Below are 57,227 nucleotides of genomic sequence, written 5' to 3' on the forward strand. Positions count from 1 at the left end.
CCGGGAGAAGGGGGCGGAGAGGCTCCGTGAGATCACCGCAGCCTTTAATGTGACCACTGAATGATGTGTTGAGCCGTTATTCCTGCAGTAGTAATAATGGTAATACGCAGGAAAATATTGTGTATGAACGCTGCTGGCAGCAAAAAAGCGGATATCTCCCCTTCTGATACCGGAGAATGTCAGGCTGATCAGGAGGTTTTATTTCCACCCGAGGGGGCATTCGCGATAACGATTGTTATGTGGTCTGTCTGGCACCTTATATCAGCCTGTCTTAACTAAATAAAAACAGCATAAAACGTGATTCAGTATTCCCTTTTTTTTGAATTATGCAGTGACAGATACCATTTTTTTCACAAAATCTGGTTATAATGACTGAAAAATGCACGATTTTTCCTATGTTCTGTTATTTTCCTATAAAAATGTTTTTTGATATAACGAAAAATGATAAATGATCTTTACTTTGCCTCTGTGATACTTATGCTGGGATGACCAATAAATGTCTAATAACGATTAAGGCCATTCATGTTAAAGAGTCATCTTTCTGCGGCCGCTTCTGCAGATACACAACCACCAATGACTAACACAGACCGCATTAAAGCGATTGTCGGTGCTTCTTCGGGAAACCTGGTCGAATGGTTCGACTTCTATGTCTATTCATTCTTTTCCTTATATTTTGCCCATATCTTCTTTCCTGAAGGGGATACCACTTCTCAGCTGTTAAAAACAGCGGGTATTTTTGCTGCCGGTTTTCTGATGCGTCCTATCGGTGGCTGGATCTTCGGATATATTGCGGATCGCTATGGTCGCAAAAACTCCATGCTCATTTCCGTCTGTATGATGTGTTTTGGTTCCCTCGTGATTGCCTGTCTGCCTTCCTATGACTCTATCGGGGTGATGGCTCCGGCATTATTACTGCTGGCCAGAATGCTGCAGGGGCTTTCTGTCGGCGGTGAGTACGGTACCAGTGCGACCTATATGAGTGAAGTCGCAGTTGAAGGCCGTAAGGGCTTTTATGCTTCGTTTCAGTACGTCACGCTGATTGGCGGACAACTGCTGGCAGTGCTGACGGTGGTTATCCTGCAGATTATCCTGTCCGATGCGGAATTGCGTGCCTGGGGATGGCGGATCCCGTTTTTCCTCGGGGCGGTGCTGGCGGTGATCGCTGTCTGGTTACGTCGCTCATTGCATGAAACTTCCGACAGCAAAACACGGAGTCATAAAGATGCAGGCAGCCTGAGTGGATTGCTGAAAAATCACTGGCGTCCTTTCCTGATGGTGATTGGTTTCACTGCCGGAGGTTCCCTTAGCTTTTATACCTTCACCACCTATATGCAGAAGTACCTGGTAAATACGGCGGGATTGAATGTAAAAACTGCAAGCCTCATCATGACCGGTGCTCTGTTGGTCTTTATGATCCTACAGCCACTGATCGGTGCGCTGTCGGATAAGATCGGTCGTCGTGCCTCTATGCTGATTTTCGGCGCAGGCGTGACTCTGTTCACCGTGCCCTTACTGACCTTACTGAAAGCGCCGGGCAGCAGCCCCGCATTCACCCTGGTACTTGTCGTGTTGGCACTGCTGATCACCAGCTTCTATACCGCAATCAGCGGCGTCCTGAAGGCTGAGATGTTCCCTGCCGAAATTCGGGCGTTGGGGGTCGGATTACCTTATGCGCTGGCAAATGCGATTTTTGGTGGCTCTGCGGAATATGTTGCATTGCTGCTGAAAGATAGTGGTATTGAAAGCAGCTTTTTCTGGTATGTGTCGGTCATGGGGGCGATCAGTTTCCTGATAGCGCTGGGACTGCACCGGAAAGGGAAGGAAATAAAGCTATAGTCTTAAAGACCAGCCCCGTAAGGGGCTGTTTTTTTATGTTCTGTAAACGACCACTGTGCGAGGCGATGCAGTAGCCGAAAGTTCTCTGTTCTTTCTTAACCTTCAGCTGATCGCCGTAAGTCGTTCTGCGGTTGGTTTGCGGAGTACAGAGTAGAAACAGCCCCGGGTGGCCGGGGCGGGAGATATTACAGAATACGGCTGATAAGGCGATCGATTCTGATCCTGCGCAGGCGGCGGATCAGTTTTTTAATCCTGGCCGGATATTCAGCAATACTTTCCAGCTCATTGTAGTGATTGAGCATCGTGGTGTGTTCACGGATCAATGCCAGTTCCTTCACTTTCTGATCCAGCAGTTGCTGCTGCGGATCGTGAACAAGAATGGCATTTTCGAGATCGAGTCGCCAGGCACGAGGGTTCAGATTATTACCAGTCAGCAGCATCCACTCGTCATCTACCCAAATTCCTTTCAGATGATAACTGTTTTCTCCGTCCTTCCAGAGACGCACGGTGAGTTGCTGATTATCGACATAATATTGTAACCGGCTGACGAAACGTCGCAGGTTAATTTCATACAGATAAGGCAGCGCACCGATAATTTTAAACGGCTCTTCCGGCGGAATATAAAAATCATTCGCGGTTTTATCACCGACGATAATCTCAACCTGCTTACCCTGACGTAATAGCCGGATAATATTTCTGACGAGGATCGCCGGCATATTAAAGTACGGAGTACAGATAGTTAATTTGTATTCTGCACAGGGCATCAGATGAAAAATAGTCTGGTTCAGAATGTTATTCTTACCCAGGCCGACCAGAGGCGTCACGGTCAGTTGCCCTTCGGCAGACTGGTCTTCAAATTCATAATTAAACGTGCGTAATTCCTGGCGGAATTGCTTTGTATCGCTTTTAATTTCCGGGCTGGAAGGGCGCTCAGACTGATCCAGACGGTGGACCGCTTCGGCCTGCTTCAGATTGATATCAATCCATTCAGACATCGTATCGGCTAAGGCTGAATTACGGATGACCTGATAGCGGTCATAGCGATAGCGGTCTTCCTGATGGAGATAAACATTATTCAGACTGGCACCACTGTAAATTACGCAGTCATCAATAATAAAGCCCTTCAGATGCAGTACGCCAAGTGCTTCGCGGGTGTTCACCGGTATACCGTAAACAGGGATCGCTATATCAGGGTGTGCCGAGGCCATTTCACAATACCAGTCGGCATTAGTCACGCCCCGGGCTGCACCGATACGACCGCGCTGTGCGCGGTGCCAGTCAACGCAAATGGTGATATCCAGGTCCGGGTTCGCGCGTTTGGCGGCATACAGGGCATCCATTACACTACGGCCACCTTCATCATTTTCCAGATAAAGTGCAACCAGGCAGATACGGGTCGTTGCCGCCGAAATTTTTTCGAGTAAGGTTTGGTGAAACTCTACCGCAGAGTACAGCATAGTGAAATCAGCAGCAGATTGGGCGAGTCCGGGCAGTTGCGCGAGGTACTGTTGGTGATTATTGAGTTTAAATTTTGACAATATCACAATGCGCTTCTTCTCTGTTCAATGTACGTTTTAACCGAAAAAGTCATGGTCTGAAGGGCAAGTGTAACATTAACCCTGTCATGTCGTGGCAATTTTACTTTTCTGTACGCTTTTCAAACCCTAACGCAAGGGAAGGCGGAGTGTGACTACCTCCTCATCGGCTTGCCTTTCCATACTAAATCCGAGCTTTCCAGCCAGTGTCATCATACCCTGATTACGGGGCAATGTGATGCCGTTCAGGCGATGCAGTCCATGCTGGCGGGTGTAAGTTATCATCTTCTCCAGCAGACGGCGGCCCAGCCCGATATTTTTAAGATCTGAACGTACCAATACGGAAAATTCTGCATCAATATTATCAGCATCTGAAATCGCGCGGGTCACTCCGATAATCTCTTCCTGATCAGCGGCAGACTGAATAGCGACTATAGCCATTTCCCTGTCATAATCAATCTGTGTCATATTGGCCAGGTCTTCATGAGTAAATTCACTGATCTCACTGAAATAGCGATAGTAGAGGTCTTCTTTCGTGACCTTCGAGATAAAGGTTTTCAGTCCCGGCTCATCTTCCGGAAGGATAGGACGGAAGAGTACCTGCTGACCGTTTTTAAGTGTTACCTGCTCTTCAAGGTGTTGCGGATATGGCCGGATGGTAAGGCGTGATTCACTTTCGCCACTGAACGGTGCCAGCAACACCGTGGCATCGAGCAGGGTCAGCTGGTCTCCTGCCGCCAGTAGCGGATGGATATCCAGCCATTCAATTTCAGGACAGTCGATAATCATCGTCGAAATCCGGACCAGGTATTCGCTTACCGCCGTAATATCCAGCGCCTGTAAGGCATTTCTTCCGCGGATGGCGCCCAGGGTAATTGCCCGCTCAACCAGATTTTTCGCCAGTGTCATATTCAGAGGCGGAAGAGCTACCGCCATGGACAGATCACTTTCCCATTCACCATTACCTTCGCCCAGAAGGATCACGGGTCCGAAAAGCGGGTCTGACCGGACGGAGACTCTCAACTCCTCAGCACCGGCACGCCGCGCCATACTCTGGACGATGAGTCCCCGGATATCAGCCTCAGGCCAGGCCGAACGAGCCCGGCTCAGAATAGCCTCTGCCGCCTGCCGGACATCGGTTGCGGTATGCAGATACAACATGACTCCCTGGATCTCAGACTTATGGGGGATATCCGGAGAACGTAATTTCAGTGCGACCGGGTATCCGATATTTTCGGCAACCCTGACCGCCTGCTGGCTATCAGCTGCCACCCAGGTGGGCAGGGTATTAAGTCCGTATTCGCGAAACAGTGCCTGTACTTCGTGAGTATCCAGATGTCTCTTACCACTGCACAGCATTTGCTGTAACAGTTGACGTATATTGAGATGTCGCTGTGGCATGCCCGCCGGGCGGGCCGGCGTTTCACGTAGTTGCTGCTGGTTACGACGGTATTCCACCATATGCATAAACGCGGTGACCGTTCCTTCCGGGGTTCGCCAGGTCGGTATCCCCGCGCGGGTAAAGGCTTCCCGCGCTTCCCGTGATGAGTATTCACCGCACCAGTTGGTCAGCAGAGTGACCCGCCTGCCACGGGGATGTTCCCGAACGCGGCGGATGATCTCTGTGGCCGTCTCACTGGCGGAGGAGACGGCACTGGGCGCATGAATGATCATCAGCGCATCGATATCCTGACTGTCCAGTAACGGGGTTATCACCGACAGGTAACGCTCCGTGGTTGCATCATCCAGCAGATTGAGCGGGTTACCTGTACGAAGAGCTGGCGGCAGAACCGATTGTAGTGCTTGCGTCAGCGCGTGGCTCATCGGTGCCAGCACGCCTTTTCGGGTGTGAAGCTCATCCAGCGCAAGAGCCGCGGGAGCCGCACCGTTACTGATGATAAACAACCGTTCACCACGCAGGGGGCGCATATGACTCAGGGTTTCTACCGCAGAAAAGAGTTCATGTGTATCTTTTACCCGCAGCATCCCGGCACGGCGGATGGCAGCATCCCATGCGGCATCCAGACTTTCTGTAGCCTCCAGCAGTTCTCTGGCCTGATGACTGCGGCCGCTTTTGATCACCAGAATGGGCTTATTGCGCGAAGCACTGCGGGATGCCGACACAAAGCGCCTGGCATCTGCCAGATTTTCCAGTGACAGAAGGATTGCGCTGGTCTTACTGTCTCTGGCGAGGAAGTCGAGGATATCATCGACGGCAATATCAACGCTGTCTCCGAGGCCGATAAACCACGAAAACCCCAGATGTCGCTGTTGTGCCCAGTCCAGCAGAGTATTGGAAACGGCGGCTGATTGTGAAATGAAGGCCAGCCTGCCGCGGCGTATTGGCAACGGAGAAAAACTGGCGTTGATCCCTTGCCAGGGGGCCAGCAGTCCCAGGCTGTTCGGGCCAAGAATACGCATTCCCAACTCACCTGCCAGCCGCTTTAATACGGGCAGTTGCTCCCGGGGGGCAGACAGAATAATACAGGCTTTACAGCCGAGGGTTGCGAGTTGTCGCAGGATATCTATGTTACGTGAAGCATGTGTGCAGAACACCGCCAGGTCCGGGATCCGCGGGAGCATTTCAATCGAGGGATAAGCCAGTACGCCACAGACCGACGCCCGGCCGGGATTTACCGGCAGTACCGGACCTTTAAAGCCCCCGGCAAGCAGGTTACGCATCATCAGGTGACCGGCGCGACCGGGCTTCTCTGAAGCACCGATCACTGCGACCGAGGCGGGTTTCAGTAATGCTTCAAGGCCACGCTGACTCATTATTTATCTCCTGAGATATCCTGCTGCAGTTTATTCCTGTTGTTGCTGCTTTTCTGTGAGGTATGCCTGGTGAGAGGGTTTTCCGGCCAGATAGCGCTCACGAAAACATTCAAAGTGATTCAGTAACCCGGCGGCTGCGGCTTCATCACCGGCCTGTTCCAGTAATGCGATAGCGATTTCCGCAGTGCAGTGTTGTCCGGCACCCGGTGATTCCCGCAGGCTGTAACGGGATGGACGGGTGACATTTAATGACATTACCGGAAAGCGGTCCATCCAGGGGCTTTTACGAAACATTTTTGCGGCTTCGGTCCAGGTACCATCCAGCATAATAAAAAGGGGTGGTTTCCCCTGGCGTGGCGGGGCAGTTATGACTTCCCGGCCAGGGGCCGCATAATGGCCGGGAAAGACAACCAGCGGTTGTAGCAGGTCATTATTTACCGTATCCAGCAATGCCTGCGGGGGAGCGGTACGGGACCATTCGTAGGCCGTGGTTTCAGGCAGAATATCGGCAATCAGGCGCCCGGTATTGCTCGGTTTCATCGGCTCTGTATCGAACATCACCAGACAAAACTGACTTCGTGCCGGCACAGGAGTGATGGTGTGGCATAAACACCGGGGAACGGGGAGCAGGCAACGCTGACACCGGACAACCCGGTTTCCCCGGGCAAGGAAGGGGCGGGTGGACCGCGCAAGGCGATGTGCCCTGAGTGTCAGTACGGCATTATCTGGCATAGGTATCTTGTTATCCGGGAAAACTGCAGTGTAAATCAAAAAGGTGACGACTGCGTAGTTTTCCCGGAGGCGGGTATTATCCGCGTGGCTCATCGAGCCATTGTTCAAAGCCGGATTTCGGTAAGGCACCGCCCAGAGTGTCGATGTGTTTACCCTGACTGAACAGCATCAGCGTCGGAATGCTACGGATCCGGAAACGGGCACTGAGCTCTGCTTCGTTCTCAGTATTGACCTTGATAAAGCGCATCTCTGTCGCCCGTTCTTCGGCGACATCCTCAAATACCGGCGCAAATCCGACACAAGGACCGCACCAGGGGGCCCAGAAATCAATCACGACCGGTAAGTCATCACGGAGCAATTTATCCAGTGTCGCGGCGGTCGCGTTGATGACTTCTCCGGTAAACAAAGGCTCAGCGCAGCGTCCGCATTTTGCGTTATCGTCTTTCTTTTCTTCAGGCAGGCGGTTGATGGCAAGGCATTGGCTACATACGGTATTCATGATGACCTCTGATAAAGGTAAAGCAAATTTATCCCTGATTATCTGCCATACTGCGTTTACGGGCCAGAAGGATCCATCAATAGCTATAATAGATGACAGTATTAATGGGCAAAGTTAATAGATTAGCTGCGTGACATCAGGTAATCTTCGCGCTCCAGAACAGGAGGAAAGAATGAGCGACGATTTAAAAGGCAAAAGCAATAAAGTTAAAGTGATGTATGTTCGCAACGAGGATGATACCCGTCAACGTACAGGGAATCCGCGGACAGGCAAAGGAGGTCGTTCTCCGTCACGTCAGCAGGAGCCAGGTCGCCGTCAGGAAGAGAAATCCCGTTCTCCGTGGCGTACGGTTTCACGGGCGCCGTCTGAAGAGGACGCGACTGCGAAAGCGACTGCCCCGAAAGCGGATTCTCCTGTCAGAAATATTATCGATCCTGAAGTTATTCGTAAGCAGCGTCAGGAAGAAACGCGTGTTTATGGTGAAAATGCCTGTCAGGCGCTGTTCCAGAGCCGTCCTGAAGCCATTGTCCGTGCATGGTTTGTTCAGAGTGTGACCCCGCGTTTTCGTGAAACCCTGCGCTGGCTGGCTGCTAACCGTAAAGCTTATCATGTGGTTGAAGATGCTGAGCTGGTAAAAGCGGCGGGCACTGAACACCATGGTGGCGTCTGTTTCATCATCAAGAAACATATGGGACAGGATGTCAGCGAATGGCTGGCACAGTCTGCTGAAAAAGAGTGCGTGCTGGCATTAGAAAATGTCGGTAACCCGCATAACCTGGGTGCGATTATGCGTAGCTGTGCGCATTTCGGTGCGAAAGGTATTCTGGTTGATGATGCTTCATTACTGGAATCCGGTGCGGCTGTTCGTACGGCGGAAGGCGGGGCTGAGCATGTGCAGGCCATTACTGCGAATAACTTCGGGCAGGGACTGGATGCATTCCGTCAGGCCGGTTACACCATTGTTACCACCTCCAGTCATGCCGGTCAGCCTTTGTCTGCGGCCACGCTGCCGGAGAAAATGGTACTGGTATTAGGTCAGGAAGGCGACGGGCTGACAGAGTCGACGCTGAAGCAGGGAGATGTCAGTCTGTCGATTGATGGTACAGGTAGTGTCGAGAGTCTGAATGTCTCTGTTGCCACAGGGATCCTACTGGCTGAATGGTGGCGTCAGAATCGCTAAGCCGCATAAGAAAAAAGCGCCGAAAGGCGCTTTTTTTTGGCGAAAATATATCTGTGGCTAATGGCCTCCGCCATCACTGGCTTTCCCGCTACTGCCAAACGGGGGTCTGGCAAACCAGATAGTCACCAGTAACAGAATAAAAATCCCTCCTGCTGCCCAGAAAATCTCATTGGCAGAAATGATTAATCCCTGATTCGTAATTTGTTGCGCCAGATAACCGGAGGCCTGCTGGTGGGTCATTCCCATATTTTCGAGTTTCTGGTACATCTGCTGCGCATTCGGATTATACGGATTGATGGACTCAGTCAGCTGACTATGGTGCAGTGACTCGCGGTCACTCCAGAGCGTCGTCGTAATAGAGGTACCTATCGAACCCGCGAGTGTCCTCAGAAAGTTTGACAGGCTGGACGCCGCCGCCATCCGTTCCGGAGGCAGCCCTGACAAGGTAATGGTTGTCAGTGGCATAAAGAAGCAAGCTACCGCAAATCCCTGGATAAACTGAGGCCACGCACTGGCTGCAAAATTCATCGCCGGTTCAAAAGTATAAGCACGCCAGTAAAAACAGACGGCATACATAATGAAGCTAAAGGTCACCAGCATCCGCATATCAAGCTTATGGGCGAATCGCCCGATGATTGGTGATAAAATGACCGGTAAAATGCCTACCGGCGCGGAGGCCAGCCCGGCCCAGGTGGCGGTATATCCGAAGACTTCCTGCAACAGCTGAGGCAGCAAAACGATAGTCCCGAAATACAGCATATAAGCCAGACTGATCGACACACAACCGATGGTGAAATTTCGTGAGCGGAACAGCGATAAATCTACGATAGGGTGGTCATCTGTCAGTTCCCAGATGAGCAATACCAGCAAGGCAACCACCGACAACACCGTCAGGGTAATAATTTCATTGGAACTGAACCAGTCCAGTTCTTTCCCCCTGTCCAGCATGACCTGTAAACAACCGATCCCGATCACCAGACTGACCAGCCCGACGATATCGATGGGCTGACGGGTGATTTTAGTTTCCCGGCCGCGGATCGTTTGCAGACTCAGTAAAATGACCACGATACCTATCGGGACATTGATGAAAAAGATCCATCCCCAGTGATAATTATCACTGATCCATCCCCCCAGAATTGGGCCGCAGATAGGGGCCACAATCACAGTCATCGCCCACAGTGACAAGGCGACGCTCCGTTTTGCTGGCGGGTAGTTGTTCAGCAGCAGGCTCTGGGACAGCGGGATCAGGGGGCCGGCGACCACCCCCTGAATGACACGGAAGAAAATCAGTGTAGACAGACTGCCTGACATACCACATGCCCAGGACGCAATAGCAAAACAGATAGTCGACAACATAAACAGTCTGACTTCGCCAAAGCGTTTTGCCAGCCATCCGGTCAGCGGGATTGAAATAGCGTTTGCGACCCCGAAGGAGGTGATAACCCAGGTCCCCTGGGAGTTTGACGATCCCAGGTTCCCTGCAATGGTAGGGATAGCAACGTTCGCAATGGTAGAGTCCAGTACCTGCATGAACGTTGCCAGTGATAAGGCAATGGTCATCAGGACCAGCGGGAGTCCTTCCAGTGGTTTCTGTGGCATGACTTTATCCCCGGCCATTAACCGGCATTCGCCCTGATAACGTCAGAGATGACCTGGTTGACCTGGCCCAGTTGTAACTCAAGCGCGTTACTTTGATAGGCCGGTGTTTTGCGCACTGTACTGGCCAATACCGCCCCGCTCTGGTCACTGGTATCCACGGTGACCAGCGTAGATAAGCCGATACGCAGCGGATGTTTTGCTAAGTCGGCCGGGTCGATATCCACACGGACAGGTAAACGTTGTACCACTTTAATCCAGTTACCGGTCGCATTCTGGGCCGGAAGCAGAGAGAAGGCGCTACCGGTCCCCATATCCAGACCGACGACTTTACCGTGATAGACCACATTGTCGCCGTAGAGGTCAGAAACAATGGTCGCCGGTTGTCCGATACGGACACCCGCAAGTTGCGTTTCCTTAAAGTTAGCATCCACCCACAGTTGTTTATCCGGCACGACAGCCATCAGTGAACTTGAGGGGGAAATCTGTGCGCCGACCTGAACTGCACGGCGTGAAATATACCCATCAATCGGGCTGCGGATGTCGGTACGTTGCAGTGCCAGCCAGGCATCGCGTACGGCTGTCGCGGCTTGCTGAACGGCCGGCTGATTTTCCAGCGACGTATCCAGCAATATCGCCTGATTAGCATTGTATTGTTGTGTAGCGACATCCAGAGCAGCCTGAGCACTGGTTACCGCATCACGTGCGTGTTGCAGGTCTTCACGGCCGATTAACTGTGCTTTCCCTAAAGGGATCCGCCGTTGTAAATCTTCCTGAGCCTGCGAGAGGGCTATTTTTTTGAGGGTAATGTTGGCCAGGTACTGTTTACTGTTGATCATCGCCTGGCGGGTCTGACGCACGCTGGTGGCGAGTGCAGTGAGCGATTTTTCATACGCCTGTTCGGCGTCAGTTTTGTCCAGAGTGACCAGAACGTCGCCCTGTTTAACGTAATCGGTATCATCAAACCAGACCTTAGTCACACTCCCTGAGACCTGCGGCATGACCTGAACCTGATTGCCTGCGACATAAGCATCATCTGTATCCTGATAATGGCTCAGGACCAGGAACCAGTAGGCGAAATATCCGATGGCGATGACAACACACAGAACGGCCAGAAGCGTTAATAATGTTTTACGCGTTTTCTTTTTCTTACTTTGGGGCTGCAGAGTTTCCTCACCTGCACTCATAGAATTCTCCACCTATGATAAAATTTAAAATTCCAGCCCCGCTTTTCTGAAAAAAGAACAGACGCCGCAGCCGGAAAAGGCACGGAAGCATAACCAAAACTGAATTACATGATTTAGCACTTCATGACATATTACGTCTTTTCAATCACATCTCAGGATTTACTGCCCATTTCATCCAGCCGGCCCAGTAATTTTCTTGATAACGTCTCCAGCTGTTGCTGTTCTTCTGCTGTCAGTACACTCCACAAATGCTTGAGGCTTTCATGCTGTGGCGGAAGCACTTCACACAGAAAATCATAGCCTTTTTGTGTCAGGTGCAGATGCAGGCAGCGCCTGTCGTTATCGCTTTCCTTACGTTCAATCCAGCCTCTCTTTTCCAGCTCATCGGCAATCCGTGTCGCGTTGGTGCGGGAGGACCCCAGTGCAGAACTCAGCTCAGAAGGCTGAATACTTTGATTTTCACGCGCGTCCAGTGTCATCAGCGCGGTAAACAGGGTGTCATTAATTCCGCGATCTTTTAGCATCTTATTACGATTATCGAGCAGTTTGCCCTGAATATGCATACATAGTCGTGTCAGCAGGACTTCATGAACCGGATAATTGGTATGACGTTCTGCCAGAACATCCAGCATTTTTTCAATCGGAGAAAATGAACTTTCCATGGAGTGACCTCACTGATAATAATTATTTTGGTTTCCATTCCCGTCAGTGACTGCTCCCTATCTCTGGCTCAGAAGAGAATCAGGTAATTTTGCAAGACTAATAATTACTTGTGGGAAAGTCACCCGACTAAAAGAATATGCCGCTAACGATAGCAAACCCATCCGACACTTAATAGTACGGAACGATATTTTTGTTGTTTTATACGTTTGTTGGTGGCGGAATCGCACCATATGTTTACTGCATTGATATCAGGGCAGGGGCGGGGAACGTCAGTAAGGGTATCAATCCGGCGGAGAGGTTTTTGGTGAACAAAATGAAGATAAAAAAAGGGACAGCACCAGGCTGTCCCTTTTCTGACACGTTAAATCAGGATTTCGCGGCGGCTAAAGCATCGCTTACCCATTGATTAAAGACGGCCTGATGAGCGTGGATCCATCCGTCTACCTGACGGTTGATATCTGCATCACTGCTTTCACCTGCGTACATACGGGCATTCTGAGCATTGATGTCAGCCAGCGGCAGGCGCATCTCAGAGAAAAGCTTCGCAGCAGCCGGGTTTTTCAGTGCCCATGCTTTGTTTGCCACAATATGCATGGTGTTTACCGGGAACCCATAGTTGGCGCCATTCGGTAATTGAGTGTTCACATTTTTCTGTGCACCCGGTAATGACGAGAACGGTACCTGTAACCAGACAACATCGCGTCCCGGTTTCAGGATATCGCTCACCCAATAAGGGGTCCAGGTGTAGTAAAAGATCGGTTTCCCTTGTTTGTAGCGGGAAATCGTATCGGCCATCATCGCGGAATAGTTACCCATGTTCGCCTGGACGGTATTCTGCAGCGAGTAAGCTTTGACCTGATGATTAATCACGGTTTCACAGCCCCAGCCCGGCGTACAACCCGTCAGGTCGGCTTTTCCGTCACCGTTGGTATCGAATAATTTCGCAATCTTAGGGTCTTTGAACTGAGCAATATTGGTAATGTGGTATTTATCGGCGGTTTTCTTATCGATCAGGTAACCCTGAGCCGCACCGGTCACATAAGTCCCTTCACGGTAAAAGACTTTATCGCCGCCTGCCGCCTGATACATATCATCATGCAGGGGCTGCCAGTTAACGGCAGTGAAGGTGGCATCCCCGGAGGCTATCGAGGTATATCCCACGTTATAGTCCACTTCATCCGGAGCATCGACGGTATAGCCCAGCTTTTCCAGCGCGCGGCTGACCAGTAATGTCTGGAACGTTTCGCCGCTGATGGTACTTTGAACCGGTTTTACGGTAATCCCTTTACCCGGCAGATCGGCCGCGTAGGTCTGACCCGCCATCAGCAAAGTCAGGGTTGTCGCTGTGAGTAATTTGCGCATAGTCTTTCCTCAGTTATCGGGATACCCGCAGGGGGCGGGTATCCGCTTGATTATTTGGTCGCTGAAGGTTTAACAAAGGGACGTAACAGTAATCCGACAGGACCCGTGAGATACCAATGACGCTGCAGACGATTACGTTTGCTGCTACCGACAGATTGCGTCAGGCGGTCGAGAATAATCGCCAGGATAACGATGCCGACACCGCCGACAGTGGCCAGACCCATATCCAGTCGACCAATACCCCGCAGAACCATCTGCCCCAGTCCGCCGACAGCGATCATGGACGCAATCACGACCATCGACAGGGATAACATCAGCGTCTGGTTCACGCCGGCCATGATGGTAGGCATGGCCAGAGGCAACTGAACTTTAAACAGCATCTGACGCGGGCTGGCACCGAAGGATTCGCTCGCTTCAATCAGGTCAGCCGGGACTTGTTTAATCCCCAGGATGGTCAGTCTGACAATCGGAGGAAGCGCGAAGATAATGGTAACCACGACCCCGGGCACATTACCGATACCAAACAACATCACGATCGGTACCAGGTAGACGAATGCCGGCGTTGTTTGCATAGCATCCAGGATCGGTCTGATGATTTTTGCTGCCCGGTCACTGCGTGCCAGCCAGATACCCAGAGGTAAACCGATGACAATACAGAACAGCAGGGAGGTCAGTACCAGAGAGAGCGTAACCATCGCATCCCCCCAGGCACCGATAGCCCCGATGACCACCAGTGATACCAGGGTAGCGATGCCCATCCCGCCGGTTGTCATCTGCCAGGCTATCAGGGTGAAGATCAGGATAGCGACAGGTGACGGCATTGACGTCAGTAAATGCTGGAACGCACTCAATATGTAATCAATCGGTACACGTATCCCCTGGAATAACGGACGGAAATTATTCACCACCCAGTCAATGCCGTGTGTCACCCAGCTATCCAAAGGAATTAACGTTTTATGGAACGGGTCCATAATATTAAAGTGTTCATGGGCGGGAGCTGCAGGGGCATTCAGCCAGCTGTCATTTGACGCTGCCGCGTGGCTGCTGCTGTCCCCGCCGCTGCTCCATGCATCACCCGCACTGCTGCTATTGGGAGTCCCGCTGGCAGGTGCTGAGCTTGCCGGTGCAGAAGAGGTTGTCGACCAGGGATCGCTTGCGCTGCTGTCAGCCGCCGGGGCCGCGGTATGTGCCGGTGCTGCACTGCCGGTCGCTGCAGAATCACCCCATGGATTAGTGTCTGGTTTACTCATTACTGATTACCCTCGCGATCCAGAGCCTTTAACAGACTGCTCTTTGAAATTATGCCGATATACTGGTTATCTTCGTCAGTGACAGGGACAGCACAAGGTGCTGCTGCAATGTGCGAAAATATTTCATTCAATGGTGTCGTTGCCGGAATCGGCTCAGGGTTTTCCAGGAATGCGCTTTCCAGAGGGGCACCGTCTTCCAGAGCTTTTTGTAACGAATCACCGGAAACAATCCCGGCAAACTTCTGTTTGTCCAGCACGTAACCGTATTCCCTGTCTTTGTCCCGCAGCAACTGCAATGCTGAGCGCGGGCCAAAGCCTGGGGTTTTTCGCAGCAGTCCGTCTGCACCACGGCGGGCGATGTCTTTCGCACTAAAGACCTGACTGATATCCACCCCCCGGAAGAAGGTTTTGACATAGTCATTGGCCGGGTTATTCAGGATTTCATCCGGCGTACCGACCTGAACAACTTCGCCGTTTTGCATAATGGCAATTCTGTCCCCGATACGCATCGCTTCGTCTAAATCATGGGAGATAAAGACAATGGTACGTTGCTGACGGGTCTGGAGTTTGACTAACTCATCCTGCATTTCAGTACGAATTAACGGGTCAAGTGCAGAGAAAGCCTCATCCATCAACAGGATATCTGGGTTGATAGCCAGTGCGCGGGCAAGACCAACACGCTGGCGCATTCCCCCGGAGAGTTCATCGGGGAATGAATGTGCATATTTATCAAGCCCTACCTGACGCAATGCATCCATAGCTTTGGTTTCACGCTCTTTTGGCGGAACGCCAGCCAGTTCCATCCCAAAGGCCGTATTATTAACGACGTTCATATGGGGCATCAGTGCAAAAGACTGGAAGACCATGCTGATTTTACTGCGGCGAATATCTCTCAGTTGAGATTCCGGTATTTTCGCGATATCCAGGCCATCAATGAGAACCTGACCGCGGGTGGGTTCGATCAGACGATTGAGAAGGCGAACCATGGTTGATTTTCCGGAACCGGATAATCCCATGATCACAAAAATCTCGCCTTCTTCAATGGCCAGACTGGCGTTATTAACACCCACAGAAAGCCCGGTTTTTTCCAGGATCTGCTCTTTGTTGAGCCCCTGGTCCAGATATTTAAAGGCTTTGCCCGGGTGATCGCCAAAAATTTTATATAAATTTTTTACTTCAAGTTTAATTGCCATTCGGTCGTATTATCCTGGTTATATTTATTTTTTCATGGGTTTATATTGTCCGGAGGGTGATGTACTTATATAACCGCACCATACTCAGAATATCTGACAACCCTTGACTTTGTTAATTCCCGCGGGGGGCGGGTGCCCTATTTCCCGCTAGCGCAGTGCTGGCAAGGGATACGCGGCATCCGGGAAACGGATATATTATTTACCGTCGAGGCCCTATTCTTTGGTAATAATAAACAGAGTGACTTGATCCAACTGGCTGAAATTCATCAGTAAAAAAAGTCGTTATTTTAACCGGAAGCCACTTTCACCTTCTGTACACTATTTATGACCCAGGCTACAGATAATTGAGTGAATGCCGTGATATTTATGGGGAATAATACCTTTGTGAAATAACGATTTATTTTTGCAGTGTTATCTCTGTAGTTAGTGGTTTATTGTCCTGACTTACACCTCATTCATTGGTGTTTAATTCTTGATATTGTTTTGTTTTTGGATTTTTGTGTTGGTTCGGTTTTCGGAAATACCCTTCTGTTTTTCGGACGGAAAGCATTAATTACCGATAGCTTTGAGGGGAGGTGACATTAGCGAAAAATGGCTTGAAATAATATCAATCAGCCACATTCCCGATGATGATTATTCAGCCCTCACCCGATGAAATATCAGTAACAGTATCGCCTCATATGTTATGGCGACAGTGGGCGGATATTGCCGGAATGTTATCTTTATTATTTTCTGTCTTTGAGGCGGGTAAGAGTAAATATAGGATGTCTGCAGCGTGTCAGAGGGGTACCGATATTTTTTACAGTCACCGGAAAATACCTGGCCGATCCGGGAGGGCATAGCAGACAGAATTCCGTTCAAAAAACAGGAGTATCCGGCCCCGTGCAGTCAGGGGAAATAGCCGGTTAACTGTAGAGAATACAGGGATAATATCAGAGGTCAGGGGGCATCAGCAGAGCAGAAATAACGGCAGCAGAGAGCGGGTGGAATTTCGAAACAATTTGGCAGGAAAACGACGTAAATATTTGGGTGAAAAGTTCCCGGTTAACGGGATAACTTACATTAACCGGGAGCTGATATCTCGGAATTAATATTAACGTTTCGCTAACAAAATCCCAAAGACAACACCGACAGCGGCACTGATACCGGCGGCAGGAAGCGGATTTTCACGGATCCAGTTACCTGCGCAACAGGTTTCACCGTCATCCCCCTTCAGGGTCGCACGGGCTTTTTTCAGTAACTGCTGTGCATTTTTTTGTGCTTCTTCCAGGCCGTCCTGAGCATCATCCGAATAAGACTTCAGTAATGCTTCAAGACTGTCCGCAAGTTCGCCCACTTCCAGTTCACTTTCTTCAGCTTCAGATTTTTTGTATTTCGTTGGCATGTGTTCTCTCCGTGTTATCTCAACCTGGTAATAAGCATAGCCCAATATTTAGGCTATGCTGTGAGTTAAGGAAAATTCCGAATGCTCTGAGCCACAATACAGGGTGGCTGCGTTACAGTGGGCGGGCATGATAAGAATTAAGGGGATTTGCTATGTACTTACGTCCGGATGAAGTGGCCCGTGTTCTGGAAAAAGCGGGTTTTGAAATGGACCTGGTCACACCCAAAGCTTACGGGTACCGCAGGGGTGAAAGCTATGTCTATGTCAACCGGGAAGCCCGGCTGGGGAGAACGGCGTTAGTCATTCATCCGACATTGAAGGAAAAAAGCCAGCATTTTGCTGAACCTGCATCCGAAATTAAAACCAGTGACCATTATAAAGAGTTCCCGGTCTATCTCGCGGCAGATGAGCAGGAGCATTACGGTATTCCTCATGGGTTCAGTTCCAGAATGGCTTTGGAACGCTATATCAGCGGAGTCTTTGGTTAAATCGTGACTCCGGTAGTGACAAACAGCACAGGGAGTGGCTGTTTGTCACTCTGCAACCTACTGAGCTGTCGGCTTAACCATCGGTGCCCGGTGAGGCTTGAACTTCTCCAGAAACTGATGCTGAAAAATACACATACGGATAGTGTTACGGTATTCCCCGTTAATGAAAAATTCGTGCTTCAACACTCCCTCGGTTTCAAATCCCAGCTTGCTATAAATATGAATCGCTTTCTCGTTTTCCTCATCAACGATGAGATAGAGCTTATAGAGATTAAGCACCGAGAAGCCGTATTCCATTGCCAGCCTGGCGGCCTGACTGGCCAGCCCTTTTCCCTGATGTGCCGGGTCGATAATTATCTGAAATTCAGCACGCCGGTGGACATGATTGATTTCGACCAGTTCCACCAGTCCTGCGTTCACACCCGCATGCTCTACCACAAACCGCCGCTCTGTCTGATCATGGATATGCTTATTATAAAGGTCGGTAAGCTCCACGAAGGCTTCATACGGTTCTTCAAACCAGTAGCGCATTACACTGGCATTGTTGTCCAGCTGGTGGACAAAGTGCAGGTCTTCCCGCTCCAGCGGGCGTAGTTTTATCGTCATTTGCGGTTCCTGAAATACTGAGTTGCTTTGCGTCAGAAAATTGTGCCACGCCTGCTGTCTTCCCTGAAAACCAGGAGGGGCGACCTGAAGCGACTATAGTTCAGGATATCGCGCTCTGGCACAAGGATTGCATTGAAATAACTGATTAATTTGCAGAGGAGGCCAGCTCCTCTGATTCAGGAGATCAGCATGATGAAAAACAACGATTGCCGGCAATATGGTCTGGCAGAACCTTATCCGCGCGACCTGAGAGGCTACGCCGGTACTCCGCCACAGGCAGCCTGGCCGGGCGGGGCCAGGATAGCGGTTCAGTTTGTCCTGAATTACGAAGAGGGTGCCGAGAACCATATCTGGCACGGCGATGCGGGATCAGAACAGTTCCTGTCCGATATTATTGGCGCGGCCAGTTATCCCTCTCAGCATATGTCGATGGATTCACTGTATGAATATGGCTCCCGGGCCGGGTTCTGGCGTATCCATGGGGAGTTTGTTAAGCGGGGCCTGCCACTGACGGTTTTCGGGGTGGCGATGGCGCTGGCCCGTCACCCTGAAATCGTCTCAGCCATAAAAGCGGCCGATTTTGACGTGGTCAGTCATGGCTGGCGGTGGATCCACTATCAGGATATGTCGCCGGACCAGGAACGTCAGCATATGCAGCAGGCCATAGAGGTATTGACTGAGTTATTCGGTCAGCGGCCGACAGGCTGGTATACCGGACGTGACAGCCCGAACACCCGACGACTGCTGGTGGAACAAGGCGGCTTTCATTATGACAGCGATAATTACGGGGATGATTTACCTTTCTGGACCCCGGTCACGTGCAGCAGCGGAGAAACGCGGCAGCATCTGGTGATCCCTTATACCCTGGAATGCAATGACATGCGATTCTGCACGCCGCAGGGGTTTAATACCGCAGAGCACTTCTTCACCTATTTGCGGGACAGTTTCGATGTGCTGTATGAGGAAGGCGCGACCGCGCCTAAAATGATGTCGGTGGGTATGCACTGCCGTATTCTTGGCCGGCCCGGGCGCTTCCGCGCCCTGCAGAAGTTTCTTGATTACATCGGAGACTACCCGGAGGTCTGGGTCTGTACCCGTCAGCAGATCGCTGAGCACTGGACGACTCATCACCCTGCACCTTAACCGGCGTGTCCCTGTCCCGGCCGGGACAGGGACACGGGATTATGACATCAGGCTGACCTGAGCCGCCACTATCCGCCAGCCTTCGGGGAATCGTACCCAGCTTTGTTGTTGCCGGCCGATTTTATCGGTCGTGCTGCGGGTGAACTCCGTACTGCAGACCGCAAAATCATTGCCATAGGTCGTGATCACCGTGTTCTGCAGGACCCGTTGCAGGTTGGCTGAAGGCCTGCCGGCACGGAATGCCTGGATCTGTTCGATGCCGTATAAATTCTCGCCGGCACCCAGGCGGACGGTATGGGGGCTGTGCCAGAATAATTCGTCCAGCACCTCAATATCATTGGTCGTCAGGGCGGTTTCGTAGCGACAGAACTGGGCTGTGACTTCTTCCAGCACATCGGGCTGGTTAATGACCGGAGTATTCATGCATGAGCATCCATTAATGAAAAGGGCGGCAGGGTAATATTCATCTGTTCCAGGGCCCGCGCTGCACGTAGCGCGACCGCTTCTTTAAACGGTGCGGCAATAATCTGTACCCCGACAGAGAGGCCGTTTGCCGCGGCCAGTGGCACGGTACAGACCGGTAAGCCGAGGAAGGAGATGGGCTGTGTCAGCATCCCCATACTGGCCCGGACCGGCAGATCCTGCTGGTTTATTCGCATCGTTTCCTGGTTAATCACGGTGGCACTGCAGGGAGTCGCCGGTGCCAGTAAAATATCCACATTATCGAATAAGGGCAGGATCTGGTCACGGAAGTGACGACGGAAGCGCTGGGCCTGAACGTACCAGCTGGCGGGAAGCATGGCACCGGCCAGCAGACGTTCACGTGAGTGAGGTTCAAACAGCTCCGGCGACTGTCGCAGTGCCGGCAGGTACTGGTTGCCCCCTTCACAGGCACTCAGGATAAAGGCGGCCTGCCTTGCCAGTTCGGCCCCGGGAAGTTCAGTCTCTTCTGTGGCATTCAGCGCCCGGGCCACGGTGGCGACGGCCCCCCGGGCCTCATCATCACACCACTGAGAGAAATATCCCCCCAGAACACCGACCCGTAACCCGGAAACGGACTGAGTCAGTGCCGGTGTTGCGGCCTCCGGGGGGCGTGAGGACTGAAAAGCATCCTGCGGATCATGGCCCTGCAACTGGTCATAAACCAGCGCCAGATCACCGACGGTCCGGGCAAACGGACCGATGTGATCGAGGCTGCCGACAAAAGGATGAGTACCGTGGCGGGATAACCGGCCAAAAGTCGGTTTTAGCCCGAAGACACCACACAAGGCCGCGGGCACCCGTATCGAACCATTGGTGTCGGAGCCGAGCGCGAAGGGGACGAGTCCGGCAGCAACGGCGGCGGCTGAGCCACCGGAGGAACCGCCGGCAATACGCTGTAAATCTCTCGGGTTATGACAGGGGCCATAGTGCGTGTTTTCGGTAGTAAAGCCGTACGCATAAGCATCCATATTCAGCATGCCGGAAAGCAGGGCACCTGACTGATGTAACAGAGCGACGGCCCGGGCATCGGCGGTCGCCGGCGGACGGTTGCAAAACAGTTTAGCCCCGGCCACGGTGGTGTACCCTTTGACATCGAACAGATTCTTTACCGCATAAGGGATCCCCGCCAGCGGGCTGCCCGTCTGACCGGCCTGAAACTGTTTATCCACGGCGGCGGCTTCCTGTAACATGCGCTCCCCGGTGACCTCGGTCCAGGCATTCAGCCGGGGATTGTAAGTGGCGATGGACTGTAATGTCTGCCGGGCAATATCGGTTGCACTTATCTCACCACGCAGCCGGGCCTGGCGGAGTTCACTGATACTTAATGCGTTAATTGTCATAACGTATAAACCCCGGCAACATCCAGACGATCATCCAGCGGGTAATCCATCAAGGGCTGTGCCATACCGGCAATACGTGTCAGCTGTACCAGCAGTTCGGCTCTGCGATCGTCGGTCAGCGTCAGGTCCAGAATTTGCTCCATCAGGGTCAGGTAGGCTGACCAGGTGTCGGATTGTGTCATAGTTTTCTCCTCAGAAGCCGGCAGCACTGCCGTTACTGCGTGGGTCAGATGCACCTTCAAGCATGCCATTCACATGGCGGACAATGGCACCGGCATGGCCGGTGGCTTCACTGAAATCGCTGAGTAATTCGACGTCATGGCCCATTTTTTTCAGTGCTTCCACGGTGTCGGTACTGAAACGGCTTTCCAGTTTCAGAGACTCAGACGAATCTCCCCAGGTCCGGCCAAGCAGCCAGCGCGGTGCAGTAATGGATTGTTGTAAAGGCTGGTTCTGCAGGACATAACGGGTAAACAGGGTCGCCTGAGTTTGTGGCTGACCATCGCCGCCCATCGATCCGTAGACCATGACGCGGCCGTCCTTAAGGCGGACAGCGGCGGGGTTCAGGGTATGAAAGGGTTGTTTACCGGGCGCCAGGGTCAGCAGGTGATCCTTTTGCAGCGTAAAGGCGGCACCACGGTTCTGCCACAGGATCCCGGTGTCAGGGATCACCACACCGCTGCCAAATTCGTGGTAAATGCTCTGGATAAAGGAAACGGCCATTCCGTCTTTATCGATAACTCCCATCCACACCGTATCCCCGGGATCGCGCTGCCCCGTATCTGAAGCGGCGTGCTGCAGGTCAATCGCCGAGGCTAAGCTGTCGAGTCTGTCGGCTGACAGCAGGTCTTGTGCTTCTGCCTGCATTTCCCGCGGGTCAGTCAGCCAGTTATCCCGTAGCGTAAATGCCTGCCGGGTGGCTTCAACGATACGATGAATGGTATCGACTTCACTGGCTTCCGGCAGGCCGAGCCTGTCAGTGATACCGTTAATCGCCAGGGATACCAGCCCCTGCGTCGGCGGGGCCAGATTATACAGGGTGCCTGTGCTGTGGTTTAAGCGGAGCGGTGCTTTCTGTTTTGCATGGTGGGCTTGCAGATCACTTAAGGTGACCGGCATCCCCAGAGACTCCATTCCGCGGGCGATCCTGCGGGCCAGCGAGCCCCGGTAAAAGCTATCCAGCCCTTCCGAGGCCAGCGTTCTCAGGGTGTCTGCCAGCGCAGGCTGAGTAAAGCGGCTGCCGGCGTCGGGTGCTTGTCCCCCGGGAAGATAAATATCTGCAAATCCGGGCTGCCCCTGCAATTCCTGCTGCTTCGCGGCACTGGCTGCCGACTGAGATCCCGAGACCGGCATACCTGAAGCGGCGTAATGAATGGCGTCGTCCAGTAATTCAGCCACACTCGCCGGGGCATAGCCCAGCGTTTCCGAAAGTGTCAGGGCTTTCTGCCAGCCACTGACGGTGCCGGCGACCGTCAGGGCCGCTTTCGGCCCGCGGTAAGGAATGCGGTCCATTCCCTGATAGAAATCGTGATTTGCCAGGCTGCCTGCAGCACCGCTTGCATCAATGGTGATCGGTTCACCTTCCGGGGGCACAATCAGCCAGAAACTGTCGCCACCCAGACCATTCATATGCGGATAAACCACCGCGATGGTGGCCGCGGCTGCGACCATCGCCTCAATGGCGTTGCCCCCTTTTCGAAGCACGGCCAGAGCACTTTCACTGGCCAGATGGTGCGGGGTCACCGCCATACCGTTTGGCGCAATATTGCTTTGTATCATCTCTTCCTCAGAACGGGTCTTACAGTCATACCGACTACCTAGCAATTTTTGTTCCGCTTCTGGTTTTTTTTGGCAGAACAGTAACAATGGATCGAATTATGCTAGCTTCTGCTGTAACAAATGTTGCAGGAGGGATGATGAAACCACTGGACCAACGGCTGGAATGCCATTACGACCAGCTTTCTCCTCAGGAGAAGCGGGTCGCTGATTTTGTGATCGATCATTTTGATGATGTGATCAGTTACAACAGTGCTGAACTGGCTCGTCTTAGCGGGGTCTCGAAAGCCACGGTCAGTCGCCTGTTTAAGCGTCTGGGATATGAAAAGTATAAAGATATGCACGATGAACTGCGTACTCTGCGCCAGACAGGTATGCCGTTAACCGATAACCGGGATGCGGTGCAGGGCAATACGCTGCTGGCCAGACATTATAAACAGGAAATGGCTAACCTGGCGCACTGGTCCGGCACACTGGATGCACAGCAGTTCACCCGCATCATTGACGCGCTAAGCCGTGCCCGTCGGGTCGCTATCTTTGGTCTGCGTAATGCCTATCCGGTGGCGATGCACCTGCGGTTGCAGCTAATGCAGGTTCGCCGGCAGGTACAACTGTTACCGACACCGGGGCAAACATTGTCTGAAGAACTGGTCGACCTGGAGCCGGACGATCTGGTCGTGGTGGTGGCGTTCCGTCGGCGTCCGGCGATTATCCGGCCATTACTGGAACAGTTGCAGCGTCAGTCAGTGCCGGTCGTGCTGATCAGTGAGCCGAATGTGGGAGCTCTGCAAGGGCTGGTGGACTGGCATCTGGCGTGTCCTCTGGAAAGTGTGTCGGCGTTTGACAGTTACAGTGCGGCCATGAGTCTGGTGAATTTGCTGGCGAATGCCCTGCTGCATGAATTACTGATGAGCGGGCGTCAGCGCATCCATCAGATAGCCGATCTTTATCAGCAACTTGAGGAGCTGGAACGTCGATGACGGGGCACCATGCTGGTGCTTTGCATTATTATAGTGCGCAATTATTGCGCATTGATCTCCGCAGTCACCGGTAAGCCTTTTTAAATCTGCTGTTTTCTGACATTTCCCCGGAGTATGTGGTTGGCACATTAGTTGCAACAACTGAGTCTGAAGAATCTTTTGTTTCATAACAGCTCAGGGGAAAATATGAAAAAGTTATTGATGGTTTTCGCGGGAGTGGCCTTACTGGCAGCACAGAGCACCGCCGTACTCGCAGATCAATTGCAGGATATCCAGAAACGCGGGGTTCTGCGGGTGGCTGTCCCTCAGGATTTTCCTCCGTTTGGATCGGTCGGCACCGATCTCCAGCCCGAAGGGTATGACATTGATATGGCCGGGTATCTGGCCAAAAAGATGAAACTAAAGTTACAGCTGGTCCCGGTCAGTAGTGCTAACCGGGTCGCATACCTGCAAACGAATAAAGTCGACCTGGTCATTTCGAGTCTGGGGAAAAACGCAGAGCGTGAAAAAGTCATCGATTTCAGCCGCGCTTATGCCCCGTTTTTCCTGGGTGTTTTTGGTCCGAAAGGACAGCCACTGAAAGACCCGGCGGCACTGAGTGGTAAGACTATCGGCGTCACCCGCGGGGCTGTTGAAGATATGGTACTGACGGCGATTGCCCCTAAAGATGCCACTATCCAGCGTTATGAAGACAACAATACCACGTTGTCTGCTTATCTCTCCGGTCAGGTTCAGTATGTGGCGACCGGCAACCTGGTCGTTGCGGCGATTAACCGTGAACATCCGTCAGCGGCACTGACCTCTCAGTTTACCCTGAAAGATTCTCCCTGCTTTATCGGTCTGAAAAAAGATGAACCGGCTCTGAAAAATGAGGTTAACACGCTCATTGGCGAAGGTATTAAAGACGGAACCCTGAATAAGATGTCTGAAACCTGGATGAAAGCCCCTCTGCCGGCAAGCCTGGGGAGCTAAGAGTCGTATATGACAGGACATCTTGATTTTCCGGCTCTCTGGCCCTACCGGCAGGAATTGCTCTCCGGGCTGTGGGTCACTATTCAGCTGAGTGTGCTGGCGACCCTGGGGGGCGTGGGCCTGGGGATCCTCGGGGCGGCTATCCGCAGCGGTAAAACAACCCTGCTTAGCCGTCTGTGGGGGGGATACGTGGCGGTGATCCGCAATACCCCGTTTATGGTCCAGTTATTCTTTATTGTTTTCGGCCTGCCAAATATCGGGTTCCGTCTGACGGCCGGAGAAGCCGCATTGCTGACCATGATCATTAACCTCGGGGCATACAGTACGGAAATTATTCGTGCAGGGATCCAGGTCACTCCGAAAGGACAATGGGAAGCCTGCCGGGTACTGGGCTTCACCCGGCTGCAGACCTTTTTACGGGTCATCCTGCCTCCCGCATTACAACGTATTTATCCGTCGCTGGTAGGGCAATGCATCATCGTGATGCTGGGGTCGTCGGTCGTTTCTCAGGTTTCTTATCAGGAGCTGACCTTCCAGAGCAGCCTTATTCAGTCGCGCACTTTCCTGAGTTTTGAGGTTTATCTGGTCACGACGGCCATTTATCTGTTGCTATCCATTGCCATGCGCCAGCTCCTGATGTTAATCGGCCGCCGCTGGCTGGGAGTCACCGCAAAATGATGACATTTACTGACTGGGATATTGTCCGTAATTTACTGCTCGCCGGGCGCTGGACAATCCTGTTATCGCTGGTCGCTTTTTTTGGCGGCACGCTGACAACACTCCCTCTGTTGCTGATGCGCCTGAGCCGTTTCCGTTGCCTGCACCTGTTGGTACGTGCCTATTGCGGACTGTTCCAGGGCACCCCGCTGCTGATGCAGCTTTTCCTGGCGTTTTTTGGTGTGGCGTTATTCGGGATCGATGTCTCGGCCTGGACGGCCGCGTCTGTGGCGCTGACCTTATACACCAGTGCGTATTTGCTGGATATCTGGTACGGGAGCATCCGCTCGCTGCCGAAAGGGCAGTGGGAAGCCTCCCGCTGTGTCGGACTCACTTTTACGCAAACGCTTATCCATGTTGTTGCCCCTCAGGCATTCCGCGTGGCCCTGGCACCGACCGTCGGGTTCGCCGTGCAGGCCATTAAAGGCACCGCGCTGGCTTCCATTATCGGCTTCGTCGAACTGACCAAAGCCGGCACCATGCTGACTAACGTGACTTTTGAGCCGTTCAAGGTCTTTGCTTTGGTAGCCCTGGGGTATTTTATTTTGTGTTATCCGCTGTCCCGTTACAGCCTCTATCTGGAGAAGAAATTCGATGCCTCTCATCACCATTAATCAGATGCAGAAATTCTACGGTGATAACCATGTTCTGAAAGGGATCGATCTTGATATCGATGCCGGTGAAGTGGTGTCTATCATCGGGCGTAGCGGTTCAGGAAAAAGTACCTTGTTGCGCTGTATTAACGGCCTTGAGAGCTATCAGGAAGGCAGTATTAAACTGGGCGGCATGACTATCACCTCCAGTGACAGTCAGGCCAAAACGATCAGCCAATCCATTGGCATGGTTTTCCAGAGCTTTAATCTGTTCCCCCATATGACAGCACTGGAAAATGTCATGCTGGCCCCGCGGCTGGTACTCAAAAAAAGTCGGGCAGAGAGCCGGGATCTGGCCGCCCGTATGCTGGAGAAAGTCGGGCTGGGAGAGCGACTGAACTATTCACCGGCCAGCCTTTCCGGCGGACAACAGCAGCGTGTTGCCATTGCCAGGGCACTGGCGATGCAACCGAAGGTATTGCTGTGTGACGAAATTACCTCTGCACTGGACCCCGAGCTTGTCGGGGAGGTGTTGCGGGTACTGGAACAACTGGCTGCTGATGGCATGACCCTGATTCTGGTGACGCATGAAATGAATTTTGCGCGAGAGGTCGGGGATCGGGTGGTGTTTATGCATCAGGGGAAAGTCCGTGAACAGGGGGACAGCAAAACCTTCTTTACTCACCCGCAGACCGCAGAACTCAAACAGTTCATCTCTACGGTTCGTTTGTAATCACTCTTTTTAAGGAACGCATTATGGATCTCAGCCAGATTTCCTCTATCAATCCGCCCCAACGATTACTGATGGGCCCCGGTCCGATCAATGCCGATCCGCGGGTACTGCGGGCGATGTCCAGTCAACTGATCGGACAATATGATCCCGCCATGACCGGCTACATGAATGAGGTGATGGCACTGTACCGCGGGGTCTTTTGTACCCAAAATCAGTGGACACTGCTGGTTAACGGGACCTCCCGTGCCGGAATTGAAGCGATTCTGTTATCCGCCATTAAACCGGGCGACAAAGTGCTGGTCCCCGTGTTCGGGCGCTTCGGACACCTGTTATGTGAAATCGCACATCGCTGCCGTGCAGAAGTGCACACCATTGACGTTCCATGGGGAGAGGTGTTCACGGCAGATCAGATTGAAGATGCCGTTCGCCGTATTAAACCGCGTCTGTTACTGACGGTACAGGGTGATACATCGACCACGATGTTACAGCCGCTGGCGGAACTCGGTGAAATCTGCCGTCGGTATGGCGTGTTGTTCTATACAGATGCGACCGCCTCGCTGGGCGGAAATGCGCTGGAGACGGATGCCTGGGGACTGGATGCCGTATCGGCCGGGATGCAGAAATGCCTGGGCGGGCCTTCGGGCACGTCACCGGTCACCCTCAGCGCACAAATGACAGAGGTGATCAGACGACGCAGACGTGTTGAACAGGGGATCCGCACGGACGCTCACCAGCAGGGTGAGGATGAAATGATCTATTCCAACTATTTTGATCTGGGCATGATCATGGATTACTGGGGTGCGGAACGGTTAAACCACCATACGGAAGCGACCAGTGCATTATTTGCCGCCCGCGAATGTGCGCGCATCCTTCTGCAGGAAGGGATCGACGAGGGGATTGCCCGACATAAGCTGCATGGTGATGCGATGCTGCAGGGGATCCGGGCCATGGGGCTTACGGTCTTTGGCGATGTCCGTCATAAAATGAATAATGTGCTGGGCGTGATGATCCCTGCACAGGTCAATGGCGATCAGGTGCGTAGCATGATGCTGAACGACTTCGGGATCGAGATCGGCACCTCATTCGGACCGTTACATGGCAAAGTCTGGCGTATCGGCACCATGGGCTATAACGCGCGTAAACAATGCGTCCTGCAAACCCTGACCGCTCTCGAAGCGGTACTGAATCGCCTCGGCTTTATCACCCGTCAGGGGGCTGCGATGCAGGCCGCGTGGGATCACTATCTGACGGAAGCACCTCATGCAGAATAAAATGAGCGTCCGGCAGGCGCAACAGGCCGGGGAGCGGGCGATGGCCCGCTGTGATTCTCTGGCTGAGATCAGTGAAACCGAAGGACAACTGACCCGGGTGTATCTCTCGGCGGAGCATCTCCGTGCTAATCATCTGACCGGTCAGTGGATGAAAGAAGCGGGGATGGCGGTCTGGCAGGATGAGGTCGGGAATATCTGCGGGCGTTATGAAGGGCAGACACCGGATGCCCCGGCAATCTTACTGGGATCCCATCTGGACAGCGTGCGTAATGCGGGAAAATACGACGGGCCGCTGGGGGTACTGACGGCGATAGAAACCGTCAGCTGGCTGAATGAGCAGCAAATCCGTCTGCCGGTCGCCATTGAAATTATCGGTTTTGCCGATGAGGAAGGGACGCGTTTCGGGATCACGCTGCTGGGTAGCAAAGGCATTACCGGACGCTGGCCTGATAGCTGGACGGCACAGCCGGACAGTGAAGGGATCACTGTCGCGCAGGCGATGCAGTCTGTCGGCCTGCAGGCGGAGACTATTGCACAGGCCACCCGACGCCGGGACGCCTTTATCGCCTATCTTGAGTTACATATCGAGCAGGGACCCTGTCTGGAAGAGGCCGGACTGGCACTGGGGGTGGTGACGGCGATCAACGGCGCACGTCGCCTGAACTGTTCCTTTACCGGGATGGCGGGCCATGCCGGCACCGTCCCGATGACTCACCGGAAGGATGCTCTGGCCGCGGCGGCGGAGTGGATGGTCTTTATTGAACGGGTGACGTGTGAGGCCGATCCGTTATTAGTCGCAACGGTCGGGACCCTGACCTGTGAACCTGGAGCGGTGAATGTGATCCCGGGCGACGTCAGGCTTTCTCTGGATATCCGCGGGCCGGAAGATGGCCCGCTGGCAGAACTGCTGGCCACGCTGTTGCAGGAAGGTGAGCAGATCGCGGCGCGGCGGGGACTGTCATTCCGCGCAGAAGAGTATTATGGCATTCAGGCAACGACCTGCGATCCGGCACTGCGTGATGCTTTCAGTGAAGCGGTCACTGAGATTCAGGGGCAGTCGCTCCTGCTGCCCAGCGGAGCCGGACACGACGCCATTGCTATTGCAGAGTGCTGGCCTGTGGCGATGTTGTTCGTCCGCTGTGCCGGGGGGATTAGTCATCATCCGGAGGAGTCGGTAACCACGGAGGATGTATCGCTGGCCATACAGGCGTATTTACAGGCTATTATTAAGGTGGCGGATTCGGCCATTAGCGGGAACTCACGTAATGCGGAGAACGTCTGATGAATATTGAGCAGTTTAATCAGTTGTCGCCCTCCGAGGCGAGGGCGGCCATTGAAAGCTGTGTGGCGATCCCCTCCTGGCAACAGCAACTGGTGGCTGCCCGTCCTTTCCTGTCGGTACAACAGGCGCTGGACTATGCCGACGGATTATCCCGGCAGTGGCAGCAGACCGAATTAGCTCAGGCGTTCAGCGCTCACCCACGGATTGGCGAAAGAGCCACAGGTCAGCAGGCACATCAGCAGGCCTCCCGCAGTGAGCAGGCAGCGGTACTGACGGCAGATAGCCAGGTCAGGCAGGCGATGGCCGAGGGAAACCAGGCGTATGAAGCACGTTTTGGCCGTATTTTTCTGATCCGTGCCAAAGGACGGACGCCGCAGGATATTCTGGAGCAACTCCGCCGGCGTCTGCATAATGATGACAGTGAAGAGCTGGGGGAAACCCTGGCGCAATTACGTGAAATTACGTTATTGCGATTACAGGAGGTATTGTCATGAGTACCATCACCACACATATTCTGGATACGGCGCTGGGTAAACCTGCCCGTGACGTCCGCATTACGCTTGAGCAGCAATCGACAGAAGGCTGGGCTGAACTGGCGCAGGGTAAGACGGACGATGACGGGCGTCTGAAAAACCTGACACCGGAACCGGTGACTCCGGGGCATTACCGGCTGACCGCCGAAATCGGGGATTATTTTGCGATAGCCGGGCGGCAGTCGCTGTATCTGACGGCACAGATTGATTTTGTGATCCCGGAAGCCGGCAGTCACTACCATCTGCCGTTTCTGATCACCCCCTGGTCATGGTCGACCTATCGGGGAAGTTAACCCCCTGGTTGTGATGGCGGGCAGTCACACCGCCCGCTATCACGGCGGTTATTCCAGGGTAAAGCTGTCCGCATCACGCCAGGCCGGGAAGCGCTGACGGTAAGCCTGAAGTTCTTCCAGAGAGAGAGTGGCTGAGATAACTTCCGCCGCATCCGCGGCAGCGGTCGCCAGCAACTCGCCGGTCGGGCTGATAATGCGGCTATCACCACTGTAGCTCAATGCGTTAGCGTCCTGGCCGACGCGGTTACATCCCGCGATATACGTCTGGTTTTCAATCGCCCTGGCCAGCAGGAGTGCCTGCCAGTGTGCGCTGCGTGCCGCCGGCCAGCTGGCGATATACAGAGCCAGGTCGTAATCATTCCGGTTCCGCGAAAACACCGGGAAGCGCAGGTCATAGCAGATCTGCGGAAGAATTCGCCATCCCCGCCACTCGATAATGACCCGTTCACGGCCCGCCTCGTAATGGTGATGTTCCTCACCCATTCTGAACAGATGGCGTTTATCGTAACGATGAACTTCTCCTGCAGGAGTGACCAGCAGAAAACGGTTAACCGCGCCCTGATCTGTTTGCAGTGCCACACTGCCACCGGCCAGCGCGTCATACTTTTTCGCCTGCGCCGACAGCCATTCAATGACGACGGATTCCGGTAGCGAAGACCGGGCAGCCTCCATGGCAAAACCGGTGGTAAACATCTCCGGTAACAGGATCAGATCACTGTCGGGGACGGTCTCCAGTACCTGCCCGAAATGACGTAAATTGGCCTCCCCGTCCATCCAGACCAGAGGCTGCTGAAGTAAGCTAATCTTTAAATCCGGCATAAGCGCTCCGCGGCAGCCTGCAGAGTCGGCTCCTGTTTGGCAAAACAGAGACGGATCAGCTTATGCGGAAATTCACCGTCACAAAACACGGACAGCGGGATCGCCGCCACACCGACTTCTTTGGTCAGCCACTGACAGAAGCTGACATCATCCAGATCTGAAATCGCGCTGTAATCCAGTAACAGGAAGTAGGTACCTTCACAAGGCAGGACCCGGAAGCGGCTCTCCTGTAAGGCATTGATCAGGAAGTCACGACGCTGGCGGTAGAATGCCGGCAGATCGAGATAATGCTCCGGTTCTTTACGCAGCATATCCGCCAGCGCCAGCTGTGCCGGGGTATTGACGGCAAAGGTCAGGTACTGGTGAACCTTACGGATTTCGGCGGAGATCGCCGCCGGTGCCACACAGTAACCCACTTTCCAGCCGGTCATATGATACGTTTTCCCGAAGGAGGAAACGGCAATCCCGCGTTCCCGCAATTGCGGATGCTGCAGAATACTGAAGTGTCCCCCTTCAGCAAAACAGATGTGTTCGTAGACTTCATCGCTCAGGACATAGGTTTCCTGCTGGCCGATAGCCTGCCAGAGTGCATCAAAATCGGCAGCCTGCCAGACGGTTGCCGTCGGATTATGTGGTGTATTGAGGATAACCAGGCGTGTTTTATCCGACAGTAATTCAGAAAAGGCCTGCCAGTCAGGGCGAAAGGCCGGGGGCTGCAGGGCAATACGTTTCAGTACACCGCCGGAAAGTGCCACGGCAGGCGCATAACTGTCATAACTCGGGTCAAAGCAGATCACTTCATCACCCGGCCTGACCAGCGCCGTAATGGCCGCAAACAGTGCTTCGGTGGCACCCGCAGTGACGGTAATATCGGTGTTCACATCCGGCGTATAACCATAGCAACGCTGTGTTTTTTCAGCGATGGCTTCGCGAAGTGGCTGAACACCGGTCATCGGTGCATACTGGTTGGCCCCCTGACTGACATGCCAGGCCAGTTGCTGTTGCAGGTATTCCGGGCCATCAAAGTCAGGGAAGCCCTGTGACAGGTTAATTGCCTGATATTCTTGTGCCAGCGCACTCATCTGACTGAAGATAGTGGTGCCCAGGGCCGGAAGTTTACTGTCGGGAGTGAAAGTATGCTGCGTCATTATTACTCTGCCTTATCGACGGCTATCTGTATTAAGAGATAAATCGTGTGTGTGACCAAAGCCTTTATTGATGCCACTATAAACAGGATGGTAATATTTGGCAATCAAGACACTTAGATGGCTAAACAGACAAACAGCCGGCAGATCCTGAAATAATCATGTTTTTACTGCAAATATCAGGCAGCTGTGCTGCGGAGGTAGAATGATTCGAGCAATTGTGACGGATATTGAAGGCACGACCAGTGATATCCGCTTTGTACACCAGGTGCTGTTTCCTTATGCACGTCAGCATCTGGAAAGCTATATCCGTAAAAATGCACAGGCACCGGAAGTGTCTCAGGCGCTGGAGAGTTTACGCCAGGAACTGGCTCAGCCGGAGGCCGGTACGGATCAGCTGATCGAAGCGTTATACCGGTTTATGGATGAAGACCGTAAGTCCACTGCCCTGAAAGCCCTGCAGGGCATGATCTGGCAGGACGGCTACGTTAACGGGAATTTTACCGGGCACCTCTATCCGGACGTTTTACCGGCCCTGAAACAATGGCAGGCTCAGGGGCTGACCCTATGTGTCTATTCCTCGGGTTCCGTGGCCGCACAGAAACTGCTGTTCGGTTACAGCGATGCCGGGGATATTACCGGGGTCTTCAGCGACTATTTTGATACCCATGTCGGGGCCAAGCGGGAAGAGCAATCCTACCGGAATATCGCCGGTAAGCTGGGGCTGCCGGGCGAAGACTTACTGTTTTTATCGGATATTCATCAGGAACTGGATGCCGCACGCGCGGCGGGCTGGAAAACCGTTCAGCTGATCCGCGGAGAGGCTGACCCGGAAAGCGTACATCCGGCGGTGAGCAGTTTTGAACAGATTACACCGGAGACCTTCTGAAATGAGTGCATTAACGATTTTTAGCGATAAAGACGCCAGCCAGCCGATCTGGCAGAGTGAAGATGCCGCGCAGATCCGTGAAAAACTGGCGCAACAGGATGTCCGTTTTGAGCGCTGGGCGGCCGACCGTGATTTAGGGGCCGACCCGACGCCGGAGACGGTACTTGAGGCCTATCAGCATGCGATTGATAAACTGGTGGCAGAAAAAGGTTATCAGAGCTGGGATGTGATCAGCATGCGTGCCAGCCATCCGGAGAAACAGGCATTACGCGAAAAATTTCTCTCTGAGCACACCCACGGTGAGGACGAGGTGCGCTTTTTTGTCGAAGGGGCAGGGTTGTTTTGCCTGCATCTGGACGGGCACGTGTATCAGATCCTGTGTGAGAAAAATGATCTGATCTCGGTCCCTGCAGGCACGCCTCACTGGTTCGATATGGGATCGGAACCCAACTTCACGGCTATCCGCATTTTTGATAATCCGGAAGGCTGGATCGCCCGCTTTACCGGCGATCCGATTGCCGAAAGTTACCCCCGGCTGGCCTGACCGGGATTGACCGGGTTCAGGCCGTCTGTGGCCGGAAAATGCCTTCGGCCACCTGCTCCGGCGTGATAAGCCCGGTATCCAGCACCCAGCCACTGATCAGCGCCGCAGGGGTGACATCAAAGGCCGGATTATGGACCCGGATATTCTCCGGTGCCCATTGTACGGCCCCGAAACTGCCGGCAACACCGGTCACTTCCGCGGCCGCTCTTTGTTCTATCGGAATATCTTTTCCTGACGGACAGTGACGATCCAGAGTGGTGTGCGGGGCAGCCACGTAAAACGGGATCCCATGATAGCGGGCCAGTACCGCCAGGCTGTAAGTGCCGATTTTATTGGCCACATCGCCGTTTGCCGCAATCCGGTCAGCACCGACCCAGATAGCATCGACCTGTCCGTCGGCCATCAGTGCCGCAGCCATGCTATCGGTGATCAGCTGGCAGGGAATACCGGATTCCGACAGTTCCCAGGCCGTCAGGCGTCCGCCCTGCAGCAGAGGACGGGTTTCACCTACCCAGACATGGGCCACTTTCCCCTGTTGCCAGCCACGGGTAATTACGCCCAGTGCGGTACCGACGCCGGCCGTAGCCAGGCCTCCGGTATTACAGTGCGTCAGAATACGGCTGCCCGCGGTGATCAGCGGCGTGCCGGCCTGCGCGATATTGTCACAAAGCTGCCTGTCTTCATCGACCAGACGCAATGCCTCACGGACCAGTGCGGTGACATAGTCTTCTGCCGCCAGCGCTTCCTGCATTCTGTCCAGATTATTCATCAGATTCACGGCCGTCGGACGGGCTGCCCGTAGCGTGAGTAATGAGTCCTGAAGGTCGGCACGTGACATTCCCTGCTCAGCCTGCAGGGCCAGCAGGAGTGAAGCCGAAAGGCCAATCAGTGGCGCTCCCCTGACACGTAAGGCATGGATATGGCTGACAAGCGCGTCGGTACTGCCGGCACTGAGCCAGTTTTTTTGTTGCGGAAGGGCCTGCTGGTCAAGGATCCAGAGCTGGTTATCAATAATTTTCAGGCTGGTCGTTTGCAGAGTTTGCATCAATATTATTTCCGGGTTGCTTCACTGAGGAATAGTATGCCAATATGCGGGGCAGAATAGAAGTGTAGACGTCTGAAAGGCTCAGGCGCAGAGAATAATAAGAGAGGAAAAGGCAATGTCACAATACCGAACCTTCACCGCCACAGATGCTGTGGAATACGCCAGGCAGTTTTCCGGGCTGGAAAATCCGGAACAACTGACAGAAGCGCTGGAAGTGGGGGACGGTAACCTGAATCTGGTGTTTAAAATTCTGGATCAGCAAGGTAAAAGTCGTGTCATTGTCAAACAGGCCCTTCCTTATGTGCGTTGTGTCGGTGAGTCCTGGCCGCTGACCCTTGACCGTGCCCGGCTGGAAGCAGAAACGCTGATTGAGCATTATAAATACAGTCCTGAGCATACGGTCCGTGTGACCCATCTTGATGCCAGCCTGGCGGTGATGGTGATGGAAGACCTCTCTGAATATCACATCTGGCGAGGGGAGCTGGTGGCGGGTAAATCCTATCCGCAGGCGGCCCGGCAACTGGGTCATTACCTGGCCAGTGTCCTGTTTTCTACCTCTGATTTCGCCCTGCATCCTCATGAAAAAAAGGCGCAGGTCGCACGCTTTATCAATACGGAAATGTGCGAAATTACCGAGGATTTGTTCTTTAACGATCCTTACATTGAGCATCCGCGTAATGATTATCCGCAGGCTCTCGAACCGTTAGTGGCCTCACTGCGGGAAGATGCTGAATTGCGCATTGCCGTTGCGGAACTGAAACACCGTTTTCTGACCCATGCTGAAGCCCTGCTGCACGGAGATATTCACACCGGCTCGGTTTTTGTGACCGACAGCGGACTGAAAGCCATCGATGCGGAATTCGGTTATTACGGTCCGATGGGCTTTGACCTCGGCACCGCGATGGGGAATTTACTGCTGAACTACTGCGGCGTCCCCGGCCTGCTGGCCCCGAGAGAAGCGGCGGAAGCCAGGGACCAGCGTCTGGCTGAGATCATTACGTTGTGGCAGACCTTCAGTGATGAATTCCTGACACGCAGCCAGCAGTCCACCCGCGATGTTGCGCTGGCGGTGCCGGGGTATGCACAGAAGTTTCTGCAGAAAGTCTGGTGTGATGCTATCGGGTTCTGCGGGACTGAATTGATCCGCCGTACGGTCGGCATGTCTCATGTTGCCGATATCAGTCACATTGAAGACGATATGATGCGCACCGACTGTCTGCGCCATGCCATCACGCTGGGACGTACTCTGATTCTGGCAGCAGGCCATATCAGTGATGCCGAATCACTCGTCGCCCGAATCCGTCAGGTAGCCTGATCAGCAGGTCATGCCACACTCGTGGCATGACCCCGTAACAGAACACTGGCACAGACGCAGATACGTCTGAAGCAACAGCCTTCGTTTACCTGCCCGTCATCCCATCGTGATAACGCCGCCACGTGGGCTTCCGCTATGGCTCACTGCCACGAACGCATACCGGACAGACTAAGACCCGACAAACCCTGAAACAGGGGGGAACGGGGAATATCTCATGGTTAAGACGGGATCCGTATAACACAGTGTGCAGGATCCTGTGACAGAGGCTTGCGCTGCCCGACGATTGGGCTACACTGGCGGCGTTAATTTTCCGATGTAAGGACATCCCCTATGTACCAGGATATTATTCGTTCAGAACTGAATGAAGCCGCAGAAACGCTTAATGCCTTCCTGAAAGATGAAAACAATATTCATGCCATTCAGCAGGCGGCGACGCTGCTGGCTGACAGTTTCAAAGCTGGCGGAAAGGTACTCTCTTGCGGCAATGGTGGTTCTCACTGTGATGCAATGCATTTCGCTGAAGAACTGACCGGACGCTACCGTGAGAACCGCCCGGGGTATCCGGCGATTGCGATTTCGGATGTCAGTCATATTTCCTGCGTCAGTAATGACTTCGGCTATGATTATGTTTTTTCCCGGTATACCGAAGCCGTCGGTCGCCAGGGGGATGTGCTGTTAGGTATTTCCACCTCCGGAAACTCCGCCAATATTATTAAAGCGATTGAGGCTGCCCGCAGCCGGGGGATGAAAGTGATCACCCTGACCGGAAAAGATGGCGGCAAAATGGCCGGCAGTGCCGATGTGGAAATTCGTGTCCCGCATTTTGGTTTTGCTGATCGGATCCAGGAAATACACATTAAAATTATTCATATTTTGATTTTGCTGATCGAAAAAGAGATGGAAAAATAATCAGCGCATACCTTTCCCGAAAAATACGCGGGCAGGCGGGCTATGGTGACTTGCCAGACCGCTGACTGCGTGTTATTTCTTTGGGTTATTACGGCTAAAAACGCCGGACCATGGGATTGTGAGAGGTGATAACTGATGTGTGAATTGCTCGGGATGAGCGCCAACATACCGACGGATATCTGTTTCAGTTTTTCCGGGCTCGTGCAGCGCGGGGGAGGCACCGGGCCGCACAAAGATGGCTGGGGTATTACTTTTTATGAAGGTAAAGGGTGCCGCACTTTTAAAGACCCGCTTCCCAGTATTCACTCGCCGATAGCCAGACTGGTGCAGGAATATCCTATCAAATCACATTCCGTAGTGGCGCATATTCGTCAGGCAAATCGCGGAAATGTCTCGCTGGAAAATACTCATCCTTTCACCCGTGAGCTCTGGGGGCGTCACTGGACTTATGCTCATAACGGGCAACTCAGTGACTATGAGGACCTGGATACGGGGTCCTTCCGGCCGGTCGGGGAAACCGACAGTGAAAAAGCTTTTTGCTGGATCCTGCATAAACTGGCCACGCGTTATCCGGAGCCTCCGGAAGACTGGCCGGCGATGTTCCGTTATATTGCGACACTGGCGGCGGAGCTGAAAGAGAAAGGGGTCTTTAATATGCTGCTGTCAGACGGCCGTTATCTGATGGCATATTGTTCCACTCATCTTCACTGGATCACCCGGCGTGCGCCCTTTGGTAAAGCCACCTTACTGGATCAGGATGTTGAAATTGATTTTCAGCAGCACACGACACCTCAGGACATCGTCAGTGTGGTGGCGACACAGCCATTAACCGGCAATGAAACCTGGCACAAAATTGTGCCAGGAGAGTGGGTATTATTTTGTCTTGGTGAGCGTCAGTAAGGTCTTTGAGTCAGTCTCACTGTTGCCGCTGAACGGATTTTTTCGAACCACATACCGGCCGTTTTCTACCGTCACTGAAGGCGGCTGTTGATGTTGCAGGAAGTAGTCGTAGCCCGGTTTCAGCTGTTGCCAGAAACTGTAATACGCTGAATCCTGATGCCGCTGCATATTTTGTGCTGTCATACGGAACGGAAAAATATCCACTTCAACTTCGGACTGCCCATTGCGCAGGGCGGCATTCACAAAGTCATAAATCTGCTCCATATAGGCGTTGGTCATGGCATAACAGCCAATCGACACACAGTTACCATGGATCATCAGATATTTACCGCTGTAACCATTGTCGCGATCATACTGGTTCGGAAAGCCGATGTTGATGGCCCGGTAAAAATGGCTGTCGGGATTCAGCTGATCCAGCTTTACTGAGTAAAACCCTTCCGGACTTTTAAAATCACCCTCCACGCGTTTCGGACCCAGGCCGCCGGAAAACTTACAGATTTTGAAACTGTTCAGTAAACGGTATTCGTTACCGACTTTACCGTATAAATCGAGTGTCCGTTCTTCCTTAAAGATCTGAATAAATACCGGCGTCCCCAAAAGCTGCTGAGTGAGCGGTTTACTCACGGGGGGCAACAGGCTGACGGAGTTCTGAGACGCGGCCAGACAATATGCCGGGAGTAAAAACATCGCAAGTAAGAGTGCGATTTTACGCATGCTGCAAATACCTTGAAAATGAGGGTGGAAAAGAACGTAACTTCGTTTATCGTGCAGATATCCACGGTGCGGCGAAGACTCAGCGCAACATTAGCACTGTCTGTCTTTTTAGCAAGAGAACGGTGAAGATATTTATCAGTTACGCTCTGTGATAGTGACCCTCCATACAAAAGGAGGGGGGCGTCCGTAACGGTACTTCACCGTGATTGATCTTTACACTGATTATTTATACAGTATTGATGTTTCTTTTCTGCGGAGCCGTCACCCATGCGTAAAATCATTCATGTCGATATGGACTGTTTTTATGCTGCGGTCGAAATGCGGGATAACCCGTCGTTACGCGACATCCCCCTGGCCATCGGTGGCAGTCGTGAGCGACGGGGAGTTATCAGTACGGCAAACTACCTTGCCCGGCAATATGGTGTGCGCAGTGCCATGCCGACCGCGACCGCACTGAAACTTTGTCCCTCCCTGACCTTAGTGCCCGGGCGTTTTGATGTCTATAAAGATGTGTCGGCCCATCTCCGGCAGATATTTTCGCGCTATACCTCACTGATTGAGCCGCTCTCTCTGGATGAAGCCTATCTGGATGTCACCCATTGCACGCACTTTCGCGGGTCAGCCACGCTGATTGCGGAGGATATTCGTCAGGCCATCCGTCAGGAATTGAAACTGACCGCTTCTGCCGGTATTGCTCCGGTGAAATTTCTGGCGAAAATCGCCTCTGATCTGAATAAGCCGGACGGTCAGTATGTGATCACGCCGGCCGGTATGGATAACTTCGTTTATAGCCTGGCTCTGGAGAAAATTCCTGGCGTTGGCCAGGTTTCTGCCAGAAAGCTTGCTGATATGGGGCTGAAGACCTGTGCGGATGTCCGGCAGACCGACCTGGCCCTGCTTCTGAAACGGTTCGGCAAGTTTGGCAGGGCGTTATGGGAACGAAGCCACGGTATTGATGAACGCGAAATCGTGGTTGACCGGCTACGTAAATCGGTCGGTGTTGAAACCACGCTGGCACAGGACATTGATCAGTGGGAGCAATGCCTGGAGGTGCTGGAGAGACTCTATCCCGAACTGGAAAGACGTCTGAGGAATGTCCGACCGGATCTGCGGATACTGCGTCAGGGTGTGAAGCTCCGGTTTTCCGACTTTCAGCAAACCACCCGTGAGCATGTCTGGTCTGTTCTGAATAAAGAAGACCTGCTGACGATCGCCTATGAAACCTGGCAGCAACGCCGGGCAGGCAGAGGGGTGAGGCTGGTGGGATTACATGTGACCTTACCGGAACCGGACACCGGGCGGCAATTACAGCTAACGTTGTGACTGACCCTGCTATAGGCCATCGCCGGAGCCCTTTCTGTATCAGGCGTCAACAGGGCAGGTTGTGCTTGCGGGCGGAGAATACCGTCAGGGGCAAGGATATGCCGGACGGCCACAGGGCGGCACGTCCGGTGACAGACCGGGAAGACTGAGGCGCTTCCCGGCGGGGATCAGGCTTGTCGTCCCCGGAAGTAGGTCAACGCCAGGGCCAGCGCAAGTACCAGCCCCTTAATGATATCCATGGCGTAGTAAGGCACGGACAGCATCACCAGACCATTCTGTAATACGCCCAGGATAATGGCGCCAATCAGAGTCCCCAGTGCATTCGGCTTACCGGAACCTGCCAGTGACAGGCCAATCCAGGCGGCCGCCACCGCATCCATCAGATAACCACTGCCGGCATTGACCTGTGACGATCCAATTCTTGAGGCCAGCAGGATCCCGCCTAACCCTGCCAGTAAAGAGGCCAGCAGATAGGCGATGACCCGATAGCGGGTCGTACGGATCCCGGATAAGCGGGCCGCTTCAGGATTTCCGCCGAGCGCATACATTCTGCGACCGTGTTTGGTCAGAGAGAGGCCAATCTGTGTCAGGATCGTCACCACCAGCATAATGATCACGATCCCCGGGATCTCGCCCAGCCAGTTAAAATTCGCCGGAATGATCCCTTCAGCCATATCACCGCTCGGCATCACCATATTCTGGGTAATCGACCCCCCAAAGCTGTAAGTCATTGCGACCCCCTGGACAACAAACAGGGTCGCCAGTGTGGCCAGCATATCCGGAATTCGCAGCACAACAATCAGGAAACTATTGAACAGTCCGACCAGCAGACAAAGCGCCAGGGTGATAATGATTGCCGTCGCCGTGCCATAGCCATGCCAGACAAACATCGAGATCACCAGCGTATTTGCCAGTGAAGCGGTGGATCCCACGGAAAGGTCAAAGCCACCGACGGTCAGCGAGATTGCTACCGCCATCGCGATCACCGTTACAATAGCGATAGAGCGCAGAATGTTCAGCAGATTATCGGGTTCCAGAAAGCCATCGGCGGTCAGCCCGAAGCCTGCCAGAAGCAGTACGACGGTCAGCAGCATGCCCCACTTATACAGGAAATCGAATAACCGGTGATGCCATGCCGGGGATGAAGTTAATGAGTTAGGGTTGCTGCTCACGCAGGGGTACCTCCGGTTGAATAAAGCAATAATAATTCTTCGCTGGCCTGTTTGCCGTCTATTTCGGCGACAATCCTGCCATCCCACAAAACACAAATACGGTCACACAGCCCGACCAGTTCGGCAAACTCACCGGACGCATAAATAATGCCTTTACCTTCCCTGGCAAGTTCATCCACCAGCAGGAAGAGATCCGACTTCGCTTTTACGTCGACACCTTTGGTCGGCTCATCGAAAATTAAAAGGTCAGATCCGCTGGCCAGCCATTTTCCGATGGCGACCTTCTGCTGATTACCGCCGGAAAGACGACGTAATACCTGCTCAGGACCGCGGCTGCGAACGGATAATTTACCAATGATCTCCTGTGCCCATTTCACCGACTGCCTCACGCTGAAGAAGCCATAGCGGGAAAAACGATCATCGGCAGCAGCGGAAAGATTCATGGCAATATTTTCATCAATAAAAATACCTTCTTTCCGGCGTTCTTCGGGCACCAGCGCGATCCCTGCCGTGACCGAATGATAAGGCGATTTGGGTTTCCAGGGTTTCCCGTGCAGACGACCGGTTTTCAGGCGGCTTTTAGTGGCCCCGAACAACGCCTTACACAGCTCAGTTTTACCGGCCCCGGCCAGCCCCGCGATACCCAGAATCTCCCCTTTATGTAATGTCAGGTCGATATCCTGCAGCAGCTTGTGGTCATGTAAGCCTTCAACCCTGAGTAATTCTTCTGCAGTATGAGGAGGGCGGCGCGGAGGGTACAGGTCGGTCAGGGTATGGCCTGTCATCTTCTCGACGATCTGCTCCCCGCTCAGGGCATTCATCGGGCAGGTCCCGATTAATTTCCCATCCCGCAGAACCGTCAGCTGGTCACAGATACTTTTCAGTTCGTGAATACGGTGAGAAATAAACACGATCCCGATCCCCTGTTGCTGCAGATGACGTACGACCCGGAATAACTGCTCGCTTTCATGCTGGTCCAGCGGTGCCGTCGGTTCATCCAGGATCAGGAAACGACAATCATGGGAAAGCGCCCTGGCCAGTAAAATCTGCTGTTTTTCTGCCAGTGAGCATCGCTCAACCGGCTGGCGCAGATCGAGGGTGACATTCAGTTGTTCCAGTAAGGCCGCAGCCTTGCGATAGACCTCTTTTCGTCGATAGAGATGACCGGCATCCGCCATACTGTCCAGCATGATGTTTTCAGCAACACTGAGCGCAGGCACTAATCCGTTATCCACTTCCTGCTGTACCAGATGGATCCCGGCACTTTTTGCCTGACGCGGACTGCGGATGTTCAGGGGCTGCCCGTCCATCAGGATTTCGCCCTGGTAATGGTGATGGGCTCCTGACAATACTGCCATCAGGGTCGACTTTCCGGCTCCGTTAGCGCCGGTCAGTGCATGCACTGAATGGCCTTCAATAGAAAAATCGACATTATCCAGTGCGGCGAACCCGGCAAAATTAATCGAGATATTGCGCATCTCGAGGCGATGAGCTTCAGCCATAGTTATGTCACTACCTGGTTAGTTATTGCTACGGAAATTTCCCTGGCGGGCTTCTGTTGCCCTTATCATCGGGCAGGCAGGGGGCATAAGCTACCATAAAAGACATTTAGCCATCCAGAAGTCTGTCTATATAAGTCGAAAACCCCGGTGATGGCTAACGTAGCAGTTTAAGACGTTGCACTGAACTCAAGATATAGCGATAAATTCTGACGTCCTGATCTGTCGTGATACTTAGTGCGTTACGGAAGGTCGGAAGCGGATGAAGGCCGGGATGAAAAAAACCAGAGCACAGGGCTCTGGTTTTCTGAGAGGAACGGGACCGTTATTTGACAGGAACTTCTTTCAATAGTCCGGTCAGTAACTTCCAGTAAAGATCAACACTGCCGATATGTACCTGTTCATCCGGGGAGTGTGGCCCGGTGATGGTCGGTCCGATAGACACCATATCTAAGTGCGGGTACGGTTTTTTAAATAACCCGCATTCCAGACCTGCGTGGATCACCTGGATATCGGGCATTTTACCGAACAGAGACTGATAAATTTCACGGGTTCTGGCCATAATCGGTGAATCTTTATCCGGTTCCCAGCCCGGGTAGCTGCCTGAAGCTTCAGTCGTGGCACCGGCAAGCTCACCCAGCGATGTCAGTGTATCGACAACGTACTCTTTTCCGCTATCAATCAGTGAACGGATCAGGCTCAGGATTTCAGCATGAGAATCATTCAGGCTGACGATACCGACGTTCAGGGAGGTTTCGACGACGCCGGGAACGACATCAGAAAAACGAACAACGCCGTTCGGTGTGGCATTCAGTAATCGCAGAAACGTATCGCGGCTGTTCCGGGTCAGGGCTTCGTGCTGGCTGTCGGCCGTTTCGGTCAGCAGAACAACATTTTCATCCTTCGGACCGGCTTCATTTTTCAGTAACTGACGGGCAGCATTCACGGCCTGTTCAAACTCTGCCTGTTGTGACGGGCTGAACGCGACAGTGGCGACGGCTTCACGCGGAATAGCATTACGCAGAGTACCGCCGTTAAAGCCGAGTAGCTGGTAATTAACGCTTTTTGACAGGGTGACCAGAACACGGGCTAATAATTTGTTTGCGTTACCCAGGCCCATATGAATATTGGCACCGGAATGTCCGCCACGTAGTCCTTTCAGAGTCAGCGAGACCTGAACGCTGCCTTCCGCCAGGGGTTCACGCTGTACCGGCAGTGTCGTGACGGCATCAATACCCCCGGCACAGCCCATATAGATCTCACCTTCTTCTTCAGAGTCGGTATTGATCAGAATATCGGCCTGTAACCAGTTTGCCTGCAGTCCGAAAGCACCTTCCATGCCGGCTTCTTCGGTCATGGTCAGCAGCACTTCCAGCGGACCATGCTCGACACTGTCGTCGGCCAGAACGGCCAGCGCCGAAGCCATACCAATACCATTATCGGCCCCCAGGGTGGTTCCCCGGGCTTTCAGCCACTCACCGTCGATATAAGGCTGGATAGGGTCGGTGGTGAAGTCGTGGACGGTATCATTATTTTTCTGTGGCACCATATCGAGGTGAGCCTGCAGTGCGACCGGGGTACGGTTTTCCATGCCCGGGGTTGCCGCTTTACGGATAAGAATATTGCCCACGGCATCACGTTCATTCCACAGACCGCGCTCATTTGCCCAGGCCAGAATATGTTGTGCCAGAGCTTCTTCATGATAAGAGGGATGCGGGATGGAACAGATGGTTGCAAAAATATCCCACAAAGGCTGCGGGCTGAGCTTAGACAGTTCTGACATGATTCAGTCTCCTGTGCTGGCGCCGGAAAAAGTAAAAACCGGCAGGAAAAGGGTTAAGAAAAGCGAAAACAGAGGCTTTCGGCATACATTCAGAATACCACTGTTTACAGGCCGGAGGACGTACCGGGCAGGAAAAAAAGCCTCCGGAGGCAGCGGATGCTGGTTTTTAGCTCATCATATCCTTATAATCCCGCGCAAACTTTTTCACCTTGCACTTAAATTAGGCTTTTTTAATGGCCGGGGTTCCTAAAAAATGAGCGAAAAATACGTTGTCACCTGGGATATGCTACAGATCCATGCCCGTACCCTCGCCAGGCGTTTACTGCCGGTAGACCAGTGGACAGGCATCATTGCTGTCAGCCGTGGTGGCCTGGTTCCTGCAGCACTGCTGGCTCGTGAATTGGGGATCCGTCATGTCGATACGGTCTGTATTTCCAGTTACGACCATGATCATCAGCGCGAGATGAAAGTCGTCAAACGTGCAGAAGGTGACGGGGAAGGTTTCATTGTCATCGATGACCTGGTGGATACCGGCGGTACCGCGAAAGCTATCCGCGAAATGTATTCCAAAGCGCATTTTGTGACCATTTTTGCCAAACCGGCGGGCCGTCCGTTAGTGGACGATTATGTGATCGATATCCCTCAGAATACCTGGATTGAACAGCCCTGGGACATGGGCGTGGCTTATATTCCGCCTATCGTAGAAGACTGAGTTAGCTTTAAGTAGCATCCGCCTGACCGGATGCTACTTTCTTTTCCCCTCGTTATCGTTCTTCAGGTACACTCACTCATCATCTTCCGGTTCCGGAGTTATGAGCATGCAGACGAAAAATCTGAGTGAAGAACTGTTTAAACCCCGCTTTGAACACCCTGAAACTTCCGCATTAGTCCGCCGCATTTCCGGCAGAGTCCCGGGTTCCGGCGCATTTCCTGATACCCGATCGCCACATTGCTGGTACCGGACATTAACGCCTTTACTCTGGAGCTGGCGCGGAGTTTCACCGATAGAAATTAATGAGGTGTTATCACGGATTGCTGCCAGTACACTTGCCAGAACTAACGAACAATTGCTGGATACCGTTCGGGGCTACCGGAACGGTAACTGGATTTATGAATGGTCTGTGCAGGCGGCCCGATGGCAGGAGAAGGCGAAGTTAAAGACGGGCGACCTGGCCGGGCAGTCCTGGCTGCATGCGGCGAATCTGTTCAGTATAGCGGCGTATCCGCACCTGAACGAAGATGAGCTTGCCGATCAGGCCCGGGTACTGGCGTACCGGGCGTATGAACAGGCAACAACCTGCCTGAAAGGGGAACTGCGCCCTTTAAAATTTCGCGTGGATGACGGTAAAACCGTTGATGCTTTCCTGCATCTTCCGGAACAGGGGAATGGCCCGTTTCCGACGGTGCTGGTCTGCGGAGGCCTGGATACATTACAGCTCGACTATTTCCGTCTGTTCCATGACTATCTGGCCCCGAGAGGCATGGCGATGTTAACCCTGGATATGCCTTCGGTAGGTTACAGCGTCCGCTGGCGGCTGACGCAGGATACCAGCATGTTACATCAGCAGGTCTTGAAACAGCTTGCAGAGGTCCCCTGGATAGATCATCGCAGGGTAGGTTTATGGGGACAACGCTTCGGTGCTAACGTTGCGGTTCGCCTGGCGTATCTTGAAAGCGGATTACTCCGTGCGGTAGCCTGCCATTCGCCCATCGTCCATTGCCTGCTGACACAGGAGCCACTGCAACGCAAAGTTCCTGATATGTTCCTGGATATTCTGGCCAGCAGGATGGGGAAAAATGTCCGGGATAATCAGACTCTGGCGACGGAAATCAGCGCCTATTCCTTAAAAAACCAGGGATTACTGGGGCGCCGGACCCCGGTGCCGATGTTATCAGCCTTCCGTAAAAATGATTTCTACAGCCCGGAGGAGGAATCTCAGTTAATCGTTAATTCTTCCGTGCAGGGGAAACTCTTGCGTATACCGGCGTTGCCGGCCATGAAGTCGCTGGCGGGCACTCTGGAGCAAATCAGTGACTGGCTCGAAAAGCAACTCAAAAGATAAGTTGCGATTATTGTCAGGTTTGTTAAAAATTAATTTATCTTATTAAGGAGGATCAGTTATGACATTACCTGGCGGACATTCCAGGGGGCGCATTTTAAAGCGATTGCATGAGTTAGGCCCTTACCTCCGGGAGGATAAGTGCGGTACTGACCGCTTCTTTTTTGATTGTCTGGCAGTCTGTGTCAATGTAAAACCGGCACCGGATAAAAGAGAATTCTGGGGATGGTGGCTGACGCTGGAGGCAAAAGAAACACATTTTGCTTATCACTATGCGTTTGGACTTTTTGATAAAGAAGGCCACTGGCAGGAAATGCCGGTTAAAAAGGACGAAGATAAAGCCAGTGTTGAAAAAACATTGCAGGCTTTCTTTCAGCGGCTCGAAGCCCTGCTGGCACAACAGGATATTACCCTGGTACCGGCAGAAGGGGTGGTCAAGCCGGTCTGACCGGGAATTAAATGAACAAAGGGACAGCGCTTTTGCCCGTCCCTTTGTTTTATCTTCGGGTTATCAGAACTGATATGTCAGGCCTAATGCCACAATGTTATCGGTATTCAGTGACAGGCGGTTATCGTTATTCAGACGGTTAATTTTATAGTCCACAAACGCTGACATATTTTTGTTGAAGTAGTAAGTGGCTCCGGCATCGATGTATTTTACTAAATCCACGTCCCCGATCCCGTTCTCTATATTCTTCCCTTTCGTCTGCACATATCCCAGTGAAGGACGCAGACCGTTTTCGAACTGATACTGTGCTACCAGCTCAATATTTTGTGCTGTGTTCGCCGCACCGGTGACTTTAGTCCCGGTCAGGCGGTTAGTCCCGCTGATCGGAGTCATATTGCTGGTCTGGGTATAGATAGCCGCCAGGTAAATCTGGTTCGCATCATATTTAATACCGGTCCCCCAGGAGGTGGCTTTATCGCCATGACCATAGCTGGCTGCTTCCTGACTTTGGGTACGGTCAGAGCTGGTGGCGGCCCCCATCAGGCTGATCCCGGTATCTGCAATCCGGTACCCGAGAGAGGCACCGAAACCGTCACCATTCTGGCGGGTAATATCGGTGCGTGAGTTCGCCGTGTTGTCATCATTTTTACCCTGATACTGGACGGCAAAACGTAATCCGTCCACCAGACCGAAGAAATCGGTGTTTCTCCAGGTCAGCAGGCTGGTGGAACGCTGGGTCATATAGTTATCCGAGCGTGCAGTACCGTCACCGCCGAACTCCGGGAACATATCGGTCCAGGCTTCCACATCATATAACACACCATAATTCCGGCCGTAGTCGATAGAACCCAGGGTCGGGTTCCGGAGACCGGCAAAACCGAGGCGGGTTTTGTTACCATTGCTGGCATCACTGCCTTCTGAATTCTTCAGGCTGTACTGATATTCCCACTGCCCATAGCCGGTCAGCTGATCATTAATCCGGGTCTGGCCCTTAAAACCCAGCCTGGCGTAAGACTGGTCTCCGTCGGAGCTATTGTTGTCGGTGATGTAATGTTCAGCTTTTACCTTGCCATAGAAATCCAGCTGATTACCGTCTTTGTTATACACTTCAGCAGCATGGCTGACTGACGTCAGGCTGCATAATAAGAGTGCTAACGTACTTTTTTTCATTGTCCGGTATCCCCGTTATCAAAGTATTTTATTCAAAATTGTGAAAGCGCAGCCTCGTTTTACTGGAGAACAGTGAACGATTTATGACAGAGCGCCATTTAATGAAAAAAATGAAAACAGTGATTTCATCGCCCTCCCGGCGTTATCTGCTGATAAGCGCAGATAAAGGGTTGGATTCCGCGGCGACACCTGATAAAAGGGAAGTTTGTTTAATATATAAATGGCAGGAAATATGAGTGGCAGTCAGACCCTTGTGGTCAAATTGGGAACCAGCGTGCTCACCGGGGGATCCCGCCGGTTAGATCGCGCACATATCCTGGAACTGGTCCGGCAGTGTTCGCAGGCGATTAACGCCGGCCACCGGATAGTTATTGTGACCTCAGGCGCGATTGCCGCCGGGCGAGAGCATCTGGGATACCCCGAACTGCCCCCCACCATCGCCTCTAAGCAGCTGCTGGCCGCCGTGGGTCAGAGTCAGTTGATCCGTGTCTGGGAACAACTGTTTGGTATTTACGGGCTCCATGTCGGACAGATGCTGCTGACCCGTGCCGATATGGAAGATCGTGAACGTTTCCTGAATGCGCACGATATGCTGCATGCATTGCTTGATAACCGCATTATCCCGGTCATTAATGAAAATGATGCCGTGGCAACCGCCGAGATTAAGGTGGGAGATAACGATAACCTTTCGGCGCTGGCCGCTATTCTTTCCGGTGCGGATAAACTGCTGCTGCTGACCGATCAGCGCGGGCTTTTCAGTGCCGATCCAAGAAGTAATCCTCAGGCAGAGCTTATCACCGATGTGCATGTGATTGATGACGAACTGCGGATGATCGCCGGTGGCAGTGTCTCCGGTCTCGGTACGGGCGGAATGGCCACCAAATTGCAGGCAGCAGATGTTGCATGCCGGGCCGGTATTGATGTCATTATTGCCAGCGGGAATGAGCCGGAGCTTATCAATGAAGTGCTGAACGGTAAACCGGCAGGTACGCTGTTTCATGCCCAGAAAAATAAACTGGAAAACCGTAAACACTGGATTTTTGGCGCACCTCCGGCCGGTGCGGTCACGATTGATGACGGGGCTCTGGCGGCATTACTGGAACGGGGCAGTTCGCTGTTACCTAAAGGGATCACTTGTGTCGAGGGGGATTTCTCCCGTGGCGAGGTGATCTCTATCCGTAGCCAGCAAGGGCGGGATCTCGCGCACGGTGTTTCACGATATAATAGCGATGCCCTTCGCATGATCGCCGGGCATCACAGCCAGCAGATCAGTGAAATACTGGGGTATGAATACGGTTCAGTCGCCGTTCATCGCGACGATATGATTGTCAGCTAAGGAGCAGTCATGCTGGAAATGATGGGGAAAGCAGCACGGGCTGCCTCATATCAGTTATCAACATTAAGCACGGCACAAAAAAATCAGGTATTGCTGACCATTGCCAGCCGCCTTGAAGAAGAGTCTGCGGTAATTCTGGAAGCCAATGCCCTGGATGTGGCCACTGCCCGTGAGAACGGGATGGGTGAAGCCCTGCTGGATCGTCTGACACTGACCCCGGAACGTCTGAAGGGGATCGCTGACGATGTGCGTCAGGTTTGCCGTCTGGCCGATCCGGTCGGGCAGTTAATTGATGGTGGCTTACTGGACAGCGGGTTGCGTATTGAGCGCCGCCGTGTACCACTGGGTGTGGTAGGGGTTATTTACGAAGCCCGTCCGAATGTCACGGTCGATGTGGCCTCGTTGTGCCTGAAAACCGGTAATGCCGTCATTTTACGTGGTGGTAAAGAAACCTGTAAAACCAATGCTGCAACCGTCAGTGTAATTCAGAACGCACTGGCTCTGCATGGTATTCCGGCAGGAGCTATCCAGGCGATTGATAATCCGGATCGCCAGCTGGTGGCTGAAATGCTGAAGATGGATCGCTACATTGATATGCTGATCCCGCGGGGCGGGGCTGGCCTGCATAAACTTTGCCGTGAACAGTCCACCATCCCGGTGATCACCGGAGGGATCGGGGTCTGTCATCTGTTCGTCGATGAGACGATGGAAACAGAAGCCGCACTGGAGGTGATCGTCAATGCGAAAAAGCAGCGGCCAAGCGCCTGTAATTCGCTGGAAACTCTGCTGATCCATGAAAATATCATGGCGGAGTTTTTGCCTCGGTTCTGTCAACGGATGTCCCGCGAAGGGATTAGTCTGCATGCCGATGAGAATATTATCGCTGAGCTGCGACGTTATCAGGCAGATGTACTGCCGGTGGCTGCCGGCGAGTATGATGATGAGTGGTTATCTCTGGACCTGAATGTGAAAGCGGTTGCCTCTCTTGATGACGCGGTTGCTCATATTCGTGAGCACGGCACGCAGCACTCCGACGGTATTCTCAGCCGCAGTCTGAAAAACGCACAAGATTTCATCAATAAAGTCGATTCGTCTGCAGTGTATGTGAATGCCAGTACCCGCTTTACCGATGGTGCACAATTCGGGCTGGGAGCAGAAGTGGCTGTCAGTACGCAGAAGTTACATGCCCGCGGCCCTATGGGCCTCGAAGCCCTGACCACTTATAAGTGGGTGGCCTGGGGGGAGGATACGCTTCGTAAGTGACACCGCTGAATTGGCCTTTGTAACTTCAGACTGAATGATCCTTCATGAGCCGGCAAGATGCGTTGCCGGCTCATTTTCGTTCAGTGGATCGCGTTATCTCTCGTATCGTTTGCCAGCCTGTTTATTGATGTAAAAACGTATTCACAGCGCTCCTTTCCCGGACAGTTATATGCTCTCCGTGGGTGACTGACTGATGATTTACCCGCGGTTTATTTATCCTGCCCGGTGCATAAAATCCGGCCAATTACAGAGTAGTGTAAGGATTAGGTTAAAGAAAATAGCCGATGCAATGACTGTACACACTCTGCCGTCTCAAACCAGGAATAATCTTCATAAAATAGTGATGAGTATTCGCCATAGTAACAGTCATATATTTCCTGTGAGGAACATAACAATGAAACGTACAGCTATTACTTTATTAACAACTTTACTGATTGCCAATGGGTTTGCAGCTTCCTCTGCGATGGCCGCACCGGGTGATAACCAGGGGGGGCCGGTTATCCCTCATCAGCAGAATGGTCAGCCACAGCGTCAGGGGCAGGGTCCGCAACAGGGGCCGGGTAACGGACCAGGCCATCAGCGCCACGGTCAGGATCGTCCTCAGCAGGGCGGTGATCGCGGACGGGGTGAACCTCATCGTCAGCAGGGTGACCGCTTCGCTTATCACGGTAATGATTTCCGCAGAGGCCATGCCGCGCCAAAAAGTTTCCGTGGCGACAAATACCGCGTCAATGACTGGCGTGCCCGCGGGCTTTCTCAGCCCCCGCAGGGCCATTACTGGGCAGCCATCAATGGTAATTACGTATTAATGGCGGCGACCACCGGGATCATTACGTCAATCATCATGAACAGTGCATTATCCCGCTAACGGGTGATTTCACCCGGTATCGGTTTTCCGGAGGAAAAATATGAAAAAAACACGGATGACATACCTGATCTCAGCTGTTTTGTTGAGCAGCCTGGTATCTTCTGTTGCCGTCCGCGCAGATGATCATGGTCCCTGGCAGCCGCATGGCGGCGGTCATCAGGAAGGGCCCGGTCGTGGCGGACCCGGAGGTCCGGGAGGCCCGGGGCCACACGGCGGACCGGGAGGCCATTACGGTGGTCCTCATGGCGGGCCTCAGTCATACGGACCAGGCCCTGGCGGCCCCGGCAGAGGAGACTCCTTTGCCTGGCGGGGACACCGCTTTGAACCCGGTCAGCGTTTTCCGCATGATTTCCGCGGTCCACGATACCGGATAGATGACTGGCACCGGCGGGGTCTGCCGGCACCGCCTTATGGCCAGCGCTGGTCATATATCGATGGCAATTATGTGCTGGTGGCGGTGGCGACCGGAGTCATTACCTCGATTATTCTGAATAATGCCTTTCATCCGTAATCGGTTCTGAGATAGCGCAAGGTCCCCGTCTGCTGAACAGCTGCGGGGGCCTTTTTTATGCTCACCGCGGGTGTTGCCATGTGTTAAACGGTCACGGCTTCTGCTCCCTCGGGAACTTCACTCACCCGCTCAGGCGCTTTGCGGTCTCTGCGAACAGCCATCCTGTATTCCGGTTTCTGTTGCCGGGGAGAGTTTGCAGACCTTCAGCCGGAAATAGTCTACTGTAATGACAGAGAATCTTGCCGGCAGGAAAACGGATGAAAAATGTACTGGTTGTGATCGATATGCAAGCCGGGGTACTGGCTGTGGAGCGGTTTCAAATCAACGAAAAAATTGCATTGATTAACCGGCTTATTGAGGCCGCTGATGAAGTCATTTTTGTCCGGCATTGTGAGGGGGAAATGCAGCCTGGCACGATGGCCTGGCAAATTGTTCCGGGAGTTATTCAGCCGGAACACGCACGTTATGTCAGTAAAACCGCCTGTGATAGCTTCTTTCAGACAACCCTTGCCCGTGAGCTGAACGCGTGCGGTGAGCATGCTTTTACGGTATGTGGTTGTGCAACGGATTATTGTGTGGATACCACCATTAAAACAGGAGCCAGCCTCGGATACGCCATCACCGTGGCAGAAGATGCCCATACCACCGCGGAGAGAACATTTGTCAGCGCACAGCAATTAATCAGCCACCACAATGAGCTATGGGCAGATCTGACTGTCCCCGGTCACCCGGTGCAGGTAGCAGCGACCCGGAACATTATTCAGCGCTGGCTATCGGCGGAACAGGCCGGTGTAACCAGTTGATCAGTGACTGTAATGCACTTTCAGGAAGGCTATCGGTGCGATGTATTAAACGATAGGCGGCCCCGGTTTTTACCGTGAGGTTAAAGGGGACGACCAGTCTGCCGCGGGCAATTTCTTCCGCCGCGAGGTGAATATCCGCCACGGTGATCCCGAACCCCTGTACCGCAGCATTGAGTGCCAGATCCATGGTTTCAAAATGCTGGTTACGTACCATAGTGATCGGTAAGTCATGTTGACGGAGCCATAATAACCAGTCTCTGGTATCGGGAGTGGGATGCAGAAACGTGTAGTTTTGCAGGTCATTAACCTCTGACGGCAGGGGCAGGTGACTGGCCATGACCGGGATAAGTTCCTCATCAAAGAGCGTTACTCCGCCTGAATCTGCGGTACCGTAAATAATGGCAGCATCAAAATCCTCCAGCTGACGCCGGTGATCCAGTGTGGTCGTCAGGGCAACATGGACATGAGGGGCATACTGTTCAAATGCGACCAGCCTGGGAACCAGCCAGCGCATTGCACAACTGGGGGCCTTCAGGCGTAACTGGTCAGGCGTTAGCCGGATTTTCTCTGTCAGGTGGTTCAGCTGTTCCAGTAGCTGACGGAGTTCCGGTAACAGTTGTCCGGCGCGCGGGGTCAGGGAAAGTCCGCGGGCATGACGGCGAAATAACGGGAAGCCGAACCAGGCCTCGAGAGCCTGAATCTGACGGCTCACTGCGCCCTGAGTGATACAGAGTTCCGTGGCTGCATGAGTCAGATTCAGGTGACGTGCGGTCACCAGGAAAGTCTGCAGCCCATTGAGCGGTAAATCACGTCGCGTCATACATTCCCCGGTTATGCATAAAAGTCATGGCTATTATGACAATATTTCGATTGTTCTCCTATGCCCCTCGCCGTTAGATAAACAACAGTTCACTAGTTTATTAATGCATTATCGCTCAGGGGTTGTGATGTCTATCCATTCTTCAGTGGCTTTACCCTCGAAACTTCCGGATGTCGGAACCACAATTTTCAGTGTTATCGGGGAGCTTTCCGCTAAACACCAGGCCATAAACCTGTCACAGGGGGCACCTGATTTTCCCTGTGATCCGGCACTGACTGAATCAGTGACCCGTGCCATGCAAAACGGTCATAACCAGTACGCGCCGATGGCCGGATTACTTACCCTCAGGGAAGCCATCGCCGGGAAAGTCCGGCAGTTGTATGGCCAGGCGTATGATCCGGCAAGCGAAATACTGGTCACCGGCAGCGCCAGCCAGGGGCTTTTTATGGCGATTTCTGCGCTGGTACACCCCGGTGATGAAGTGATCTTCTTTGAACCTGCGTTCGACAGCTATGCACCTGTCGTGCGTTTACAGGGGGCGACCCCTGTCGGGATTGCGCTGAACGTACCGGCATTTACCATCGACTGGCAGGTGGTTGCGGCAGCGATCACCCCGAAAACCCGGATGATTATTCTGAACAGTCCGCATAATCCCGGGGCTCAGATCCTAAGCGCTGATGATCTGCAGCAACTGATCAGGCTGACGAAAAATACCGACATCGTGATCCTGTCGGATGAAGTCTATGAGCATGTAATTTTTGACGGGCGGCAACACCTGAGTATGGCGACACATCCGTCGCTGGCGGAACGCAGTGTGATCGTCTCTTCGTTCGGAAAAACATTTCATGTCACCGGCTGGCGGGTAGGGTATTGCCTGGCTCCGGAGGCTATCATGCACGAAATTATCGGTATACATCAGTTTATGATGTATGCCGCAGATACCCCGATGCAGTGGGCATTTGCGGAGTATTTACGCCATCCGGAGCATTACCTGGGGCTATCGGCTTTCTATCAGCAAAAGAGAGACCGGCTGGTGGCATTACTGGCGGACTCGCCTTTCCGTTTACAGCCTTCAGCCGGTTCTTTCTTTATGCTGGCCGGTTACGGGCATCTCAGTCAGCAATCCGACAGTGAGATCGTGCAACGGCTGATTACTGAGTGTGGGGTAGCCACGATCCCGCTGTCTGCGTTTTATACCGACGGCACAGATAATAAATTTATCCGCCTTTCATTTTCAAAAGATGATAAAACGCTGCTGGCCGGTGCAGAAGCGTTATGCCGCTTCACGGTCTGATACTGGCCGGAGAAGGGAGCAGTATCCGGGGGGATGCCCCCGGCAAAGACCATTATAACAGTGATATTCAGGGTGACAGAAAAATGCAAAAGAAAGTAAAAGCAGTATGGATGGCAGCAGGGCTGTGCGCGGCATTTCAGGTATTCGCCGGGGATACGTTGCGTTTTGGTCTGGAATCTCAATACCCGCCTTTTGAAAGCCGGAACACGCAGGGGCAACCGGTCGGATTTGATATTGATTTAGGGAATGCGGTATGTAAAGCCGCACACCTGAAATGTCAGTGGGTGGAAAGCAGTTTTGATGCCCTGATCCCGGCGCTTGAAGCCAAAAAGTTTGATGCCATCAATTCTGCAATGAATATCACCGCACAGCGGGAAAAAATCATCGATTTCACGGTGCCGGTTTACCGTATTCCAAGCATGCTGGTCGCCCGGAAAGGCCTGAATTTGCAGGTCACGGCGGAGGGGCTGCAGGGGAAAAATGTGGGTGTATTACAGGGGTCGATTCAGGAAGCGTATGCCAAAAAACACTGGGAAACTCACGGTGTGAATGTGGTCTCTTATCAGGACCAGAACCAGGTCTATAACGATATGGTGGCAGGAAGGCTTGATGCGACCCTGGTCATGTCAGCGGCCGGTCAGTCCGGTTTCCTGAATAAGCCTGAAGGGAAAGACTTTGCGTTTGCCGGTAAGCCGGTGGAAGACGATGCCATCCTTGGGACTGGCATCGGGTTCGGACTGCGTAAAGGGGATACCGCCCTGAAGCAGCAACTGGATACCGCCATTGAAACCGTGAAGAAAGACGGAACGCTGACCCGACTGGCAGCCCGTTATTTCCCGGGGATCGATGTCAACGTCAAACCCTGACAGCTAATACTTCCCCGGACGTATCACTCACTCCGCACGTCCGGGGTTTTTGTTCTTATCGCCAGCCAGCATCCGGCGGGTGTCCTCTCTGCTTTATGCCTCCGTTTTCGCAGAAAAAAAGATCATCGCCTGCCGCTGACGGGATATCCGCTGAATTAACGAATATTCAGTCACTTACTTTAGTTTTGTAATTATTTGTTTACACGTGGCAGGGTAAAAACCCTTTTTATACTATTGTTGTAAATAAATCAGTACACCGCGTGGATTGAAATGTTTACTGTGTATGGTAGGCTGTGGCCACGCTTACCAGAGCGAAGTGACGAGCCGTGATAACAGGATGCCAACCATGCAAAAAGATACGCTGAATAATTTACATATCACCGAAGAACGGATAATGATGACGCCGGAACAGCTTAAAGCTCAGTATCCGCTGTCCGTTCAGTTGCAGGACCAAATAGCGCACTCCCGCCAGGTAATTTCAGATATTATCGCCGGGCGTGATCGCCGGTTACTGGTGGTTTGCGGGCCATGCTCTATTCATGATCCTGACGCGGCGCTGGAATATGCTGAGCGTTATCAGCAGTTGGCAGAAAAGTACAGCGATAGTCTCTATCTGGTAATGCGGGTTTATTTTGAAAAACCGCGGACGACCGTGGGCTGGAAGGGGCTGATCAATGACCCGCATATGGACGGGTCATTCGATGTTGAGCACGGATTACAGATTGCCCGTGATCTGCTGGTGAAACTGGCGGAGAAGGGGCTGCCGCTGGCGACCGAAGCTCTGGATCCGAATTCACCACAATATCTGGGGGATTTGTTCAGCTGGGCGGCTATCGGCGCCCGGACAACGGAATCACAGACCCACCGGGAAATGGCTTCCGGGCTTTCTCTGCCAGTCGGTTTTAAAAACGGCACCGATGGCAGCCTGAGCACGGCTATCAATGCCATGAAGGCAGCTTCTATGCCTCACCGCTTTATGGGGATCAACCAGGCCGGACAGGTGTGTTTACTGCAAACCCGGGGCAACCCCGATGGCCATGTTATTCTTCGTGGGGGTAAAACCCCGAATTACGGCCCGGAAGATGTGGCTGCCTGTGAAAAAGAGATGCAGAATGCGGGTCTCAGACCGGCATTGATGATAGATTGCAGTCATGGCAACTCCTGTAAAGACTATCGCCGTCAGTCGCTGGTGGCTGAATCAGCCATGGCCCAAATCAAAGACGGTAATCGTTCCATTATGGGTCTGATGCTGGAAAGTCATCTTTATGAAGGAAATCAGTCACCGGATCAGCCTCGTTCGGCCATGCGCTACGGTGTCTCGGTGACCGA

The 57,227-nt window shown here is 53.0% G+C and carries 55 protein-coding genes (1 of these 55 running past the window's edge); 30 read left to right on the forward strand and 25 right to left on the reverse strand.

Annotation, left to right across the window (positions count from 1 at the left end; all coding sequences use genetic code 11):
* Positions 1-573 precede the first annotated feature (573 nt).
* Positions 574-1,836: an MFS family transporter gene (locus GTPT_RS06195; protein WP_025902349.1), complete on the forward strand. Its 1,263-nt coding sequence runs from the start codon at positions 574-576 to the stop codon at positions 1,834-1,836.
* A gap of 185 nt (positions 1,837-2,021) precedes the next feature.
* On the opposite strand, the gene pssA is transcribed toward GTPT_RS06195, so the two are convergent.
* The 4 genes from pssA to trxC all read right to left on the reverse strand — a co-directional run bounded on the left by pssA (position 2,022) and on the right by trxC (position 7,377).
* Complete coding sequence (gene pssA, locus GTPT_RS06200; RefSeq protein ID WP_029991194.1) at positions 2,022-3,377, reverse strand: CDP-diacylglycerol--serine O-phosphatidyltransferase; 1,356 nt, start codon at positions 3,375-3,377, stop codon at positions 2,022-2,024.
* A 123-nt stretch (positions 3,378-3,500) separates the two neighbouring features.
* The gene (locus GTPT_RS06205) at positions 3,501-6,146 is read right to left on the reverse strand and encodes a bifunctional acetate--CoA ligase family protein/GNAT family N-acetyltransferase (RefSeq protein WP_029991195.1); all 2,646 of its coding nucleotides are present in this window, start codon (positions 6,144-6,146) and stop codon (positions 3,501-3,503) included.
* A 30-nt stretch (positions 6,147-6,176) separates the two neighbouring features.
* On the reverse strand, positions 6,177-6,878 hold the full coding sequence (locus GTPT_RS06210; RefSeq protein WP_029991196.1) for a tRNA-uridine aminocarboxypropyltransferase: 702 nt from the start codon (positions 6,876-6,878) through the stop codon (positions 6,177-6,179).
* Between the two features lie 76 nt (positions 6,879-6,954).
* On the reverse strand, positions 6,955-7,377 hold the full coding sequence (trxC, locus tag GTPT_RS06215) for a thioredoxin TrxC (protein WP_025902346.1): 423 nt from the start codon (positions 7,375-7,377) through the stop codon (positions 6,955-6,957).
* 172 nt (positions 7,378-7,549) lie between these two features.
* Between trxC and GTPT_RS06220 the strand changes: the two genes are divergently transcribed.
* On the forward strand, positions 7,550-8,557 hold the full coding sequence (locus GTPT_RS06220) for a tRNA/rRNA methyltransferase (protein ID WP_025902345.1): 1,008 nt from the start codon (positions 7,550-7,552) through the stop codon (positions 8,555-8,557).
* A 57-nt stretch (positions 8,558-8,614) separates the two neighbouring features.
* Here GTPT_RS06220 and emrB read toward each other — a convergent pair whose 3' ends face one another.
* The 7 genes from emrB to GTPT_RS06255 form a co-directional block, all read right to left on the reverse strand.
* Positions 8,615-10,156 (reverse strand): multidrug efflux MFS transporter permease subunit EmrB, encoded by a 1,542-nt coding sequence (gene emrB / locus GTPT_RS06225; protein WP_025902344.1) that lies wholly within the window; start codon positions 10,154-10,156, stop codon positions 8,615-8,617.
* A gap of 17 nt (positions 10,157-10,173) precedes the next feature.
* Complete coding sequence (emrA, locus tag GTPT_RS06230) at positions 10,174-11,340, reverse strand: multidrug efflux MFS transporter periplasmic adaptor subunit EmrA (RefSeq protein WP_025902343.1); 1,167 nt, start codon at positions 11,338-11,340, stop codon at positions 10,174-10,176.
* Positions 11,341-11,492: 152 nt separating this feature from the next.
* A complete protein-coding gene (mprA, locus tag GTPT_RS06235; protein ID WP_029991197.1) occupies positions 11,493-12,002 on the reverse strand; it encodes a transcriptional repressor MprA in 510 nt (169 codons plus the stop codon).
* A 367-nt stretch (positions 12,003-12,369) separates the two neighbouring features.
* Positions 12,370-13,365, reverse strand: coding sequence for a glycine betaine/L-proline ABC transporter substrate-binding protein ProX (gene proX, locus GTPT_RS06240; protein ID WP_025902342.1), 996 nt, complete (start codon positions 13,363-13,365; stop codon positions 12,370-12,372).
* Between the two features lie 50 nt (positions 13,366-13,415).
* Positions 13,416-14,615, reverse strand: a complete 1,200-nt coding sequence (gene proW / locus GTPT_RS06245; RefSeq protein WP_029991198.1) for a glycine betaine/L-proline ABC transporter permease ProW — start codon at positions 14,613-14,615, stop codon at positions 13,416-13,418.
* A complete protein-coding gene (gene proV, locus GTPT_RS06250; RefSeq protein WP_025902340.1) occupies positions 14,615-15,808 on the reverse strand; it encodes a glycine betaine/L-proline ABC transporter ATP-binding protein ProV in 1,194 nt (397 codons plus the stop codon). Before proV ends, proW begins: the two co-directional genes overlap by 1 nt.
* Positions 15,809-16,901: 1,093 nt before the next feature.
* Positions 16,902-17,192, reverse strand: coding sequence for a DUF883 family protein (locus tag GTPT_RS06255; RefSeq protein WP_025902339.1), 291 nt, complete (start codon positions 17,190-17,192; stop codon positions 16,902-16,904).
* Positions 17,193-17,344: 152 nt separating this feature from the next.
* On the opposite strand from GTPT_RS06255, the gene GTPT_RS06260 reads away from it, so the two are divergent.
* Positions 17,345-17,680 (forward strand): DUF2002 family protein, encoded by a 336-nt coding sequence (locus GTPT_RS06260; RefSeq protein WP_025902338.1) that lies wholly within the window; start codon positions 17,345-17,347, stop codon positions 17,678-17,680.
* Between the two features lie 57 nt (positions 17,681-17,737).
* On the opposite strand, the gene speG is transcribed toward GTPT_RS06260, so the two are convergent.
* Positions 17,738-18,286, reverse strand: coding sequence for a spermidine N1-acetyltransferase (gene speG / locus GTPT_RS06265; protein ID WP_025902337.1), 549 nt, complete (start codon positions 18,284-18,286; stop codon positions 17,738-17,740).
* A 189-nt stretch (positions 18,287-18,475) separates the two neighbouring features.
* On the opposite strand from speG, the gene puuE reads away from it, so the two are divergent.
* Positions 18,476-19,429 carry an allantoinase PuuE gene (puuE, locus tag GTPT_RS06270; protein ID WP_025902336.1) on the forward strand — a complete coding sequence of 318 codons (954 nt, stop codon included), beginning with the start codon at positions 18,476-18,478 and terminating at the stop codon, positions 19,427-19,429.
* 39 nt (positions 19,430-19,468) lie between these two features.
* On the opposite strand, the gene hpxZ is transcribed toward puuE, so the two are convergent.
* Genes hpxZ through GTPT_RS06290 form a run of 4 tightly spaced genes read right to left on the reverse strand, consistent with a single transcriptional unit; the run spans position 19,469 to position 23,031 of the window.
* Positions 19,469-19,852 carry an oxalurate catabolism protein HpxZ gene (hpxZ, locus tag GTPT_RS06275; RefSeq protein WP_029991200.1) on the reverse strand — a complete coding sequence of 128 codons (384 nt, stop codon included), beginning with the start codon at positions 19,850-19,852 and terminating at the stop codon, positions 19,469-19,471.
* Positions 19,849-21,252, reverse strand: a complete 1,404-nt coding sequence (locus GTPT_RS06280; RefSeq protein WP_025902334.1) for an AtzE family amidohydrolase — start codon at positions 21,250-21,252, stop codon at positions 19,849-19,851. Before GTPT_RS06280 ends, hpxZ begins: the two co-directional genes overlap by 4 nt.
* Positions 21,249-21,434, reverse strand: a complete 186-nt coding sequence (hpxX, locus tag GTPT_RS06285; RefSeq protein WP_025902333.1) for an oxalurate catabolism protein HpxX — start codon at positions 21,432-21,434, stop codon at positions 21,249-21,251. Before hpxX ends, GTPT_RS06280 begins: the two co-directional genes overlap by 4 nt.
* 10 nt (positions 21,435-21,444) lie before the next feature.
* Positions 21,445-23,031 (reverse strand): gamma-glutamyltransferase family protein, encoded by a 1,587-nt coding sequence (locus GTPT_RS06290; protein WP_025902332.1) that lies wholly within the window; start codon positions 23,029-23,031, stop codon positions 21,445-21,447.
* A 137-nt stretch (positions 23,032-23,168) separates the two neighbouring features.
* On the opposite strand from GTPT_RS06290, the gene GTPT_RS06295 reads away from it, so the two are divergent.
* The 9 genes from GTPT_RS06295 to uraH all read left to right on the forward strand — a co-directional run bounded on the left by GTPT_RS06295 (position 23,169) and on the right by uraH (position 30,402).
* Positions 23,169-24,008 carry a MurR/RpiR family transcriptional regulator gene (locus tag GTPT_RS06295; RefSeq protein ID WP_025902331.1) on the forward strand — a complete coding sequence of 280 codons (840 nt, stop codon included), beginning with the start codon at positions 23,169-23,171 and terminating at the stop codon, positions 24,006-24,008.
* A gap of 186 nt (positions 24,009-24,194) precedes the next feature.
* Positions 24,195-24,980: a transporter substrate-binding domain-containing protein gene (locus GTPT_RS06300; RefSeq protein WP_029991201.1), complete on the forward strand. Its 786-nt coding sequence runs from the start codon at positions 24,195-24,197 to the stop codon at positions 24,978-24,980.
* A 9-nt stretch (positions 24,981-24,989) separates the two neighbouring features.
* Positions 24,990-25,658 (forward strand): amino acid ABC transporter permease, encoded by a 669-nt coding sequence (locus GTPT_RS06305; protein ID WP_025902329.1) that lies wholly within the window; start codon positions 24,990-24,992, stop codon positions 25,656-25,658.
* Positions 25,655-26,311, forward strand: a complete 657-nt coding sequence (locus GTPT_RS06310; protein ID WP_029991203.1) for an amino acid ABC transporter permease — start codon at positions 25,655-25,657, stop codon at positions 26,309-26,311. The genes GTPT_RS06305 and GTPT_RS06310 overlap by 4 nt, the downstream gene beginning before the upstream one ends.
* Positions 26,292-27,023, forward strand: coding sequence for an amino acid ABC transporter ATP-binding protein (locus tag GTPT_RS06315; RefSeq protein ID WP_025902327.1), 732 nt, complete (start codon positions 26,292-26,294; stop codon positions 27,021-27,023). Before GTPT_RS06310 ends, GTPT_RS06315 begins: the two co-directional genes overlap by 20 nt.
* Before the next feature lie 23 nt (positions 27,024-27,046).
* On the forward strand, positions 27,047-28,294 hold the full coding sequence (locus tag GTPT_RS06320; protein ID WP_029991204.1) for a pyridoxal-phosphate-dependent aminotransferase family protein: 1,248 nt from the start codon (positions 27,047-27,049) through the stop codon (positions 28,292-28,294).
* Positions 28,284-29,576 (forward strand): allantoate amidohydrolase, encoded by a 1,293-nt coding sequence (gene hpxK, locus GTPT_RS06325; protein WP_025902325.1) that lies wholly within the window; start codon positions 28,284-28,286, stop codon positions 29,574-29,576. The genes GTPT_RS06320 and hpxK overlap by 11 nt, the downstream gene beginning before the upstream one ends.
* Positions 29,576-30,070: a 2-oxo-4-hydroxy-4-carboxy-5-ureidoimidazoline decarboxylase gene (uraD, locus tag GTPT_RS06330; protein ID WP_025902324.1), complete on the forward strand. Its 495-nt coding sequence runs from the start codon at positions 29,576-29,578 to the stop codon at positions 30,068-30,070. The genes hpxK and uraD overlap by 1 nt, the downstream gene beginning before the upstream one ends.
* Complete coding sequence (uraH, locus tag GTPT_RS06335; protein ID WP_025902323.1) at positions 30,067-30,402, forward strand: hydroxyisourate hydrolase; 336 nt, start codon at positions 30,067-30,069, stop codon at positions 30,400-30,402. The genes uraD and uraH overlap by 4 nt, the downstream gene beginning before the upstream one ends.
* Positions 30,403-30,450: 48 nt before the next feature.
* Here the strand turns inward: uraH and GTPT_RS06340 are convergent, their stop codons facing one another.
* Complete coding sequence (locus tag GTPT_RS06340; RefSeq protein WP_029991207.1) at positions 30,451-31,221, reverse strand: amidohydrolase; 771 nt, start codon at positions 31,219-31,221, stop codon at positions 30,451-30,453.
* Positions 31,209-32,369, reverse strand: coding sequence for a pyridoxal phosphate-dependent aminotransferase (locus GTPT_RS06345; RefSeq protein ID WP_025902321.1), 1,161 nt, complete (start codon positions 32,367-32,369; stop codon positions 31,209-31,211). Before GTPT_RS06345 ends, GTPT_RS06340 begins: the two co-directional genes overlap by 13 nt.
* A gap of 202 nt (positions 32,370-32,571) precedes the next feature.
* Here GTPT_RS06345 and mtnC point away from each other — a divergent pair, with 202 nt between their 5' ends.
* Together mtnC and GTPT_RS06355 are read left to right on the forward strand one after the other, a co-directional pair.
* A complete protein-coding gene (gene mtnC / locus GTPT_RS06350) occupies positions 32,572-33,255 on the forward strand; it encodes an acireductone synthase (RefSeq protein WP_025902320.1) in 684 nt (227 codons plus the stop codon).
* A 1-nt stretch (position 33,256) separates the two neighbouring features.
* Positions 33,257-33,799: a 1,2-dihydroxy-3-keto-5-methylthiopentene dioxygenase gene (locus tag GTPT_RS06355; RefSeq protein ID WP_025902319.1), complete on the forward strand. Its 543-nt coding sequence runs from the start codon at positions 33,257-33,259 to the stop codon at positions 33,797-33,799.
* Positions 33,800-33,815: 16 nt separating this feature from the next.
* On the opposite strand, the gene mtnA is transcribed toward GTPT_RS06355, so the two are convergent.
* Positions 33,816-34,844 (reverse strand): S-methyl-5-thioribose-1-phosphate isomerase, encoded by a 1,029-nt coding sequence (gene mtnA / locus GTPT_RS06360; RefSeq protein WP_029991208.1) that lies wholly within the window; start codon positions 34,842-34,844, stop codon positions 33,816-33,818.
* 115 nt (positions 34,845-34,959) lie between these two features.
* Here mtnA and mtnK point away from each other — a divergent pair, with 115 nt between their 5' ends.
* The 3 genes from mtnK (at position 34,960) to GTPT_RS06375 (ending at position 37,968) form a co-directional block, all read left to right on the forward strand.
* Positions 34,960-36,159: an S-methyl-5-thioribose kinase gene (gene mtnK / locus GTPT_RS06365; RefSeq protein WP_025902317.1), complete on the forward strand. Its 1,200-nt coding sequence runs from the start codon at positions 34,960-34,962 to the stop codon at positions 36,157-36,159.
* A 330-nt stretch (positions 36,160-36,489) separates the two neighbouring features.
* Positions 36,490-37,068, forward strand: coding sequence for a D-sedoheptulose 7-phosphate isomerase (lpcA, locus tag GTPT_RS06370; protein ID WP_025902316.1), 579 nt, complete (start codon positions 36,490-36,492; stop codon positions 37,066-37,068).
* A gap of 135 nt (positions 37,069-37,203) precedes the next feature.
* Positions 37,204-37,968, forward strand: a complete 765-nt coding sequence (locus GTPT_RS06375) for a class II glutamine amidotransferase (RefSeq protein ID WP_025902315.1) — start codon at positions 37,204-37,206, stop codon at positions 37,966-37,968.
* Here the strand turns inward: GTPT_RS06375 and dpaA are convergent.
* Positions 37,942-38,682: a peptidoglycan meso-diaminopimelic acid protein amidase gene (gene dpaA, locus GTPT_RS06380; protein ID WP_025902314.1), complete on the reverse strand. Its 741-nt coding sequence runs from the start codon at positions 38,680-38,682 to the stop codon at positions 37,942-37,944. The genes GTPT_RS06375 and dpaA overlap by 27 nt on opposite strands.
* 267 nt (positions 38,683-38,949) lie before the next feature.
* Here dpaA and dinB point away from each other — a divergent pair, with 267 nt between their 5' ends.
* Positions 38,950-40,005, forward strand: coding sequence for a DNA polymerase IV (gene dinB / locus GTPT_RS06385; protein WP_025902313.1), 1,056 nt, complete (start codon positions 38,950-38,952; stop codon positions 40,003-40,005).
* A gap of 167 nt (positions 40,006-40,172) precedes the next feature.
* On the opposite strand, the gene GTPT_RS06390 is transcribed toward dinB, so the two are convergent.
* From GTPT_RS06390 to pepD, 3 genes are all read right to left on the reverse strand, one after another.
* Complete coding sequence (locus tag GTPT_RS06390; protein WP_025902312.1) at positions 40,173-41,177, reverse strand: ABC transporter permease; 1,005 nt, start codon at positions 41,175-41,177, stop codon at positions 40,173-40,175.
* A complete protein-coding gene (locus tag GTPT_RS06395) occupies positions 41,174-42,679 on the reverse strand; it encodes a sugar ABC transporter ATP-binding protein (protein ID WP_025902311.1) in 1,506 nt (501 codons plus the stop codon). The genes GTPT_RS06390 and GTPT_RS06395 overlap by 4 nt, the downstream gene beginning before the upstream one ends.
* A gap of 322 nt (positions 42,680-43,001) precedes the next feature.
* The gene (gene pepD, locus GTPT_RS06400) at positions 43,002-44,459 is read right to left on the reverse strand and encodes a beta-Ala-His dipeptidase (RefSeq protein WP_029991210.1); all 1,458 of its coding nucleotides are present in this window, start codon (positions 44,457-44,459) and stop codon (positions 43,002-43,004) included.
* 253 nt (positions 44,460-44,712) lie between these two features.
* Here pepD and gpt point away from each other — a divergent pair, with 253 nt between their 5' ends.
* The 3 genes from gpt to crl all read left to right on the forward strand — a co-directional run bounded on the left by gpt (position 44,713) and on the right by crl (position 46,967).
* Positions 44,713-45,171 carry a xanthine phosphoribosyltransferase gene (gpt, locus tag GTPT_RS06410; RefSeq protein ID WP_025902308.1) on the forward strand — a complete coding sequence of 153 codons (459 nt, stop codon included), beginning with the start codon at positions 44,713-44,715 and terminating at the stop codon, positions 45,169-45,171.
* 106 nt (positions 45,172-45,277) lie between these two features.
* Positions 45,278-46,522: an esterase FrsA gene (gene frsA, locus GTPT_RS06415; protein ID WP_029991212.1), complete on the forward strand. Its 1,245-nt coding sequence runs from the start codon at positions 45,278-45,280 to the stop codon at positions 46,520-46,522.
* Positions 46,523-46,580: 58 nt separating this feature from the next.
* Positions 46,581-46,967, forward strand: a complete 387-nt coding sequence (gene crl, locus GTPT_RS06420) for a sigma factor-binding protein Crl (RefSeq protein WP_025902306.1) — start codon at positions 46,581-46,583, stop codon at positions 46,965-46,967.
* 63 nt (positions 46,968-47,030) lie between these two features.
* On the opposite strand, the gene GTPT_RS06425 is transcribed toward crl, so the two are convergent.
* Entirely contained in the window at positions 47,031-48,137 is a 1,107-nt protein-coding gene (locus tag GTPT_RS06425) for a porin (RefSeq protein ID WP_029991213.1), read from the reverse strand.
* A 232-nt stretch (positions 48,138-48,369) separates the two neighbouring features.
* Here GTPT_RS06425 and proB point away from each other — a divergent pair, with 232 nt between their 5' ends.
* The 5 genes from proB (at position 48,370) to GTPT_RS06450 (ending at position 52,918) form a co-directional block, all read left to right on the forward strand.
* Positions 48,370-49,473, forward strand: coding sequence for a glutamate 5-kinase (proB, locus tag GTPT_RS06430; protein ID WP_025902304.1), 1,104 nt, complete (start codon positions 48,370-48,372; stop codon positions 49,471-49,473).
* Positions 49,474-49,482: 9 nt separating this feature from the next.
* Positions 49,483-50,736 carry a glutamate-5-semialdehyde dehydrogenase gene (proA, locus tag GTPT_RS06435; protein ID WP_029991215.1) on the forward strand — a complete coding sequence of 418 codons (1,254 nt, stop codon included), beginning with the start codon at positions 49,483-49,485 and terminating at the stop codon, positions 50,734-50,736.
* Positions 50,737-51,130: 394 nt separating this feature from the next.
* Entirely contained in the window at positions 51,131-51,604 is a 474-nt protein-coding gene (locus tag GTPT_RS06440; protein ID WP_025902302.1) for an RcnB family protein, read from the forward strand.
* A 40-nt stretch (positions 51,605-51,644) separates the two neighbouring features.
* Positions 51,645-52,115, forward strand: coding sequence for an RcnB family protein (locus GTPT_RS06445; protein ID WP_029991217.1), 471 nt, complete (start codon positions 51,645-51,647; stop codon positions 52,113-52,115).
* Positions 52,116-52,372: 257 nt separating this feature from the next.
* Positions 52,373-52,918, forward strand: coding sequence for an isochorismatase family protein (locus GTPT_RS06450; protein WP_029991219.1), 546 nt, complete (start codon positions 52,373-52,375; stop codon positions 52,916-52,918).
* On the opposite strand, the gene GTPT_RS06455 is transcribed toward GTPT_RS06450, so the two are convergent.
* On the reverse strand, positions 52,872-53,738 hold the full coding sequence (locus tag GTPT_RS06455) for a LysR substrate-binding domain-containing protein (protein WP_029991220.1): 867 nt from the start codon (positions 53,736-53,738) through the stop codon (positions 52,872-52,874). The two genes, GTPT_RS06450 and GTPT_RS06455, sit on opposite strands and share 47 nt — an antisense overlap.
* Before the next feature lie 127 nt (positions 53,739-53,865).
* Between GTPT_RS06455 and GTPT_RS06460 the strand changes: the two genes are divergently transcribed.
* From GTPT_RS06460 to GTPT_RS06470, 3 genes are all read left to right on the forward strand, one after another.
* Positions 53,866-55,032 (forward strand): methionine aminotransferase, encoded by a 1,167-nt coding sequence (locus tag GTPT_RS06460; protein ID WP_029991222.1) that lies wholly within the window; start codon positions 53,866-53,868, stop codon positions 55,030-55,032.
* Between the two features lie 110 nt (positions 55,033-55,142).
* Positions 55,143-55,898, forward strand: coding sequence for an ABC transporter substrate-binding protein (locus tag GTPT_RS06465; RefSeq protein ID WP_371190678.1), 756 nt, complete (start codon positions 55,143-55,145; stop codon positions 55,896-55,898).
* 346 nt (positions 55,899-56,244) lie between these two features.
* Positions 56,245-57,227, forward strand: the 5' portion of a protein-coding gene (locus GTPT_RS06470) for a 3-deoxy-7-phosphoheptulonate synthase (protein WP_029991223.1). The gene runs 82 nt beyond the window's last position; 983 of the gene's 1,065 nt are visible here — the first part of the coding sequence; the start codon lies at positions 56,245-56,247; its stop codon lies off the right edge, out of view.

Origin of the sequence: Tatumella ptyseos ATCC 33301 (genome assembly GCF_000735525.1) — a bacterium.
GTDB lineage: Bacteria > Pseudomonadota > Gammaproteobacteria > Enterobacterales > Enterobacteriaceae > Tatumella > Tatumella ptyseos.

Coding starts and splice junctions, on each gene's coding strand:
- GTPT_RS06195 (WP_025902349.1), top strand. CDS start 574: ATGACTAACACAGACCGCATTAAAGCGATTGTCGGTGCTTCTTCGGGA.
- GTPT_RS06205 (WP_029991195.1), bottom strand. CDS start 6,146: ATGAGTCAGCGTGGCCTTGAAGCATTACTGAAACCCGCCTCGGTCGCA.
- GTPT_RS06210 (WP_029991196.1), bottom strand. CDS start 6,878: ATGCCAGATAATGCCGTACTGACACTCAGGGCACATCGCCTTGCGCGG.
- trxC (WP_025902346.1), bottom strand. CDS start 7,377: ATGAATACCGTATGTAGCCAATGCCTTGCCATCAACCGCCTGCCTGAA.
- GTPT_RS06220 (WP_025902345.1), top strand. CDS start 7,550: ATGAGCGACGATTTAAAAGGCAAAAGCAATAAAGTTAAAGTGATGTAT.
- emrB (WP_025902344.1), bottom strand. CDS start 10,156: ATGCCACAGAAACCACTGGAAGGACTCCCGCTGGTCCTGATGACCATT.
- emrA (WP_025902343.1), bottom strand. CDS start 11,340: ATGAGTGCAGGTGAGGAAACTCTGCAGCCCCAAAGTAAGAAAAAGAAA.
- mprA (WP_029991197.1), bottom strand. CDS start 12,002: ATGGAAAGTTCATTTTCTCCGATTGAAAAAATGCTGGATGTTCTGGCA.
- proX (WP_025902342.1), bottom strand. CDS start 13,365: ATGCGCAAATTACTCACAGCGACAACCCTGACTTTGCTGATGGCGGGT.
- proW (WP_029991198.1), bottom strand. CDS start 14,615: ATGAGTAAACCAGACACTAATCCATGGGGTGATTCTGCAGCGACCGGC.
- proV (WP_025902340.1), bottom strand. CDS start 15,808: ATGGCAATTAAACTTGAAGTAAAAAATTTATATAAAATTTTTGGCGAT.
- GTPT_RS06255 (WP_025902339.1), bottom strand. CDS start 17,192: ATGCCAACGAAATACAAAAAATCTGAAGCTGAAGAAAGTGAACTGGAA.
- GTPT_RS06260 (WP_025902338.1), top strand. CDS start 17,345: ATGTACTTACGTCCGGATGAAGTGGCCCGTGTTCTGGAAAAAGCGGGT.
- speG (WP_025902337.1), bottom strand. CDS start 18,286: ATGACGATAAAACTACGCCCGCTGGAGCGGGAAGACCTGCACTTTGTC.
- puuE (WP_025902336.1), top strand. CDS start 18,476: ATGATGAAAAACAACGATTGCCGGCAATATGGTCTGGCAGAACCTTAT.
- hpxZ (WP_029991200.1), bottom strand. CDS start 19,852: ATGAATACTCCGGTCATTAACCAGCCCGATGTGCTGGAAGAAGTCACA.
- GTPT_RS06280 (WP_025902334.1), bottom strand. CDS start 21,252: ATGACAATTAACGCATTAAGTATCAGTGAACTCCGCCAGGCCCGGCTG.
- hpxX (WP_025902333.1), bottom strand. CDS start 21,434: ATGACACAATCCGACACCTGGTCAGCCTACCTGACCCTGATGGAGCAA.
- GTPT_RS06290 (WP_025902332.1), bottom strand. CDS start 23,031: ATGATACAAAGCAATATTGCGCCAAACGGTATGGCGGTGACCCCGCAC.
- GTPT_RS06295 (WP_025902331.1), top strand. CDS start 23,169: ATGAAACCACTGGACCAACGGCTGGAATGCCATTACGACCAGCTTTCT.
- GTPT_RS06300 (WP_029991201.1), top strand. CDS start 24,195: ATGAAAAAGTTATTGATGGTTTTCGCGGGAGTGGCCTTACTGGCAGCA.
- GTPT_RS06305 (WP_025902329.1), top strand. CDS start 24,990: ATGACAGGACATCTTGATTTTCCGGCTCTCTGGCCCTACCGGCAGGAA.
- GTPT_RS06310 (WP_029991203.1), top strand. CDS start 25,655: ATGATGACATTTACTGACTGGGATATTGTCCGTAATTTACTGCTCGCC.
- GTPT_RS06315 (WP_025902327.1), top strand. CDS start 26,292: ATGCCTCTCATCACCATTAATCAGATGCAGAAATTCTACGGTGATAAC.
- GTPT_RS06320 (WP_029991204.1), top strand. CDS start 27,047: ATGGATCTCAGCCAGATTTCCTCTATCAATCCGCCCCAACGATTACTG.
- hpxK (WP_025902325.1), top strand. CDS start 28,284: ATGCAGAATAAAATGAGCGTCCGGCAGGCGCAACAGGCCGGGGAGCGG.
- uraD (WP_025902324.1), top strand. CDS start 29,576: ATGAATATTGAGCAGTTTAATCAGTTGTCGCCCTCCGAGGCGAGGGCG.
- uraH (WP_025902323.1), top strand. CDS start 30,067: ATGAGTACCATCACCACACATATTCTGGATACGGCGCTGGGTAAACCT.
- GTPT_RS06340 (WP_029991207.1), bottom strand. CDS start 31,221: ATGCCGGATTTAAAGATTAGCTTACTTCAGCAGCCTCTGGTCTGGATG.
- GTPT_RS06345 (WP_025902321.1), bottom strand. CDS start 32,369: ATGACGCAGCATACTTTCACTCCCGACAGTAAACTTCCGGCCCTGGGC.
- mtnC (WP_025902320.1), top strand. CDS start 32,572: ATGATTCGAGCAATTGTGACGGATATTGAAGGCACGACCAGTGATATC.
- GTPT_RS06355 (WP_025902319.1), top strand. CDS start 33,257: ATGAGTGCATTAACGATTTTTAGCGATAAAGACGCCAGCCAGCCGATC.
- mtnA (WP_029991208.1), bottom strand. CDS start 34,844: ATGCAAACTCTGCAAACGACCAGCCTGAAAATTATTGATAACCAGCTC.
- mtnK (WP_025902317.1), top strand. CDS start 34,960: ATGTCACAATACCGAACCTTCACCGCCACAGATGCTGTGGAATACGCC.
- lpcA (WP_025902316.1), top strand. CDS start 36,490: ATGTACCAGGATATTATTCGTTCAGAACTGAATGAAGCCGCAGAAACG.
- GTPT_RS06375 (WP_025902315.1), top strand. CDS start 37,204: ATGTGTGAATTGCTCGGGATGAGCGCCAACATACCGACGGATATCTGT.
- dpaA (WP_025902314.1), bottom strand. CDS start 38,682: ATGCGTAAAATCGCACTCTTACTTGCGATGTTTTTACTCCCGGCATAT.
- dinB (WP_025902313.1), top strand. CDS start 38,950: ATGCGTAAAATCATTCATGTCGATATGGACTGTTTTTATGCTGCGGTC.
- GTPT_RS06395 (WP_025902311.1), bottom strand. CDS start 42,679: ATGGCTGAAGCTCATCGCCTCGAGATGCGCAATATCTCGATTAATTTT.
- pepD (WP_029991210.1), bottom strand. CDS start 44,459: ATGTCAGAACTGTCTAAGCTCAGCCCGCAGCCTTTGTGGGATATTTTT.
- gpt (WP_025902308.1), top strand. CDS start 44,713: ATGAGCGAAAAATACGTTGTCACCTGGGATATGCTACAGATCCATGCC.
- frsA (WP_029991212.1), top strand. CDS start 45,278: ATGCAGACGAAAAATCTGAGTGAAGAACTGTTTAAACCCCGCTTTGAA.
- crl (WP_025902306.1), top strand. CDS start 46,581: ATGACATTACCTGGCGGACATTCCAGGGGGCGCATTTTAAAGCGATTG.
- GTPT_RS06425 (WP_029991213.1), bottom strand. CDS start 48,137: ATGAAAAAAAGTACGTTAGCACTCTTATTATGCAGCCTGACGTCAGTC.
- proB (WP_025902304.1), top strand. CDS start 48,370: ATGAGTGGCAGTCAGACCCTTGTGGTCAAATTGGGAACCAGCGTGCTC.
- proA (WP_029991215.1), top strand. CDS start 49,483: ATGCTGGAAATGATGGGGAAAGCAGCACGGGCTGCCTCATATCAGTTA.
- GTPT_RS06440 (WP_025902302.1), top strand. CDS start 51,131: ATGAAACGTACAGCTATTACTTTATTAACAACTTTACTGATTGCCAAT.
- GTPT_RS06445 (WP_029991217.1), top strand. CDS start 51,645: ATGAAAAAAACACGGATGACATACCTGATCTCAGCTGTTTTGTTGAGC.
- GTPT_RS06450 (WP_029991219.1), top strand. CDS start 52,373: ATGAAAAATGTACTGGTTGTGATCGATATGCAAGCCGGGGTACTGGCT.
- GTPT_RS06455 (WP_029991220.1), bottom strand. CDS start 53,738: ATGACGCGACGTGATTTACCGCTCAATGGGCTGCAGACTTTCCTGGTG.
- GTPT_RS06460 (WP_029991222.1), top strand. CDS start 53,866: ATGTCTATCCATTCTTCAGTGGCTTTACCCTCGAAACTTCCGGATGTC.
- GTPT_RS06465 (WP_371190678.1), top strand. CDS start 55,143: ATGGCAGCAGGGCTGTGCGCGGCATTTCAGGTATTCGCCGGGGATACG.